This is a genomic window from Serratia sp. Nf2 (assembly GCF_003028435.1).
In the GTDB taxonomy this organism is placed as follows: Bacteria; Pseudomonadota; Gammaproteobacteria; order Enterobacterales; family Enterobacteriaceae; genus Serratia; species Serratia marcescens_L.
The window spans coordinates 1-56,332 of the sequence record NZ_PYTW01000006.1 but is presented as its reverse complement, the minus strand read 5'-3'; the positions used below and the strand labels follow the sequence as shown (position 1 = coordinate 56,332).

Genomic DNA, 56,332 nt, shown 5'->3' with positions numbered 1-56,332 from the left:
CCGCGAAACGAAGGTGGCGACGATCCCGCTGTCGGCGTTCTACAGCGACGGCACCAATACCGGCCTAATCCGGCTGAGTTTTTCCAAAGATAACGAGACCCTGCTGGAAGGCGCGCGCCGCCTGAGCCAGGCGTAATTTTTTGTCCGACCATGGGAAAGGGGCACTGCCTATGAAAGCACTGAAAACGCTGTTCGCCGCCGGATGCCTGCTGGCCGCCGGCACTTCGCTGGCGGCGGAAAACAGCCTGCGCTTCGGCCTGGAAGCGCTGTATCCGCCGTTCGAATCCAAATCCGCCAGCGGCAAACTGGAAGGGTTCGATATCGAACTGGGTGACGCGGTGTGCGCCGCCGCGCAGTTGAAATGCAGCTGGGTGGAAACCTCGTTCGACAGCCTGATCCCGGCGCTGCAGGCGCGCAAGTTCGACGCCATCAACTCGGCGATGAACGTGACCGAACAGCGGCGCCAGGCGATCGCCTTCACTGACGCCATCTATCAGGTGCCGAACCGCCTGATCGCCAAAGCCGGCAGCGGCCTGCTGCCGGACGCCAAATCGCTGGCGGGCAAACACGTGGGCGTGCTGCAAGGATCGATTCAGGAGATTTACGCCAAAACCCATTGGGCGCCGGCGGGCGTGGACGTGGTGTCTTATCAGGATCAGAATCAGGTTTACCTCGATCTGGCGGCTGGTCGGCTTGACGCCACGCTGGTGATGGCGCCGTCGGGGCAAAGCGGCTTCCTGTCGCAGCCGGACGGCAAGGGCTTCGCCTTCGTCGGCGAGGCGGTACGCGACGACAAAATCCTCGGTGAAGGTATTGCCTTCGGCCTGCGTAAAGGGGATGAGCCGCTGAAGAAAAAACTGGATGCCGCCATCGCCAAAGTGAAACAGCAAGGCACGGTGGCGGCGCTGTCGAAGAAGTATTTCGGCGACATCGACGTGACGGTAAAGTGATAGACGGGGGCGGCACCGCCGCCCCCTGCCGCGTTTAGCGATCGAACACCGAGCTGTTCAGCGCGCGATCCTGCTGATGGCGTTCCAGCGCCAATTCGATCAGGCGTGTGATAAGTGCCTGATAGCTGACGCCGCTGGCGGCCCACAGCTTGGGATACATGCTGATGTTGGTGAAGCCCGGCAGCGTGTTGATTTCGTTGATTACCACCTGGTTATCCGGCGTCAGGAACACATCCACCCGCGCCAGGCCGAAGCACTCCAGCGCGCGGAACGCCTTCAGCGCCACCTCGCGGATGTGGTCGCTCACTTCCGGCGCGATCGCCGCCGGCACCACCACCTGAGCGCCCTGCTCATTGATGTATTTGGTATCGTAAGAATAGAAGGCGTCGCTCAACACGATCTCGCCGCACACGCTGGCCTGCGGATCGTCGTTGCCCAGCACCGCGCACTCGATCTCGCGGCCGACGATCGCCGACTCCACCAGCACTTTGTGATCGAAGCTGAAGGCCAGCGATACCGCCGCGTCGAACTCGGCGCGGTTTTCCACCTTGCTGACCCCGACCGAGGAGCCCTGGTTGGCCGGCTTGACGAACAGCGGCAGGCCGAGGCGCTCGCTCAGTTGTTCAAACGTGAATCCGGCGCGGTTGGCGCGCGTCAGGGTGACGAACGGCGCCACCGCCAGCCCGGAGTCGCGCAGCAGGCGCTTGGTCACGTCTTTATCCATGCTGACCGCCGAACCGAGCACGCCGGCGCCGACGAACGCCATATTGGCCATGCGCAGCAGCCCCTGCAGCGAGCCGTCCTCCCCCAGCGTGCCGTGCACGATCGGGAAGATGACGTCGAGTTGGCCCAGCGCGCCGGCGCTGCCCGCTTCGATCAGCTGCTGTTTTTCCTGGCCCGGGATCAGCGCCACGTTCTTGTTCGAGCGGTTCAGCGCGATCAGCGCCGGGTTCTCGGCGTTGAGCAGGTAGTTGGAGGCGTCGTTGATGTGCCACTGCCCCTGTTTGTCGATCCCCAGCAGCGTGACGTCAAACTTCTCTTTGTCGATTGCATCCACAATGTTTTTGGCCGACTGCAGCGACACCTCATGCTCCGCCGATTTACCGCCAAAAATCACCCCAACACGTAGTTTAGTCACGCCTTAAATCCTTCTGAAAAATCATGGCAAAAAAGTCGTTCATCACAATAAACGCATTGCCTGGCGGCGGCAATCGTTGTTGCCAGAATCTTCTTACGCCACAGATTGCCACATCACGACCATCCTAAACGTATACACTTCGTATATCGTTCACTTAGGGAGACGCCGATGGGCATCGTAAAAATTTCAGACGCGCTGCACGACGATCTGCGCCTCGCCAGCCTGACCATGACGCGTTCGATCAACGCGCAGGCCGAGTACTGGATCAAGATCGGCATGCTGGCGGAGTTCCATCCGGAACTGACCTACCCGCAGCTGGTAAAAAAAATGATGAAAGATAACGCGCTGACGCTGAAGGAGATTGTCGGGTGAAACAGATTGTGATTAAAACGCCGGAAGAGATTGCCAAAATGCGCCATTCCGGCGCCCTGCTGGCCAAAGTGTTTGCTATGCTCGATGAGGTCATCGTCGAAGGCATCTCCACCATGGAGATCAACGACCGCGCCGAGGCGTTTATCGTCGACGAGCTGAAGTCGCGCCCGGCCAGCAAGGGGCAGTATGATTTCCCCTATGTGCTCAACACCTCAATCGACGACGTGGTGTGCCACGGGGTGCCATCGGCCAGCAAAATCCTGCGTTCCGGCATGATTATCAACGTAGACATCACGCTGGAAAACGGCGGCTATATCGCCGACTCCAGCAAGATGTACTGCGTCGGCCAGGTGACACCGCTGGCCAAACGGCTGGTGAACAACGTCTATGAATCGATGTGGCAAGGCATTCGCGCAGTAAAACCGGGCGCTACCCTGGGGGATATCGGCCATGCCGTCCAGCGGCATGCCGAGCAGGCCGGCTACAGCATCGTGCGGGAGTATTGCGGCCACGGCATCGGCCGCGATATGCATGAAGAGCCGGCGGTGCTGCACTACGGCCAACCCGGCAGCGGTCTGGTGCTGCAGGAAGGCATGGTGTTCACCATCGAGCCGATGATCAACCAGGGCGACCGCCGCATCAAGCAGAAGAAAGACGGCTGGACGGTGGTGACGCGCGACAAAAAACTGTCGGCGCAGTGGGAGCACACCGTGGCGGTCACCGCCGACGGCGTGGAGATCCTGACGCTGCGCGACGAAGAGCGCCGGGCCGGCTACGCCGAGCGCTACTAAACCCGCAAGCCATTAGCTTGGCAAGCTGATAGCTTAATAAGTTATTTAATTGATAACCTCTTAGCTTATATGCGGCACTCCGGCGCCGCGGTTAAAGCGACGGAGATGACAGGGAGACAGGCAGCATGCAGTCAGGCAATCAGACGTTTATCAATCAGCTCAAGGACATCGTCGGCGGCCCGCAGTTGTTGACCGGCGATCGCAACACCGAGCGGTATCGCAAGGGGTTCCGCTCCGGTGAAGGCCAGGCGCTGGCGGTGGTGTTTCCCACCAGCCTGCTGCAGCTGTGGCGCATTTTGCAGGCCTGCGTGGCCGCCGACAAAATCGTCATCATGCAGGCCGCCAATACCGGCCTGACCGAAGGATCAACCCCCAGCGGCAACGACTATGATCGCGACATCGTCATCGTCAGCACCCTGCGCCTCGACCATATTCAGGTGCTGGACAACGGCAAGCAGGTGGTCGGCTTCCCCGGCAGCACCCTGCACCACCTCGAGAAATTGCTCAAACCCTACGGCCGCGAACCGCATTCGGTGATCGGTTCCTCCTGCATCGGCGCCTCGGTGATCGGCGGCGTGTGCAACAACTCCGGCGGCTCGCTGGTGAAACGCGGCCCGGCCTACACCGAAATGGCGCTGTACGCCCAGCTCGGGGAAGACGGCCAGCTGCGCCTGGTGAACCATTTGGGCATCCGCCTCGGCGACACGCCGGAAGAGATCCTCACCCGGCTGGAAAAAGGTGACTATCGCCCGACAGACGTCGAATACGGCGAGCTGCGCGCCTCGGATAACGAGTACGCCAGCCGGGTGCGTGACGTCGATGCCGACACCCCTTCCCGCTTCAACGCCGACAAACGCCGCCTGTACGAGGCATCCGGCTGCGCCGGTAAGCTGGCGGTGTTCGCGGTGCGGCTCGACACCTTCGAGAAAGAAGGCAAAGAGCAGGTGTTCTATATCGGCACCAACGACACCGCGGTGCTGACCGAACTGCGCCGCCACATGCTGAGCCAGTTCGAAAACCTGCCGGTGGCCGGTGAGTACATGCACCGCGATATCTTCGACATCGCCGAGGTGTACGGCAAAGACACCTTCATGATGATCGACAAGCTCGGCACCGATCAGATGCCGCGCTTCTTCACCCTGAAAGGCCGCATGGACGCCAGCCTCAACAAGCTGCCGCTGCTGCCGCACAACCTGACCGACCGGCTGATGCAGGGCCTGAGCCATCTGGCGCCGAGCCACCTGCCGAAGCGCATGAAGGAATACCGCGAACGTTTCGAACATCACCTGCTGCTGAAGATGGCCGGCCCCGGCGTAGACGAAGCGCAGCGCTACCTGACCGACTATTTCGCCCAGGCCGAAGGCGCTTTCTTCGCCTGCACGCCTGACGAAGGCAAAAAGGCCTTCCTGCACCGCTTCGCCGCCGCCGGCGCCGCCGTGCGCTACCATGCGGTGCACGCCGACAAGGTGGAGGATATTCTGGCGCTGGATATCGCCCTGCGCCGCAACGACACCGACTGGTTCGAAACCCTGCCGCCGGAGATCGACAGCCAGCTGGTGCATAAGCTGTATTACGGCCACTTTATGTGCCACGTTTTCCATCAGGACTACGTGGTGAAAAAGGGCGTCGACAGCCACGCGCTGAAGGAAAAGATGCTCGAGATCCTCAACCGGCGCGGCGCCGAATACCCGGCGGAGCATAACGTCGGCCACCTGTACCACGCCAAGGCAGATCTGCAGGCGTTCTACCGCGCCGCCGATCCGACCAACAGCTTCAACCCCGGCATCGGCAAAACCAGCAAACGCAAAGGCTGGGCCGAAGGCCCCCGCTAAGACCGCCCGATTGGCCCGCCGCCGCACCCAGTGCGGGCCTACTCTCCCCCGCCTGCCTCATCGTGATCTTTCTGCACCTTTAAAGATGCATTTTTATTGCAACTTATAGATTTCCCGATTACCATTCACCACATAATCGCAAATGAGAATCAATTACAAAACTGTCATGACGGATACATGGCATCCGCCGTGGCAATCATCGCGAAGTTGTTAATGAGAAGGAACCTACCATGAGTCAGACCCTCGATTCCGCCCAGCTGTTAGCCGCGCTCGATAAAGTGATGGTGATCTCCACCACCGATCTGCAGGGCACCATCACCTACGTCAACGATCTGTTTTGCCAGCTGACCGGCTTTTCCCGGGAAGAGCTGGTGGGCCAGCCCCACAGCATCGTGCGCCACCCTTCGGTGCCGAAAGCGGTTTACAAAGCGATGTGGGACACCATCAAGGCGGGCGGCATCTGGACCGGCATCATCCCGAACGTCGGCAAGGGCGGCGTGCTGTACGTGGTCGACACCACGGTGCAGCCGCTGTATGACGCCCAGGGCAATATCGCGGCCTATATCAGCATCCGCCGCGTGATCAACGATCTGATGACCGACTTCGAATCGGTAGAATTCGCCAAAGAACAGTTCGACAACCACTACGACAAGTAACCGCCATGGCCGACCTTATCGAACGCATCCTGATTGGTTACGGTTCGGAGTCGGGCAACGCCCGGGCGCTGGCGATGCGCCTGGGCGAGCAAAGCAGCCTGCAACCCTACCGCCCCGTCGTGAAAGAACTCAACGCCATCCAGCCCGCCGATGTGGGCGAGCGTGACGCCCTGCTGATCGTCTCCAGCTCATTTGGCGACGGCGAACCGCCCGCCAACGCCGAGCGTTTTTCCGACGCGCTGGCGCAATGGCCGGATCGTCACCGGTTGCGCTACGCCATCTTCGGTCTCGGCGACACCGCGTACCCGCATTTCTGCGGCTTCACGCAGGCGCTGGATACACGCCTGACGCAATACGGCGCCCGCGCCATCATCAATCGCGTCGACGCCGACGTTAACTTCGAACCGTTCTTCGTAACCTGGCTGACGACGCTGGAGAAGGTGCTGGCCGGCGATGCCCAGGCCGGCCGCGATTTGCATCTGCGCGTGACCGCTTACGGCGAAGACCATGCGTTCAGCGCCCCCCTCCTTGAACGGCGGCCGCTCAGCGCACGCACGCCGCAGGCCTGGCACCTGCGGCTGAATATCGCCGGCAGCGGCATCGTTTACCGGGCGGGGGATACCGTCTATCTGTTGCCGGAAAACGACGAAGGATTATTGATCCGGCTGGCAGACTGGCTCGGCAGACCGGAGGCCGCCGACGCGCTGCGCCGCCGGGAGCTGCGCCAGCTCAGCAAAACGACGCTGCGCGAACTGGCGCAGTTGGCCGACAGCGAAGAGCTCAAAGGCTTGCTTAAGATCCGCCAACGCAAAGCCCTGGAGAGCTATCTGTACGGCGCCGATCTGCTGGACGTGCTGCACGATTTTTGCCCGCCGCAGGCGGTCACGCTGGAGAACCTGCTGGCGCTGCTGCCCGTTTGCCTGCCGCGCGCCTACTCCATCGCTTCGGCAACGCGGGCAGAGAGCCTCGATCTGTGCGTGCGCGACGTACATTATGAACGCGGCGGCCGCATCCGGCGCGGCACGGCGACCGGCTGGCTGCTCAGCCAACCCGGCCCTTTCCGCCTCTTCTGCCGCGCCAACCCCGGCTTTTACCTGCCGCGCGATACCACTGTGCCGGTGCTGCTTATCGGTACCGGTACCGGCATAGCGCCCTTGATAGGCTTGCTGCGCGAAATGGCCGCCCAGGGTGAACGGCGCGAAACCGTGCTGATCTTCGGCGAAAAACGGCGTGATGAAGATTTCCTGTATCGCGAGGAATTGGCTGCACTGAACGCGGCGGGCGTACTCACGCGGCTCATCACCGCCTTCTCGCGCGACGCCGTCGCCAAATACTATGTGCAGCATGCGATCGGCGATCATGCCGATGCCATCAGCGGCCTGCTGCAGCGGGGAGCGCATGTCTACCTGTGCGGCAATCGCCAGTATCTGGAACATGCCGTGGCGACGGCGCTGGAGCAAGCCTGCGGGGCGGAAAACCTGTGGCAGACGCTGATTGAGCAGCAGCGCCTGCATCTGGAACTCTATTGAATCAGGGTGGCGTTCATCGTTCCGCACGCAGCAGCAAGGACACGATGAACGCGCCCCCCAGCCCCGCCGTAATGATGCCGATGGGCAGCTCCTGATGGGGGATCAGACTGCGGCTGAGCATGTCGCCGCCGGTCAGCAACATCGCCCCCAGTAGGCCGCACATCGGCACGGATAAACGGTGGCGCACGCCCACCAGGCGCCGGGCCAGATAAGGCACCATCAGCCCGACAAAGCCGATCACGCCTGTCAGCGAAACGAGAAACGCCGTGGACAGTGCGCAGCACAGAAAGGTCTCGGTGCGCAGCCGCGCCACGTTGACCCCCATCGAATGGGCGGTTTGTTCGCCCGCCAGCAACGCGTCCAGCGCCCGCCAACGCAGCGCCGTAAACCCGGCCAGCAGCACGAAACTCGCCAGTGGAATGAACAGATTATCCCAACGCGCCAGCCCCAACCCGCCGAGCGACCAGAACAACACCGAGCCGGCCGCCCGCTGATCGCCGGAAAACACCAGGTAGCTAGTGAGCGCGCTGAACAAAAACGAGACCGCCAGGCCGCTAACGATCAGCTGCTCGGCGCGCCTGACCCGGCCGACGCGAAACAGGATCATCACCGCCAAGGCGGACAAAATGCCGCCGGCGAAAGCAGACAGTGGCAACGTCAGCACGCCCAGCGCATCGCCGAAGCGCGTGATGACCAGCACCGCACCGGCGGAGGCGCCGGAGGAGAGCCCAAACAAAAAAGGATCGGCCAGCTCATTGCGGGTGGTGGTCTGCAGCAGCGCGCCGGTCATCGCCAGCCCGGCGCCGGTCAAGGCCGCCAGCAAGGCTCTGGGCACCCGCAGTTGCACGACGATGGTATCCAGCATGCCGGAGAGGGGCGCCGATGAAAGCCCCAATGCCGCCATCGTCTGCCGCCATGACAGCGCGACGCTGCCCAGCTGCAGGCTCCAGATCATTAACCCGCACAATACCAACAGCGCCAACGGCGCGAACAGCATAAACCGCCGGGTCGGCGAGTTCATTCAGCCTCCGGCGCGTACAGCGCCCGCGCCAGCTTTTCCACCGCGCCGATGTTGGCCGGCCCCGGCGTCAGCTCCGCATACTGCAGTTTCAGATAGCGGTGGTGCCGTACGGCAGGCGTTAATTTCATCAACGGGTGGGACTCGAGGAAGCGCCGCAGCGCATCGGCACCCGAGCCGGTTTGGTAATCCAGCAGAATAATGAAGTCGGGCTCGGCCGCCGCTACCGCCTCCCAGGACGCCGTCGTCCAGCTCGCCGGCAAACCGTCCATCACGTTGCGGCCGCCCGCCGCTTCGATGATCGCCGTCGGCATAGCGTATTTGCCGCTGGTGAAAGGCTTCTCCTCCCCCGAGTCATAGACGAACACCTTGAGCGGCGCCTGGCCCGCCGGCCTGGCGGGCAGCGCAGCCAACCGGCGCTTCCAGCCCTCAACCAGCGCGGTGGCCTCTTGCCGCTTGCCGAAAATCTTGCCGAGCTTCAGCTCATCGTCATACAGCAGATTCATATCGGCCTTCTGCGGCCGCCCACCGGCCTGTACGCAGCTCTCGCTCAGCACCAGCGTCTTGATGCCGAACGGGGCGAGCTTCTCCGGCGTGACGTCGCCGCCGATCTTCATGCCGTAATTCCAACCGGCGAAAAAGAAATCCGGCTGTGCCGCCAGCAGCGTTTCCAAAGTGGGATATTTTGGCGCCAGTTCGGGAATGGCGCCCATCTCGGCCTTGAAGTCGGGCGTCAGTTTGTACCAGCCGGTGATGCCGGTCAGCCCGACAATGCGATCCTGCAGATGCAGTGCAAAGGCCATCTCGGCCATGTTGATGTCGTTGATGACGGCGCGCTGCGGCGCCTGGTTGAAGGTGACCGGCACACCACAGCTTTCTACGGTGACGGGAAAATGTTCAGCCGCCGCCGACCTGGCGGCCAGCAGCAGAAGCAGGATGAATACGCGTGCGTTCATGTTTCTCTCTGGTTTATCAAGCGCAATGGGGAACGTCAAAAATGCGCAGCGTTTTCCCGCTGACGGGATGCGCTACCTTGAAACTGTTCATGCCGAACACCGGCAAAATCACCGAAGTCTGTAACACCGACTCGGGCGTACCACAGGCCACCTGACGGCTTTCGTTGAGCACCAGGATCCGATCGGCAAACGCCTCTGCCACGGGCAGGTCATGCAGTACCGCAATCACGGCGATGTCTTTATTTTTCACTAACGACAGCAGCGCCGAGCGCCCGGGCGGATCGAGGTGATTGGTCGGTTCATCCAGCAACAACAGATCGGGAGACTGCGCCAACGCCCGAGCCAGCGCCGCGCGCTGACGCTGGCCGCCCGAGATCCGCCCCAACGGGTGGTGCCTGAGCGGCGCCAGCCCGGTTTCCCCGATGGCCTCGTCAACGATGCGCTTTCCCGTCGCAGAGCGTTCGCCATGCGGCAAACGGCCCAACGCCACGTAGTCCTCAACCGACAGTCGCAAATCCGGCGAATCGTTTTGCGCCAGAAAGGCGATGCTTTTGGCACGTTCCGCCGCCGGCCACGCGGACAAGGCGCGCCCTCGCCAGTGAATGACGCCGCCGTCCGGCCGCGTTTCGCCGATCAGGGCACGCAGCAGGCTGGACTTGCCGCTGCCGTTAGGGCCGATCACCGCCAGCTTCTCACCGGCGCGCAGCGCGAAATGGATGTTGTCGAGTATCAATGCCTCACCGTGGCCGGTCAGGCTAACCCCATCAACGTGGAGGATGTCGTGAACTGAATTCATCATGCTTAAATTGTTATATTATAACATACCAATGTTTTTACCACGATTACGCGCCTTCTGCAAAAACGAATCGCAACGTCTTTTGCCGCACGTGCTGCGTGGAGCCAGGCAGGGAGCAAGCCGCGCCCCTGTGTCAAAACTGCGCGGCCAAAGCAACATAGCACAACCTTTTATTAATGATAATGATTTTCATTATCAATTAAATCATAGTGATTTCCGATTGCGCATCCCGGCGAACTTGGTTATGTTTGAAGCGATTAGTCTCATTCCCGATTTTCAGGAACTCACATGACCTACCTGGCGCACAGCACAGATCCGACAGACGCGACCGTTCCGGCCGTCGTTTTGCTGTGTGCTTCCTCCGCCCCACCCGCCGTTTCCTCTGTCGTTTCAGCGGTTGCCGCTTACCCACCACGCATTGTGGTTGTGCGCTAAGCCAAACCGACTTTTTACCTCCGGCTTATTGATCTGTTGCGTTTAGGCGTAGACCGCCGCGCGCGCCGGAGCCTGTAATTTTCACGACAGGTGAAATTGACATGCGATTACCCTCTCTCTGGGCCAATGCCGGCCTGGCTACGCTGTTCGTCCTGCTTTGGAGCAGCGGCGCGATCTTCTCCCGTTGGGGGTTGGAGCACGCCTCCGCCTTCGCTTTCCTGTTCTTCCGCTGCGCCATCGCGCTGGCGGTGCTATTGGCCATCGGCCTGTGGCAGCGCCAGTGCCTGCCCGCTCCCGGCACCCGACGGCGCGTCGCGCTGATTGGCGTGTTAATGATCGGCAGCTATCAAATCTGCTATCTGCTGGCGCTGGAACAGGGTATTACGCCCGGCGTGCTGGCGACGTTGCTCGGCGTACAGCCGATCCTCACCCAGTTCATCACCGAACGGCGCTGCACCGGGCTGCGGGCGCTCGGCCTGGCGCTGGCAATGGTCGGGCTGACGCTGGTGGTGTACCAAAGCCTGATGGTGGCCCACTTCTCGCTGAGCGGCATGCTGTTCGCCTTTATCGCGCTGGGCTGCATGACCGCCGGCACCCTGCTGCAAAAAGGCATGACGCAGCCGCCGCTGGCGGTCTTGCCGCTGCAGTATGCCGTCGGGTTGCTAATGTGTACGCTGGCGCTGCCGTTTGAGCCGCTGCGGGTCGAATGGCGGCCGGCGTTCGTGCTGCCGCTGCTGTGGATGGCGGTGGTGATCTCGGTGCTGGCGACCTTCTTACTGTATCGCCTGATCCAGCGCGGCAACCTGGTGCAGGTCACCAGTCTGTTCTATCTGATCCCGGCGGTGACCGCCCTGCTGGACTACCTGCTGCTCGGCCACGCGCTGGCGGCGCTGAGCCTGCTGGGCATGGCGGGCATCGTGCTCGGCGTGATGTTGGTTTTCCGCCGCGTATAAAAGCAAAAGCCCCCGCGCCGTTCCACCGGCGCGGGGGCGATAACAACAGCCGTTAACTCAGAACAACCAGGAACCGTACCCCCACAGCAGCACCGTCACCCCAAGCAGCAGCTCGAGCAACAGGATACCGATAGCGAAGGTCGAGCTGGAGAAGATGAACCCTTCCTTACTGTCGATATTCAGGAAGTGCGGGATCCCCAGATTCAGCAGATAGCCCGAATAGCACAGGCCGATAATGCCGACAAACAGACACAGCCAGACGACCGGATAGAGCGCCACAATCCCGCTGAGGAACATCGGGGTCGCCACGTAGCCGGCGAACACCATGCAGCGGTGCAGGCTGGGGCGCGATTCATAACGCCGCGCCATCCAGTGAATGACTTTCCCCATGGCCGCTACACCCGCCAGCATCAGCAGGTAAAACGCCACGGCGGTATAAAGCGCGGTAAACATGTCGAGCCTGATGGCATGTCCCTCGCCGGAGAGCCAGCCCAACTGGGTGGTGCCGATAAAGGCGCAGACCACCGGGATGGCTGCCAAGAGCAACACGTGATGGGTGTATAGGTGCGAGACGCTTTCATTCTCGCTTTTGATCTGTTCGAACTCGGCGCTGGGATGCGCCAGAAGTCCCCAAACATGACTGACCATGAGACACCTCCTATCTCGCCGTAGGCCGCGATCGGCGAACGAATTTCACACCTCCGACGGACTGCTACCCGTGCGAGGATTGCGGCCACGGGGCTCTCTCCCCTGTACTAATTATAGTCTTTCGGCGAAAAAACGTGCGGAAAGCGCAACGCCGCGGCGCTTTGTCTTATACTCCCACCATAAAAACCAGGCTGCGAGGAAGGCCATGTCATCCGTTATCACCACCCGCCAGGCGGGGATCGTCGACGTCGACGCCGGGCGCAACGTCACCGTTGTCGAGCCCTGCAATCTGTACGGCTGCCGGCTCGGCGACGATGTCTTCGTCGGCCCGTTCGTGGAGATCCAGCGCCACGTCAGCATCGGCGCGCGCAGTAAAATTCAGTCGCACAGCTTTATCTGCGAATACGTCACCCTCGGCGAAGCGTGCTTTGTCGGCCACGGCGTCACCTTTGCCAACGATCTGTTCAAAGACGGCGCACCCAATGCCGATCCGGCCAGTTGGGGGCGCACACGCGTCGGCGATCGGGTATCCATCGGCTCCGGCGCCACGATCCTGGCGGTGGAGATCTGCAGCGACGCGGTGATCGGCGCCGGGGCGGTCGTAACCCGCGACATCACCCGCAAGGGGATTTATGCCGGCAACCCGGCGCGCCTGCTGCGGGAGCTGCCGTAATGACCCCGGCCATCCGCATCGCAGCCATTGAGGCGCTGCCCGATGATTACCTGACGCGCGGCGATTTCGGCTTTACCATCCGCTGTTACGCCCTGCCGCAGTTCGACACGCCGGTCGACAGCTGGCCAACCCACCCGGTGGCGCCGTTTCGCAAGCAGTATCCCCTGGCGCCGTTCGCCAACGAAGACAGCGCGACCTTCCTGGCGTATCGCCAGGACGACGCCGTTGGCCACATCACGCTGAGCAAAAACTGGAACGGTTATACCCTGATTGACGAGATCGCCGTCAGCGCTCACGCGCGCCGTCAGGGCATCGCCGGGGCGCTGCTGGACTGCGCCAAACAGTGGGCGCGGCAGCAGGAAACCTCGGGTATGATGCTCGAAACGCAGAACAACAATCTGGCCGCCTGTCGCTGCTACCAGCATTACGGGTTTATTCTCGGCGGCATCGACCGTTTGCTGTACCGCGCCGAGCCGGAGAGCGCCGATCACGAAATCGCGCTGTTCTGGTATTTGCCGTTCAATAGCGAAATCGGTTACTGATTTATCGGCCGCTATTGAGGCTATGTTTACTTTTTAACCCCTACCATCGGATGAGAACTGTTATCACTGACTCTGATAAGCCAGCGACACCCAGGGAGGGCCGTATGAACCAGAACAAGGTTGTTTTACTGATGTTAGCTATCGCCATGAGCGGATGCGCCGAGCGCCCTGCCGCCGTCTCCCCCGCGACGCCGCCGACCGACGTCACCGTTTCGCCGTCGGGCGCGCAGCCGGAGATGGACGCCAGCACCCGCAGCAAGCTGCGTGAGATCCTCGCGCTGCGCGCCGGTTGGCCCGCCGCACAGCCGCATGGCCGCACCGTCGATTTGATTTCGCGCGAGTTTCTCGGCACGCCCTATCTCGCCAACCGCCTGATCGGCTCGCAGAGCACGCCCGAGAAGTTGGTGATCGACTTCCGCGGGCTAGATTGCTTCACCTACATCGATTATGTGGAAGCGCTCAGCACCGCTCGCAGCGAGGGCGAGTTCGTACAGCGTCTGGTAGACATTCGCTACGTCGACGGCAAAATCGCCTTCCCGCAGCGCAAACACTTCTTCACCGACTGGGCGCAGCGGCCGCACCAGGTGGCCGAAGACATCACCGCGCAGCTCAGCCCGCACGCCGTCACCCTCGTGAAAACCCTCAACCGCAAGGCGGACGGCAGCAGCTACCTGCCCGGTTTGCCCAACGTACAACGCAGCGTGACCTATATCCCCAGCGACAACGTCGACGACAAGGTGCTGGCCCAGCTGCACACCGGCGATTACATCGGTATTTACACCAACCTGGACGGGCTGGATGTGACCCACACCGGCATCTTCGTGATGACCGACAACGGTCCGGTGCTGCGCAACGCCTCTTCGCGCAAGGCCAACATGCAGGTGGTCGATTCGCCCTTTATGGATTACGTGATGGCTACGCCGGGCATCGTGGTGCTGCGTTCGCTCAGCCGATAATCCCCCGCCGCATAACGGCTATAAGCTATAGCCGTTTATGCTGAACGAGCGTTTGACTTCATCGGCGGTTCAGGCTTAGCTGTAAGGACAAAAAACAACTGATTTTATTGTTCTTTTCAGGGAGACTTCGATGACCTTACGCTGGCGTATCACCCCTCTGGCGGCGGCCTTCGCCGCCGTATTGGCGCTTCAGGGCTGCGATCAAAAAACCGATCAGAATCATATCAAGGTCGGCGTCATCAACGGCGCGGAACAGGACGTGGCGGAAGTCGCCAGACAGGTGGCGAAAGAGAAATACGGGCTGGACGTCGAGCTGGTCGGCTTTAGCGGTTCACTGCTGCCGAACGACGCCACCGACAAAGGCGAACTGGACGCCAACGTGTTCCAGCACCGCCCGTTCCTCGAACAACAAAATAAAGATCACGGCTATAAGCTGGTGGCGGTCGGCAATACCTTTGTCTTCCCGATGGCCGGCTACTCGAAAAAGATAAAATCGCTCAAAGAGCTGCCGGACGGCGCGGTGATCGCCATCCCGCTCGATCCGACCAACCTGGGGCGCGCCCTGCTGCTGCTGGAAAAAACCGGATTGATTACGCTGAAGCAAGGCAAGGGGTTGTTGCCTACCGCCCTGGACATCAGTGCCAACCCGCACCATTACCAAATCATGGAGCTGGAAGGCGCCCAACTGCCGCACGTGCTGGACGATCCGAAAGTCACCGTCGCCGTCATCAGCACCACCTACATCAACCAGACCGGTCTGACGCCGACCAAAGACGGCATCTTCATCGAAGATAAGGACTCGCCGTACACCAACATCATCGTTACCCGCGAAGACAACAAGGACGCGCCGAACGTGCAGAACTTCATCAAGGCCTATGAGTCTGACGAAGTGGCCAAAGCCGCCGAGAAAATCTTCAACGGCGGCGCGGTAAAAGGCTGGTAATTCCGGGCACAGCGCCACAGGGGCTCTCCCCAAAGAGCCCCTTCCCGCTCACCATCGCCTTTTCTTATCTCACCATAAGAAAACCCGATTTACCCCGGCGGCAAGCGGCGCGCATAATGGCGCTTATCCGCTGATTTCCAAGGTAAACAGGCATTACCATGACGCTCTCCGCTCCCGTACTCAGCCTCCTCGATGCCACGCCGGACGATATGGCCGCCGTGCTGCGCATTTACACCCACCACGTGCTGTACGGTGCCGCCTCGTTTGAAGAACAGCCGCCGGCCCTGGCGGAAATGCAACTGCGGCGGAGCAAGGTGCAAGAAGCCGGGCTGCCCTGGCTGGTGGCGAAAAGCGAAGGCCGTATTGTGGGTTACTGCTATGCCACGCCGTATCGCCCCCGGCCGGCCTATCGTTTTACCGTGGAAGACTCGGTATATATCGCCGAGGGGCAACAGGGCAAAGGCGTCGGCAAGGCGCTGCTGAGCGCGCTGATCGCCCGCTGCGAGCAAGGCCCCTGGCGCCAGATGCTGGCGATCGTCGGCGATTCCGCCGCCAACCGCGGTTCGCTGGCGCTGCACCAGTCGCTCGGCTTTACCAGCGTAGGGACGTTAAAGGCCGTGGGGTTCAAACTGGGGGAATGGCGCGACACCCACATCATGCAGCGCGCGCTGGGCGCGGGCGACAATCGGCATCCCTGAATGCATGGCGACGCACGATAGGAAGTTAGCGTCTATAGTGAAGAGTGATTTCATTGAGTTAGCGCCAATCGTGCGCCACATTTAACCGGTAAGGGAGAAGTAAATGAAAATTATTCTGTGGATTGTCGCCATCATCTTTATCGTGGGTTTGTTGACGATTACCGGCGTTCTCAAACTGATCTTTTAATCCGTCTCATACGTCCCGCCCCTCTCGGGGCGAGACTTTTCATCATGCCTTGAAACGCGCGCGCACCGCCCCCAGCGCCGACACCACCGCCAGCACCACGCCGCCGGCCACCAGCCCGAACGCCACGTTCAGCAGAGCCGGAACCACTCCCTGCAAAAGATGGCCAAACGTCGGCACCACGGTGGTGTACGAAGCCCAGTCTTCGAACAGATGATGCACCGGCGGCAGGCCGTGGGTCAGGATGCCGCCACCGACCATAAACATGGCAATGGTGCCGACGATCGACAGCGTCTTCATCAGATAAGGCGCGGCACGCACGATGCCGCTGCCGAGGGAGCGTGCCACCGCGCTGCTTTTACGGCTCAGATACAGCCCCAGATCGTCCAGCCGGACGATGCCGGCGACGATGCCGTACACGCCAAGCGTCATCACGACGGCGATGCCGCACAAGACGATCACCTGCTGGCTGAAGGTGGCGCCAGCGACCGTGCCCAAGGTGATGGCGATAATCTCGGCGGAGAGCACGAAGTCGGTGCGTATTGCGCCTTTCACCTTACGTTTCTCATAGGCCGCGGCATCCTCATTGGCGCCGGGACCGTCCGATTTTTCTTCCTGTGCCGCCTTGCCGTGGCTCAGGCTGTGAAACACCTTTTCGAACCCTTCGTAGCACAGGTAGGCGCCGCCCACCATCAGCAGCGGCGTAATCGCCCAGGGTGCAAAAGCGCTGATCAGCAGCGCCAGCGGCACCAGGATTGCCTTGTTGATCAACGAGCCTTTGGCGACGTTCCACACCACCGGCAGCTCGCGGTCGGCTTTAACGCCGGTGACCTGCTGCGCGTTGAGCGCCAGATCGTCCCCCAGCACCCCGGCGGTTTTTTTCGCCGCCATCTTGCTCATTAACGAGACGTCGTCCAACAACGAGGCGATGTCGTCGATAAGGGTAAGTAAGCTACTTCCTGCCAAAATGATTCATCCTTTTCATGTTCACGGGCCATTCTATATTTAGCATAGCGGTAAAGCGTCATGAAAGGATATGGGAGGATCGCGGAAAATGCCGGGCGGGCGAATGCCGCCCGGCGCCGGCGTTAGAGCGCTACGCTGCCCAGGATGAACGTCACGGTAATCACCGACAGCAGCGTCGTCCAGGTGATGATGGAGGCCATCGCTTCATGATCGCCCCCCATTTGCCGCGCCAGAATATAGGCGTTGCCGGCGCAAGGCACGGCGGAGTAGAGAATGGCGATGCTGGCCGGCACGCCGGTGGCGCCGAAATAGTGCACCAGCGCAATGGTAATCAGCGGCATGGCCACCAGTTTCAGCACGGTCGCATAAGAGATGGAAACCAGCTTGCGGATATGCATGCTGACGATCAACCCTGCGCCGACCGACATCAGGCTCAGCGGCGTGGCGGCGTTGGAGAGATAAACGAACAGCTGTTTAAGCGCGCCGGTGATGTGCAGGTTGCACAGGTTCATCAGCACCCCGAATAGCGCGCCGATGATCAGCGGGTTTTTCGTCAGCGCCAGCAGCGCACCGCTCAGGCTTTTCTTGCTGCCGGTGCCGTAGTGGTTCATCACCAACACGCTCATGATGTTGGTCAGAATGATCATGTACGCCACGAAGAAACCGGACAGCGCCACCCCCTCGCTGCCGAACAGCGATTGCGACAGCGCGATGAATACATAAGAGTTGTATCTGACTCCGCCCTGAAAAATGGAGGTAAACAGATCGGCCGACGTATTGAAGAACAGTTTGCCAACGAAAATAATCAACGCGATGGCCAGCGTGGAAACAATGGTCGCCACAACGGGATAAAAGCTGTCCGCGCCGCTAAAATCCGCCTCGCTGATATCCAATATCAACAGCGCCGGAAAAAACAGGTAATAAACAAATTTGTCTGAGAAGCCCCAAAATACGGCGACGTCTTTAACATAGAGTTTCGAACAATAACCCAGCACGATTAACAAAAAAATCGGCAATATAGAAAGAAAAACGTTCAGCATGAATAATAACCTTAAATCGAGAAAATGCGCTCTTCAACCTGATTGAGGTTGCGGTGATTCCACAAACTTGCCGAGATGAAGACGCGTTGCACCCAGCGCAACGGCGTATCTCTTTCATCGAAAGAAGGCGTGAATTTATCGCGCGAATGCAGCGCAAAGCGGTTATCGATATACACCAAATCGCCCGGGCAAATATCGATGCCGATGGCGTTTTCTTTCACCAACCCGTAGAAACGCTCCAGCGCGGCTTCCGCTCGTGGCGTGCTGGCCGCAATCATGCCGGGATAAAAGACGGCGCTCACATCCGGCAATACGTGATTTTGCGAAATCAAAGGCACCAGCGCGGTTTCTTCGCGCCCGGCCTGGGTGGACTGGCGCCAACGGTAGGGCAGCTTGATGCTGTACAGCGGGCTGGCCAGCGTTTCGACGTCCTCGCGGCTCAGTTGAGCGATCGCCAGACGCGAATCGGAGATGCGCGTCATCGGGCTGTGCGGATCGCGGCGCACGCCGGCCAGCAGCAGGCCCATTGGCGAGACGTTGAACTGCTCCAGGTGTTTCAGCGCTGCATTTTCAATATGGAAATCCAGTTCAACATCGAACCCCAGACCGGTATATTCTTTTTTGGCTTCGCGTTTGGGGATCAGATTATTAATCAGTTCCTTCCCCTCGAAATACATCGAATAGGGCTCGCCGATTAACGAAGAAATACCCACCAACAGGTTTTCGCTGATATTACCGGATTTGGCCGAAGGCGTGTATTGGTTCGGGCAAGGGGAAAAGAACACTTCTTTATCCACCGGCACATTTTTTAAAATAAGATAAGGCCGTGGTTTGATTGACGCCTTTTGCTGGCTTAATGCGGCGCTTAATCTGTGGGGTAAGTGGGTAATCATGGCCGATCGTATGGCGTGAATATACGCATCACCGCCGGCCGGATCGTAAGCAATTTTATCTAATGCCGAAAATAACTCGTTTCTTTCCTGATCCGTCAATTGAAAGACGTTTTGGTAATCCATCCTGAGCATTCCTTGACAATAAGAATATCATTAGCAAGCCTAATGAAAGCGGCAGGATGTTAACACCTTGCAATCAAATTCATAAAGATTTATTAACTAATTTCGTGATCTTAATCACCACTCCTCCGTCCAGTTACTGACGGAGAAGAAGTGATTAAAAAACAAACAGCTACGTAGGGACGTTTCCATCAGACGCGATAGCGAATACGCGCGAGAGGTAGCGCAGGACATGACCGTGGGCCGCAAAGACGCACGATAAATGCGTACTGCTCTCAAGCAAGCCAAAGGCAACATGCACGCTGCCATGCTGTTCGACGAAACGCTGCAGCGATTGCGCGCTGAACAGCTCGTCTTGCGCCGCCGCCAGCAACAAAGTCGGCAATCGCAGCGCCGCCAGTTGCTTTGCCGGCGTGCGTGGCGTCAAGGCGTTAGCCATATTAACGCTGTATTGGCAGACAAAATCGGGTGCGGCGGCCAGCACGGCCGGGGGAAAATTCAGGCTGACCGCCCGGGATTGCCCAAACCACCGCCCGCCGCTCAGCGCATTGGCCACAAAAGGCCATTGGCGCACCTGGGCGAAACGGGCCGCCGCCGGCAGATCGCGGGCCATCCCGGAAAATGGCCCCAGCTCGGGCGCCAGCAGGATCAGGCTGTCCGCCTGCTGTTCGCAAGGATAGCGGGTCAAGTAGTTGAGCAACATTCCGGCGCCGCTGGAATGGCCAAGCAGGTGTCTGCGCGCCAACGGAAAACGCAGGCGCATTTCCGCCAGCATGACATCGACATCGCGCCAAATACGCTCAGGCCGCTCAACCGTCCCCCGCTCTCCCGAGGAGTCGCCATGCCCGCGAATATCGACCAGGCACACCGCGAACGTTGGCTCGGCGGCCAACTGGCGCGCAAGAATGTCATACCCGGCGGCGCTGTTAACCCCGCCGCCGTGATAAACCAGGATCACCTCTTCGCTCTCGGCAGTTTGCCGATACAGGCGGTAGCTCAATCCCTCAACGCTGCCGGACGACGTGCCCACCTGTGCCCCCGGCCACTCACCGTAAGACCTCGCTTGCTCAACATAGCGGTCAAAATCAATCAAATCGCACCTTTCCCTGATGTTGTCGGTATTCCCCACGGCAGAGCCGCTGCCCCGGTGATAAGCATATGAAACGACAGCAGGAACTGCCATGCCTTTTGCACGCGCCCCCTTAGCGTCAGGGCAGATCCCCCGCCGGCACATTGAGCTGCCAGGAAAGCCCAAAGCGATCGCTGAGCCAGCCGAAGCGAGCGCTGAAGCCGTAGTCGTCGAGCGGCATCAGCACCTTGCCGCCCTCCGCCAGGCGGTGGAAAGCCTGCTCCAGCGCCTCTTCGTTAGGCAGATTGATGAACAGCGATACCGCCGGGGTGAAGCTGAAATCATGGCTGATCGGGCTGTCGATAAACACCAGGTTCTGCCGGTCGAAATCGATGGCGGCATGCTTGATCAGCCGCCGGCCGTCCGGCGTCGGGTCGTAATGCTGCACCTGCATGAGCCGAAAACGCGCAAACACCTGGCTGTAGAGGTCGATCGCCTGCTGCGCCTCCCCCTGGAACATGACAAAGGTCGAAACCTGACTCATAACATCCTCTCCGGCAATCGTTGTGGTATTAATGGAGGATAGCGGATTACCGTTGAAGCGGCGGAAAGGAGCAACCATGAGCATCATTCATCGCCTGGCGCAGCCGGACGATCTCAACGGCCTATTGGCTCTGTATCGCGAGCTGCGCCCGCAGGACGCGCCGCTGCGCACCGACGACGCGCGCCGCACCCTGCAGCGCCTGCTGGACGATCCGGCTATCCGTCTGGTGGTGGCGGCGGACGAGGAACAACCGATCGCCACCTGCATGCTGGCGCTGATCCCGGGGCTGGCGCATCAGGCGCGGCCGTTCGGCGTCATCGAGCACGTGGTGACGGCGGAGCCCTATCGCGGCCACGGCGTGGCGCTCGCAATGATCGAATACGCGCTGCAGCTGGCCTGGCGCAAGGGCTGTTACAAGGTGATGCTGCTGTCGGGGCAGCAACGCACCGGCGCGCACCAGCTTTATCTCAAAGCGGGTTTCGACGGCGATCGCGAGCGGGGATTTGTCATCAGGCGGCCCGAGGGCCGATAGCGGCCTGCTGCAAACGAGCAGGCCGCCAGGCGGGTCATTCGGTGGCGTTTTTCGCCAGGCTGGCGTCTTTTTGGCGACGATAGTCGCGGGCGGCGGCCGGAATCGGCGTAACCTTGCCGGTTTCGATCCAGCTGCGCAGCCGGTTGGCGTCGGCGAAGTGGGTATATTTGCCGAAGGCGTCCAGCACCACCAGCGACACCGAGCGGTTACCGATTACCGTACGCATCGCCAGGCAGTGGCCCGCCTGGTTGGTGAAGCCGGTTTTGGTCAGCTGGATATTCCATTTCGGGTTATACACCAGATGGTTGGTGTTGCGGAACGGCAGCGTATAGTTCGGATCTTTGAAGCTGGCCATGCGCTCGGTGGTGGTGCTGAGCTGGCCAATCAACGGGTATTGTTTGGTGGCGATCAGCAGCTTGGTCAGATCGCGCGCCGTCGACACGTTATGAATAGAGAGCCCGGTCGGTTCCACATAATGGGTATTGGTCATGCCCAGCGCCTTGGCCTTGGCGTTCATCGCTTTGATAAAGGCGTTGTAGCCCCCCGGATAGTGGTGCGCCAGGCTGGCGGCGGCGCGGTTTTCCGACGACATCAGCGCCAGCAGCAGCATATCCTTACGGCTGATTTCGCTGTTCAGCCGCACCCGCGAATACACCCCTTTCATCTCCGGCGTCTGGTGGATATCCACCGCCAGCATCTCGTCGAGCGGCAGGTGCGCGTCCAGCGTGACCATGGCGGTCATCAGCTTGGTGATCGAGGCGATCGGCACCACCTCATCCGGGTTGCGCGCGTACATCACCTTATGGGTTTGCATATCGACAACCATCGCGCTGCCGGAGGCCAGCTCCGGCTGGGTGGCGTGCAGGGCGGCGGCGTTGTCACTGGCCAGCGCGCGCGGCGCAAAGCCTGCGCCCGCCTGCAAAGCGAGCAGGGTCAGAACCAAAACACGTATTTTCACAGGCATTACTCTGAAATGGGGGCTTGAACTCAGCGAATTATATGTGAGGGTTCAGCGCTTGGCACTGGGATTGTATGGCGGATTTGTGACAAATTCTGTCGGCCGAAAAACGACGCAGCCCGCGGGCGCTCTGGGATGAACGCCCGCGTAGAAAAAGTTACAGCGCCGGCTGCCAGGCCGACTGCGGCAGCAGGTACAACCCCGGCGTTTGCCGCGCCCCCGCGCCGACGATATGGCCGATGCCGGCCGCCATCACCGCCAGCGTCACGTCGAAGGCGTTGAGGCTGTCGCCGTAGCCGGCGGTCAGGTTGAACATCGAACCGTTGGCCAGCAAATAGACCGTCTTCTCATTGAGTTGGTAAGCGTTCACATAAGGCATCGGCTCGTGGTGCGGCAGGCCTTGCAGGAAGCCGACGTCGATCTCTTCCGCCACGTGGCCGACGTTGAGGATAAACACGCCGTCCTGCGCCTGCTGCAAATGCTGCGCCGAGAGCACGTTTTTCGCGCCGGTCGCGGTGGCGATCACGTCCGCCTGCGCGACGGCGCTCGCCAGATCCACCACCTGCCAGCCGTCATAACGCGCCTGCAGCGCGCGCGCCGGATCGATTTCTGCCACCATCACCTGGCCGCCGTAAGCCCTGGCCGCCGCCGCCGTCCCCTGCCCGACCAGGCCGTAGCCAATCACCAGCACGCGCTTTTCGTGCAGCGTCAAATGGGTGGTCTGGAAGAAGGTGTGCCAGGCGGTCAGCCCAACCATATGCCGATTGTGCAGCCCCTCTTTCACCGGCAGATCGTCCCAGTTGAAGATCGGGTAGCGCGGCGCCACGCCGTTCAAACGGTTGATGCCCGATCCGGTGGCCTCCAGCCCGGCGACGATCTGCGGGCCGCTCGGCGATTGGTGCAAACGGGTGGTCAGATCCGCCCCCATTTCGCACAGGTGAGTCGGCTGCCAGGCCAGCGCGCGATCGAAAGATTCCGACCATTCGCCCGCGTTCATGTCACGCCAGGCATAGGCCTGCGCGCCCCGTCGTTCCAGCCAGGCCACCACGTCGTTCTGCACCGTAGTGGGATTGCAGGTGGTCAGAAAGATCGCCGCGCCCTTGTCCAGCAGGCCGGCCACCAGCGGCGCCATTTTCAGATCCAGGTGCATATTGCACGCCAGCCGTACCCCGTGCAGGTCCGGCAACGCCGCCACCGCCGCCCGGGTGCGCGGCATATGGCGCATCGCCCAGTTCAATTCGCTCTCGAAATCCTGATACATCCGTTGCTCCTCTGGTGTGCCCCGCCGTCAGGCGTGGCTAAAAAGTTATCCCGCGCGGCCGAGCCGGCGGATCGCCTGTGGCGACAGGCCAAATACCCGGATAAACGCCCGCCTCATGCGCTCCGGATCGCTGAATCCCACCGAGCGGGCGATCGCCTCCAGCGGCTCGGCGCTCTCTTCGATGCGCACCCTGGCCGCCTCCACCCGCAGCTGTTCAATCACCTTGGCCGGCGTCTGCCCGGTTTCGGCGCGGAACAGCCGACCGAACTGGCGCTCGCTCAGGCAGGCGGCGTCGGCCAGATCCGCCACCGACAGCGGCAGGTGCAAGTGCTCGCGCGCGTACGACAGCGCGGCGCGCATGCGATCCGACGACGGGTTCAGCGCCAGCAAAAGCGAGTACTGCGACTGCCCGCCGGGGCGCCGGTGATAGACCACCAGCTGCCGCGCCACGGCCGCCGCCATCGTGGCGCCCAGATCGTCCTCGATCAGCGCCAACGCCAGATCGATGCCGGCGCTGATGCCGGCCGAGGTCCAGATATCGCCGTCGCGAATGAAGATACGGTTGCTGTCGACGCGGATGCGCGGATAACTCTGCTGCAGCCGCGCCGCGTGATACCAGTGGGTGGTGGCGCGTTTACCGTCCAGCAAACCACAGGCCGCCAGAATAAACGCGCCGGTGCACACGCTGGCGATGCGCCGCGCTCGCCGGCTGTGGGTGGTCAGAAACGCCACCAGCGCCGGCGACTGGGCCGCCATCACATTGCCGCTGCCGCCGGCCACCACCAGCGTATCGAAACGCTCATCGCCGCACGGCTGCGTGGCGATCTCCACCCCGGCCGAGCTGGCGACCATCCCACCCTGCGGCGAGATCGCCACGCAGCGGTAGGCCGGCGGATCGGTAAACTGGCTGACGTTATCGAACGCCGCCAGCGGGCCGGCAAAGTCCAGCAGGTTGAAACCGGGGAAAACCACAAAACCGATCGTTTTCATGATGGCGCTTTTTGAGGGTTATCTGTCATATCAGCCAAAAACAGGGCGGCTATTATGGCCCAGGTCCAACGATAAAAATGAGGCGAATGTCATGTCTGAACCACTCGTGATTGTATTTCCCATCTATCAAGGCGTCACCCAGCTCGACTTCACCGGCCCGCTGCAGTTTCTGCGCCACATGCCGGGCGCGGAAATCATCGTCGCTTCGGTAGACGGCGCGGATGTCGAATCGGAAGGCTTGCACTTCACCCAGCTGCGCCCGCTGCCGGAGATCGCGCGCTGCGACGTGCTGTGCGTGCCGGGCGGCAGCGGCTGCACCCAGGCGCTGCAGGATGAAGCGTTCATGCGGCAAATCCGGCGGTTGGGCGCCGATGCACGCTACCTGACTTCGGTGTGCACCGGTTCGCTGATCCTGGCCGCCGCCGGCTTGCTGCCGGGCAAACGCGCCGCCTGCCACTGGTCGATGCGCGACAGCCTGAAGCTGTTCGGCGCCATCCCCAGCGCGGCTCGCGTAGAGCGCGACGGCAACGTGATCAGCGGCGGCGGCGTCACCGCCGGCATCGACTTTGCGCTGGCGCTGATCGCCGAACTGCACGGCGAAGACACCGCCCAGACGATCCAGCTTTATCTGGAATACGCCCCGGCCCCGCCGTTCACGGGCGGCACGCCGGAACTGGCCCCGCCGCACATTTACGCCAAGGTACAGGCACAAATGGCGGACAGCCTGGCGCGGCGCAGAGCGTTGGTGGCCCAGATCGCCCAAGGCTAGCGATCGGGCGTATACTTGCCCTTATGCGTCAGTCACATAAGGAGTAAGGAATGACCGATTTGGCCCACTACATTACGGACTACGGCTACTGGGCGTTGTTTATCGGCTGCCTGGCTGAGGGAGAAACCATCACGCTGCTGGGCGGGATCGCCGCCCACGAAGGGCTGCTGCACTGGCCGTGGGTGATCGCGGTGGTGGCGCTCGGCGGCACGTTGGGGGATCAGCTGCTGTACTTCACCGGCCGCCGGTTCGAGGGCCGGGTCATCTCGCGGCTCAAAGGGCAGGAAAAGCGCATCGCGCGCGCCAGAAGGCTGATCGCTCGCCACCCGATGCTGTTCGTTATCGGGGTGCGCTTTATGTACGGCTTCCGCATCATCGGCCCGGTGCTGATCGGCGCCAGCCGCCTGCCGCCGTCGCGCTTTGTGCCGCTCAACATCCTCGGCGCCATTCTGTGGGCGACGATCTTCGTCATGCTCGGCTATTTTGGTGGCCAGGCGATCGAAAGCTTCTTTACCGGCTTCAATAAAAAACTTTCCAGCCTGCTGTTTGTCGCACTGGCGATCGCCGCCATCCTGCTGGTGCGCTTCTGGTGGCGCAAACGCCACGCGGAATAAGCCAGCGCGCCTGGCGTCAACTTTCCTGTGGCGCCGCGCGCATCAGCTCGATCAGCTCGCGCGCCGCCTTGTCCAGCGGGCGGCTCTTCAGCCAGATCAGATGCATCGGCAAGCGCAGCTCGTTCTTGGTGTTTTTGAATTTCAGCCGCACCAGCCGCCCCTGCGCCAGCAGCGGCTCGGCCAGCGACAGCGGGAAATTGCCCCACCCCAGGCCCGCTTCCACCATGTTCAGCGCCATCGGCAGGCTGTCGGTGCGCCAGTAGGCCTCCGCCACCTGGGGGCGCAGATCGCCGATCGGCAGATCGCGGCTGGCCACCATGATCTGCCGCACGTTGATCAAATCCTCGAGAAACAGCTCGCCCGCCGCGCCCTCCAGCGCCGGATGCTGCGGCGATACCATCGCCACCAGCGACTCCGCGCCCACGAAGTGGAACTGCTCCGTGCTGTTGATGTTGAGCCCGCCGAACGCCAGACAGACGCCGATGCGCTCCTGATGCAGCATGTGCAGCACGTCGTCCTGCGGCGCGCTGAGCACTTCGATGTTCAGCAGCGGATAACGCTGCGACAGCGTTTTCACCGCCGCCAGTAGGCCGGCACCGTTGATGTCCGACGCCACGCCGATCGAAAGCGTGCTTTCCAGCCCCTGGGAAAGTTCGATGGCGTGCACCTGCAGCTGCTTGAGCTGCCCGGCGATCAGGCGGGCGTGCGGCGCCAGGGCCAGCGCCAGCGCGGTCGGCGTCGGTTCGCGGTGCGAGCGATCGAACAGCGCGAAACCGAGCTCCGCCTCCATGTTGGCGATGCCCATGCTGACGGCGGACGGCACGCGCCGCAGCGCGCGGGCGGCGGCGGAAAACGAACCGCGATCGAGCACCGCCAGAAACAGTTCGATATTGTCGCTGGAAAAATTCATCGTTCAACCTGTCAGTAAAACTGACAGCTCCTGACTTTTTCTATCAATGTGATTGACGTTATCTTAGCCGCCGTCGCCACAGAGGCAACTAAAAACAGATCGGGAGAAAACAATGCAAGGCGTCAAACGCAAACTGGTGTATGTCACCGCTTATGAAATCATCGGCATGGCGATCTCGGCGCTGGGGCTGGCGCTGCTGTCGGGCCATGCGCCAAGCAGCACCGGGCCGCTGGCGGTGGTGATCACCACCATCGCGGTAAGCTGGAACTTTATTTACAACTATTTATTCGAGTGGTGGGAAAGCCGCCAGGCGTCGCGCACCCGCACCCTCAAGCGCCGCATTTTGCACGCCGTGGGCTTTCAGCTGACGCTGGTGGTGTATCTGATCCCGCTGATCGCCTGGTGGATGGGCATCACGCTGTGGCAGGCGCTGCTGCTGGACATGGCGCTGATCGTCATCATCCCTTGCTACACCTTCCTGTTTAACTGGGCGTTCGACAAGCTGTTCGGCCTGCCGGCTTCGGCTCTGCCGGCCGGTGAATCCGCCTAAAAAGCCCCCGCGTCCGATTCGCCTGCGCACGCTAATTACTGCGCAGGCGCCATCGCTTTATTTTCCGCCCGCCTTCCCCCTCACGCAAAATAACTTCCAAATCCCTTTAATTTGCACGGTAATTATTATTCTGTGATTTCAATCACTTTTATCGTTCGATATTTCCGTGTTGATAATGAGACTCATCTTACTGAATAATATGCGCTTTTGTTTTCAGTTTAAAAAATACACACAATTGTTCACGCTTTGTACGCAGGTTTTTTTGCCACCTTTATCGGGAAACGGTAGCATGCCACGCCGTTATTTAACGGCGGCTGTATACACAATAAACAGCGGAATGATGCCACGACCTCATTCTCATTACGATTGCTGATGGCAATCGTTTGCCCTGTAGCTCAGGGCGGAGTTCATCATAGACAGGTAAACAGGACGGATAATGCACTCACAAAAAAAGTCGGCGGACGATAAACACGCCGCCAGAAGACGCTGGCTAGACTCTCATGAATCCGGTTATCACAAAAGCATGGGCAACCGGCAGATCCAAATGATCGCCATCGGCGGTTCGATCGGCACCGGCTTGTTCCTAGGTACCGGCGGCCGTCTCGAGTTGGCCGGGCCGGCGCTGGCGCTGGTCTATCTGGTGTGCGGGATCTTCTCTTTCTTCATCCTGCGTGCGCTGGGCGAACTGGTGCTGCATCGCCCTTCCAGCGGCAGCTTCGTTTCCTACGCCCGCGAGTTTCTCGGTGAGAAAGCCTCTTACGTCGCCGGCTGGATGTATTTCCTCAACTGGGCGATGACCGGCATCGTCGATATCACCGCGGTGGCGCTGTACATGCACTACTGGGGCACCTTTGCCGACGTGCCGCAGTGGCTGTTCGCCCTCGGTGCGCTCGGCATCGTCGCCACCATGAACATGATCGGCGTGAAATGGTTCGCCGAGATGGAGTTCTGGTTCGCGCTGATCAAGGTGGTCGCCATCGCGCTGTTCCTGATTGTCGGCGTCGTCTTCCTCGGCACCGGCACGCCGGTCGCCGGCCACACCACCGGCATGCACCTGATCACCGAAAACGGCGGCATGTTCCCGCACGGCCTGCTGCCGGCGCTGGTATTGGTGCAAGGGGTGATCTTCGCCTTCGCCGGCATCGAGCTGATCGGCACCGCCGCCGGCGAGTGTAAAGATCCGGCCAAAATGATGCCCAAAGCAATCAACAGCGTGATCTGGCGTATCGGCCTGTTCTACGTCGGCTCCGTGGTGCTGTTGGTGCTGCTGCTGCCGTGGAATGCCTATCAGGCCGGCCAAAGCCCGTTCGTCACCTTCTTCAGCAAACTGGGCGTGCCTTACATCGGCACCATCATGAACATCGTGGTATTGACCGCCGCGCTGTCCAGCCTTAACTCCGGCCTCTACTCTACCGGCCGTATCCTGCGTTCGCTGGCGATGGGCGGCTCCGCGCCGAAGCTGATGGCCAAAATGAGCAGCCAGCAGGTGCCTTACGCCGGCATCCTGGTCACCTGCGGCATCTACGTGATCGGCGTGGTGCTCAACTACCTGGTGCCGTCGCAGGTGTTCGAGATCGTGCTGAACATCGCTTCGCTGGGCATCATCGCCTCCTGGGCGTTTATCATCGTTTGCCAGATGCGCCTGCGCAAAGCCGTGCGCGAAGGCCGCGCGCAGCCGGTCTCGTTCAAAATGCCGGGCGCGCCGTTCACCTCCTGGCTGACGCTGGCATTCCTGCTGATCGTGGTGGTGATGATGGCGTTCGACTACCCGAACGGCACCTGGACCATCGCCACCATTCCGGTGCTGGCGGTGCTGCTGACGCTGGGCTGGTTCGGCCTGCGCAAGCGCGCGCAGGAAGTGAAGCTGGAGCAGCAGGCTCACGAAGAGCAGAACCCGCACTGAATCGACAAACCGCCCTCCGGGGCGGTTTTTTTATCCGCTATAACCGGCCGTAGAACGTCATTCTGGCGCTTTCCGACAGCATCACGTCCGGCTGCGCATTGTAGGCCAGCACCACCAGCATGCGCGTAGTGTCGCCTTCGGTCGGCGTCACCCGGTGCATGGCGTTGCGCCCGCGAAACAGCACCAAATCCCCCTCCTCCATCGCCAGCCGTTTGACCGCCCGCTCGCCGTCCAGCACCTGCGTGACCCCGGCATAGTTCATCTCGCCGCGATCGGCGTCGCGCAGGTTCTCCACGTACTCGAAACGCCCACCCGCCGCCGGTTTCTGGATCAGCAGCGTGATGGCGAACGAGGAGTTGTCAAAATGCCAGCCCAGCTCCTGGCCGGTGTGGGCGTAATGCAGGTTGATCGACGACAGCCGATCGGCGTAGGGATACAGCTGCGCCTCATCCAACACCGCGCAGAGAAACGCGCGAAACGCCGGGGCGTCGTACAGCGCGCGCAGCGGCGACTGCGGCGGAATATCTTCGTCGGTAATGCAGCCCTTGGACGACACCACCAGCCGGTTGCGCGCGTGATCGGCCGGCAGCGCGTCGTCCTGCGGCCGCAGATACACGTTGTGTTGGCTGGTGGCGTAAAACGCCGCGCGGTGCTGTTCGGCGCCTTCCAGCCTTACCGTCGCCAGCGCGGCGGCGCGCAGAAATCCCGGCAGCACCAGCGCGCCGGCGCGCTCCAGCGTTTGCCGGCAACGGGCGCGGAACGCGGCGTCGTCGATGGGATGGGCGGACAGATCGATAATATCGGCAAGTTGCGGCATGACGTTCCCCTCGTGTGCGATAGCCGGATGCCTCTCACTGTAGCGAATGGCGCATTGCCGCCATAACAAAAATACGTTATGGATAAGCTAACCAATTCTTAGCGATAGCCCTGCCCATGCACTCACCGTCCCGCGCGCGCTTGCCCAAGCTGAGCGCCATTCTGGCGTTCGAAACCGCCGCCCGCACCGGCAGCCTGGCCCGCGCGGCGGATACGCTGGCGCTGACCGCCGCCGCCGTCAGCCAGCAGATCCGCCAGCTGGAGCAACACCTGGGGATCACGCTGTTCATCCGCGCCAAAAGCGGCGTCACGCTGACCGAACAGGGCGCGGACTACCTGGCCTACGTGCAGGAGGCGTTCGAAACGCTGCGCGTGGCGCAGCAGCACGTCGAGCGCCAGCGCGGCAAACAGGCGCTGACGGTATTCGCCCTGCCGGCGTTGGCCTCCAAGTGGCTGAACCCGGCGCTGGGCGACTGGTTGGCGCAGTGCCCCGACGGCGATCTGCGGCTGCACGCCACTCATGCAGCGGTCGATTTCGTCCATTCGGCGGCAGACTTCGCCCTGTGCTTCGGCGATCAGGATTATCCGCTGCTGCAAAAGGTGCGGCTGTTTCAGGATCGGGTGCAGCCGGTGTGCAGCCCGGCGCTGCGCGATCGCGGCGACTGGACGCAGCTCCCGCTGATCCACGTCGACTGGGGCAAAGAGAGCCAGTTTCTGCCGGGCTGGCACGAGTGGTTCACCGCCGCCGATCAAATGCCGCCGGCGCGGCGCGGGCTGACCTATAACCTGACTTCGCTGGCCATCGACGCCGCCGTGCAAGGGCGCGGGGTGCTGCTCGGCCAGCGGCGGCTGATCGCCCGTGAACTGGCGGAAAGCCAGCTGGTCACCCTGGCCGAACCGGCGCTGCCGCTCAGCAAACCCTACTACGTGGTTTACCCGCCGCGCACGCTGGAAAAACCTGGCGCAGCGGCGTTTCTGGCCTGGTTGCAAACCCTCGCATCTACAGACCAAGCCTGAACCCCGGCGGCGATGTTTGCTGGCGTCAGGCACAACCCTGAACGCTTAAGCCTCTCACCTCAGCCTGTTAATTTATCTCTGCCGACCGGGATCGCGAACCGATTCGCCCTTCGGCCACAATGCCATTTCCCTATGCCGCCGCCCCTGCAATCGCCATATTGCACCGGCCTCTTATTGTCCAAAACGAGAGCTATTCCATGATTTCATTAAATGATTACGCCAACCTGCGCAGCTATGCCGGTAGCGAAACCGCGGTGATGCTCGAAAACCGCTACCATCACGGCGTATTTACCCGAGACGATGCGGATACCACCAGCCAGGACAACGGCGTTACCCTGCTCGTCGACGCGCAAAACCGCCGCTGGAAGCGCATCATCAATGACGGCGATTACAGCATCGATTGGTGGCACCTGCCGGGCGATGAGCTGGATTACTCGCTGACCATTACCCGCGCGTGCAACTTCTTGCAGGTCAAAGGCGAAGAGTGGTGGCAGTTGCCTATCCCAACGACCCCGGCGGGGATTACCCTGGTTGGTCCCGGCGGCGTTCGCCCTTGTAAAACCACCGCCAACCTGAAGCTATGGAAAAATTCCGTCGATTTTAAGGGCACTATTCTGGACTTCAGCGGCGCCACCAACATCGAGTGCGTACGCGTACAATATTCGCTGGGGGCGCCGGCGATTTATAACCTGCGCATCGTGGGTGCCCCTGGCGCGGCGGCCAACCTGCGCGGCCTGTGCGTCTACAGCGATGCTTCTAACATGCACGGCTTGCCGGCCTGTCAGTTGCTGGTGCAAAACGTCTGGCTGACCAACCTGTATAAAGGTATCGTCTTTGGCAATAACGCCTATATCCAGAGTTGGCACAGCATCATGGTACGGGGCTGCTTCTGGCCGATCTGGTCTGAAACCACCGCCAACGCCGGCGAAAAAATCGTCTTCTACAAATGCCTGTTCGGCGACAGCAGAAACTATTATCAGGGGGTACATGCCCTGGCCTTCCGCGATTGTTCGTTCGACTACAGCGGCTTTAGCAATGAAACCGAACAGTTGGCCAATACCGACTATGGTTTGTTCGACCTTAAGGGCGGCACGCTGGACTTCAAAAATTGCCACTTCGAATGGGGCAACGCCAATTGCCGCAACTACCGGCCGGTCTTTACCAGCAACAACGGCGGTACGGTAAAAATCAAAGACAGCCAATGGCACAGCGTGATGACCAACAACACCGATGCCGGCAGCAACGTGCCCTACCAATACGTCGAGTATTTCTTCTTCGATAAGTCCAGCGATCTGAGCGGAAAATGTTATATCGACGGTTTCGATCTGGTGAACGCCGACATTAAAAAAGGCTGGTCCAACAACCATATTGAGATGAAAAAGATCGTCGCGCCCGGCTACATCAACATGTGGCGCCTGCTCTATCTGGGCGATGGCGTCAACCATCTGCCGGAGCCGAGCTGGAAAGAAAGCGGCGCGCTGGCATTGAATAACGTCTATGCCTTCGGCGGCGCACGCCTCTCGCAAACGGAGACCGCCGATCTGGCGGTGACGCTGCAAAACGGCGTGCTGACCGCTACCACCAAAACGGCGACGACAACAGACAAACGCGTCGAGATCTACTTCCCAATCGCGAAAAACGATCTGGTGCTGTGGCGCGCCACGCTGGCAAACCTGAAAGGCCAGAACAGCCTTGATGTCACCATCGGCACTTACCAAGGCAAGTATGTCCTGAACGGCGATGCCGGCGTCACTACCCTACTGGAAAAAGCTTGCCAGTGGGGGCGCACCGGCACGGTAACGCCGGCCGCGTCGGCAACGATGACCTCGGATCGCATCACTGCGCTTAACTCGTCGGAATATTTGCCGTTGCCTGAGGGCTATGTCAATTACGCCCGCATCGCCATCGTGCTGAAAAACTTTATCGGCAGCGCCGCTCAGCCCACCTCGGTGGACATCACCCAACTGTTGTGTCAAAAGATCGACATCGTCTCCCGCAACCCACGTAAATCCTGGTAACCGAACGGGCCCCGTAGGGGCCTGTTTTCCATTAACGCGCGGTATAACCGCCGTCGATGCTGTAAAACGCGCCGGTGGTGAAACTGCTGTCGTCCGAGAGCAGGAAAGCCACCGTTTTCGCCACCTCTTCCCGCGTCGCCATTCTCCCCATCGGGTGCGAAGCGGCCATCTGCGCCCGCGCCGACGCCGGCAGCGCCCCCATCGCCGGCGTATCCACATAGCCCGGCCCGACGGCGTTGACGCGCACGCCGCGCGTGGCGAATTCCAGCGCCGCCGAGCGCGTCAGGCCCAACACGCCATGCTTGACGGCGGTATAAGGCGCAATCCCGGCAATGCCCACCACGCCGTTGGCGGAAGAGAGGTTCACCACCGCCCCGCCGCCGCCGGCGACGATCGCCGGCAGGCCATACTTCATGCCGAAAAACGTGCCGCTCAGGCAGGTGGCGATCACCTCATGCCAGTCTTCGACCGCGTACCGATCGATGTCCACCTCGTGCGGGCCGGTGATCCCGGCGTTGTTGACCAGTAGATGCAGCGCGCCGCAGCGCCGCACCGTCTCTTCAATGCCCTGCTGCACCGACGGCGCATCACGCACGTCCATCCGCAACGTCATCACCCGTCGGCCCTCGGGATCGAGCCGCGCGGCGGCTGCGACGAGAGGCGCTTCGTGGCGGCCGGTCATCACCACCGTGGCGCCGCGCCGAAACAGCTCGGCGGCGATCGCTTCGCCGATGCCGGTGGAAGCGCCGGTCACCAGCGCCACCCGATGTTTGAAATCTTGCATAGCCATTCTCCTGCAACGTTGAACTCAGGGGAACAGGCTAGCGCCGGCCAGTGACAGTTTGCGGCAGCAGCAACAGCGCAGCACGTAATGCGCTCACAAAAGCCGCAAAGCCCGCTATTTTATGCCTACTTTTTCTCATGCGAGACTCCCTGTGGATACCCAACGCTACCTGCAGCATATCGGCTTTACCGGCGCCGCCCGCCCTGACCTCCCCACGTTGCAACAGCTGCACCATCGCCACATGCTGAGCGTCCCGTTCGAGAACCTGAGCATTATTTATCATCAGGGCATTCAGCTGGCGCCGGAGGCGCTGTTCAGCAAGGTGGTCGAGCGCAACCGCGGCGGTTTCTGTTATGAGCTGAACACGCTGTTCGCCCTGTTGCTGCGGGAGATCGGTTTCAAGGTGAGCTTCATCTCCGGCGAGATCCGCGCGCGCGACGGCCATTTCGGCCCGCCCTACGACCATCTGGCGCTGCGGGTGGATCTGGCAGGCCTGGCCTGGCTGGTGGACGTCGGTTTCGGCGACTCCTTCCTGACGCCGCTGAAGATCGTCGCCGTCGAGCCGCAACCGCAGGCCAGCGGCACCTTCCACCTGGAGCAGGAAGGCGAGTATTACCTGCTGGAGCGCCGCAACGGCGACCAACGCTCGCATGCCAAAACCCTGTATCGCTTTACCGCCCAACCGCGCGAGCTGCACGAGTTCGACGAGATGTGCCGCTTCCACAGCACCTCGCCGCAGTCGCATTTCACCCAGCGCCTGGTGTGTTCACGGCCGACGGAGCACGGCCGGGTGACCCTCAGTGACATGAAGCTGATCGTGACCGAAGATCACCAGCGCCACGAAACGACGCTGCATTCGGAAGAGGAACGGCGCGCCGCGCTGTGGCAGCATTTCGCCATCGATTTGGATCGTTGACGGCGCCGGCGGCGTAATGCTGGTCAGTTAGCGTTTTTCTGAACGTATTTGTGCAGTTTTCGGTCGATAAAGGTGAGATGCGCCATGAGGCTCATACGCCTCGACCGAGCCAGGGGCCGAAGGCGCGGCCCCTGGCAACCCGCGCCTTTGCCCTATCAGACGGTTGGCTTTGCCAACTCCCCTCCCTCCGCCATACCACATTGAGGCCGGTTGCGACAGGCGTCCCTGCCTGTCTCACCTGAAACCGCCGTCCATGGCGGTTTCTCCTAATGCGCTATGCCTGCGTTCGGCGTCTTCAAGGGCGTCCAACCCTGCGTTCATCTCCAACTTCTCTGCCATAACCTCATAAAGGACGGGTTGCCCGGTAGCCGCCAGCTCAGGTGTTGACCTTTGGCGCGCATCACTGGCTGCCGAGCAAGACAGCGTTGTCAGGGGCAACCGGCCAGGGAAGGCCGGTTGAGGCGAGACTAACAGGGACGTTTGTCGCAGCCGACCCGCCCGACAATGCAGACGCGGCGAGGGTATCCGCACAGCGGACAGATGGTGTTAAGCGAAGGCGCGGGTGGAGGGGCCGCGCCTTCGGCCCCTCCAATTGCCGTTCATTGTAGTAACAGAGAAATTCTGGGCATTTACGGCAATTCATCCTGCACGCCACGTACAGAGACTGGATAAAAAAATGCCAGTCAGGCTTAAGTGACTAGCATTACGCACAGCGGCGCCCTTTTATTACGATTCTGTTACACCGATTGCATAACCGCGCTTGGCTGATTGCCAGCACCGCGCCGGCAGGCATCATAGGGTCATGATTCGGCAACAGAGTGCGAAAAATGATCCGTGTGATACTGGTGGATGACCATGTGGTGGTGCGCTCCGGCTTTGCGCAATTGCTCAACCTCGAGGACGATCTCGACGTGGTGGGGCAATACAGCAGCGCGGCGGCGGCCTGGCCGGCATTGCTGCGCGACGACGTCAGCGTCGCGGTGATGGACATCGCCATGCCGGATGAAAACGGCCTGAGCCTGTTGAAGCGCCTGCGGGCGCAGAAGCCGCAGTTCCGCGCGATTATCCTCAGCATCTATGATTCCCCCACCTTCGTGCAGAGCGCACTGGACGCCGGCGCCAGCGGCTATCTGACCAAACGCTGCGGGCCGGAAGAGCTGGTGCAGGCGGTGCGTTCCGTCGATATGGGCGGCCATTACCTGTGCGCCGACGCGCTGCGGGCGCTGCGCGGCGGCGAGCAGCCGGCCACGGCGCTGGAAGTGCTGACCCCGCGCGAGCGTGAAATCTTCGATCTGCTGGTCAAAGGCGACAGCGTAAAGGAGATCGCTTTCAAGCTCGATCTCAGCCATAAAACGGTGCACGTGCATCGCGCCAACGTCCTGGGCAAGCTGCAGTGCAACAGCACCATCGAGCTGGTGCATTTCGCCCTCGATCATCAGCTGCTGGCGGGGCATTGATGTCACCCCGTTTCCGGCCCTGGATTATCTCGCTGTTTATCCTGTTGGCCTGGGGCAGCGGCTGGCTGATGCTGTGGACGCTCGGTTTCTATCTGACCCGCAACGGCAACCAGGCGGCGCTGTTTCTGCCGCACGGCGTCTATCTCGCGCTGCTGATCTTGCTGGTGCGCCGCTATTGGCCCGCTCTGATAATACCGCCGGTGCTGCTGCTGTTCTGGCTGCACGGCGAACGCCTGATGAGCGGCTACAGCCTGCTGGCCGCGCCGTTCATCACCCTGCTCCCGGCCGCGCTCGCGCAGCGATTCTGGCGCCGTTTTCCGCTCTACTGGCAGCGGCTGACGCTGCTGCTGGCTGCGGTGACCGCCGCCTCACTGCTCAACACCGCCCTGCTTTCGCCGTTTGTGCCAAGCCCGGCGATGCTGCTTGGCCTGGCGTCGTTTACCGGCGGCGTCTTGCTGACCCCGTTCGTCTACCTGATCTTTGAATTTCTGCGCCAGCAGCACCGTTACCACCTGCTGGGCCTGGACACCCCCAACCCGCCGCTGCGCGCATCCTTAATCATCTGGTGCAGCCTGTTTTTCGTTATCGGCATCGGCACGCAGATGGTGCTGTCGCCGGAAATCGAACGCCTGCTGCTGATCGTGGTGTTTCTGCCGAACGTGGTGATGGCGTGGAAGTTCGGCTGGCAGGGCGGCGTGCTATCCGGCCTGCTCGGCAGCATGATGATCACCCTCGCCCGGCAGGTCGGCGTGGGGTTCGGCAATCTGGTCGAGCTGGAAATCTTTCTGGCGACGCAGGCGCTGCTCGGCATCGGCCTGGGCATCGCCATCAGCCGCCAGCAGCACCTGGCGCAAAACCTGCACCACTATCAGCGTCGCCTGGAAGAAGAGCTGGCGGCGCGGCGGGCGCTGACCGAAAAACTGATCCACACCGAAGAAGACACGCGGAAAAACCTGGCGCGCGAGCTGCACGATGAAATCGGCCAGAACATCACCGCGATTCAAATCCAGTCGCAGCTGGTCAAACGGGCGCGCGATCCGGCGCAAACCCAGGCCGCGGCGCACCAGATAGGCGAGCTCGCCCGGCGCATTCATCACTCCACGCGCCAGCTGCTGCGCCAGCTTCGCCCGCCCGCGCTGGACGAGCTGGCGTTCAAAGAGGCGCTTCACCATCTGCTGAGCGAATTCGCCTTTGCCGAACGGGGCATCCACTGCCGTTTCGATTACCGGCTGAGCGACACGCCCGCCGGCGAAACGGTGCGCTTCACCCTCTACCGCCTGCTGCAAGAGCTGCTCAACAACGTGTGCAAACACGCCGAGGCCAGCGAGGTCGCCATCGTTTTGTATCAGCAAGGCGCGCTTTTGCACCTCGAGGTGCGGGACAACGGCATCGGCATCCGCGCGGACAAGGTGCCCGGCCTCGGCATTCAGGGAATGCGCGAGCGGGTCAGCGCGCTGGGCGGCGAGCTGACGCTGGAAACGCAGTGCGGTACGCGGGTAATTGTTAACCTGCCCACAAATTTGCAACAAATCGCCGACTAACTAGGAAAAAGTCTTAGCCACTCCGGACTTTCTCTCATCCCCTTTCCCTTTCACCTTCTTATAGTCACCACCAGGGAGGCGGCTATGCAGGCACGCTCGGCATCTGAAATCGATCATCGTTACCGCGCGCTGCGCCCGCGACTGCTGCTGTACATGGTCATCGGGTACGCCGCCTTTTACCTGACGCGCAAAAGCGTGAATTACGTGCTGCCGGCGCTGCAAACGGATTTGGGGCTGGATAAAGGGGACATCGGCCTGCTCGGCTCGCTGTTTTACCTGAGCTACGGCCTGTCGAAATTCGCCGCCGGGCTGTGGCACGACGGCCACGGGCAGCGCAGGTTTATGGGGATCGGCCTGTTCGCCACCGGCTTGCTGAACGTGGCGTTTGCCTTCGGCGAATCGCTGACGCTGCTGCTGGCGGTCTGGGCGCTGAACGGCTTCTTTCAGGGCTGGGGCTGGCCGCCCTGCGCGCGGCTGCTGACCCACTGGTATTCGCGCAACGAGCGTGGCTTCTGGTGGGGCTGCTGGAATATGTCGATCAACCTCGGCGGCGCGATCGTGCCGCTGATCAGCGCCTTCGCCGCCCAGCGCTGGGGCTGGCAGGCGGCGATGCTGATCCCGGGCGCCGTCAGCATGGTGTTGGGCCTCTGGCTCACGCGGCAACTGACAGGCACGCCGCAGGAAGAAGGCCTGCCGTCGGTCGGCCAGTGGCGCCACGATCCGCTGGAGCTGCGCCAGGAACAGCAAAGCCCGCCGATGGGGCTGTGGCAGATGTTGCGCACCACGATGCTGAAGAACCCGATGATCTGGCTGCTCGGTGTCTCTTACGTGCTGGTCTACCTGATCCGCATCGCGTTGAACGACTGGGGCAATCTCTGGCTGACGGAAAGCCACGGCGCCAACCTGCTCAGCGCCAACGCGACGGTGATGCTGTTCGAGATAGGCGGCCTGCTCGGCGCGCTGTTCGCCGGCTGGGGCTCGGATGTGCTGTTCGGTGGGCAGCGCGCGCCGATGATTTTGCTGTTCACGCTCGGGCTGATGGTTTCCGTCGCCGCGCTGTGGCTGGCGCCGGTGCATCACTACGCGCTGCTGGCGGGCTGTTTCTTTACGGTGGGCTTTTTTGTCTTCGGCCCGCAGATGCTGATTGGCCTCGCCGCCGTGGAATGCGGGCACAAAGGCGCAGCGGGCTCCATCACCGGTTTTCTCGGCCTGTTCGCCTACCTGGGGGCAGCGCTGGCGGGCTGGCCGCTGTCGCAGGTCATCGAAGGCTACGGCTGGTCAGGCATGTTCAGTTTGCTGTCGATCGCCGCCGTTCTTATGGGTTTATTGCTGATGCCGCTGCTGATGGCGAGCGTCACCACCTCTACCGAGAGAAGGATAAAACAATGAAAAAAATGTGGGTCACGACCCTGATAGCTTCCGGCATCGCGCTGGCCACGCTGAGCGGCTCCGCGCACGCCAAGGGCCGCCTGGTGGTTTACTGCAGCGCCACCAATGAAATGTGCGAAGCGGAGACCAAAGCCTTCGGCGAGAAATATGACGTGAAAACCTCGTTCATCCGCAACGGCTCCGGCAGCACGCTGGCGAAAGTGGACGCCGAGAAGAAAAACCCGCAGGCGGACGTCTGGTACGGCGGCACGCTCGATCCGCAATCCCAGGCCGGTGAAATGGGGCTGCTGCAGCCCTACACATCGCCGAACCTCGACCAGGTGATGCAACAATTCCGCGACCCGGCGAAGCTGAAAGGCAACTACTCCTCGGCGGTCTACGTCGGCATTCTCGGCTTCGGCGTCAATACCCAGCGCCTGAAAGAGAAAAACCTGCCGGTGCCCAAGTGCTGGAAAGACCTGACCAAACCGGAATACAAAGGCGAGATTCAAATCGCCGATCCGCAGAGCTCCGGCACCGCCTACACCGCGCTGGCGACCTTTGCCCAGCTGTGGGGGGACGATCAGGCGTTCGATTACCTCAAGCAGCTGAACGCCAACGTCTCGCAGTACACCAAGTCCGGCATTGCCCCGGCGCGCAACGCCGCCCGCGGTGAAACGGCGATCGGCATCGGCTTCCTGCATGACTACTCGCTCGAAAAAGAACAGGGCGCACCGCTTGAGCTGATCTCGCCTTGTGAAGGCACCGGCTACGAAATCGGCGGTGTCAGCATCCTCAAGGGCGCGCGCAACCTCGATAACGCCAAGCTGTTCGTGGATTGGGTGCTGTCGAAAGAGGCGCAGGAACTGGCATGGCAGAAAGGCAAGTCCTATCAGATCCTGACCAACACCACCGCCGCTACCTCGCCGAACTCGCTGAAGCTCGACGACCTGAAGCTGATCAACTACGACATGGACAAGTACGGCTCGACCGAGGTCCGCAAGGCGCTGATCAATAAATGGGTCAGCGAAGTCAAGATGGGTAAATAAACCCGCATTCTGCGCCTGTTGCCGGGTAAGCCTCACGCCTTACCCGGCCTGAACTCCGGGAAACTTATGTCACATACACATGCACTCCATCTCGTGAAAAAACGAGATGCGATATTCCTTTGGGTCTTGCTTGGCTGGCTGGCGTTCGCCCTGCTGCCGAGCTGGAGCCTGGATTACGGCCTGCTGGAGTCCACCGGCGATGAGATCCTCGCGGCCTACGGCTGGTCAAACCGCAATGTCAGCTGGCTATGGTGCCTGTTGCCGAGCCTGCTGCTGCTTCGCCCTTACGCCCCGGCGGGCGGTGAACGGCGGCGGCGCCACGCGTTCGATGCCGGCTGGGCGCTGCTGTGCATGGCTTTTATCGTCGTCAGCGCCACGGTGGCGGGACGCGGCTTAGGCTACGCCACCCTGGTGCAATTGACCGCGCTGGGCGCCATCATGACGCTGGCGCTGACCCGCCTCGAATGGCTGGGCGGCGACCGTTTCGTTATCGGTGCGCTGGTCACCATCGTGGCGCTGATCGGCGTCTTCATCGTCTGGCCGAGCATCGCGATTTTCATTCCGATGTTCACCGACCAGGCGGGGGCATTCGCGCCGTTGGCGTTTATGAACGTGCTGTCGCAGGCGCATATCGTTCAGGTGATCCTCAACTCCATCGCCCTGTCGATCGCGGTGGGCGCCGGCTGCACCTTCTTCGGCCTGGTGCTGGCGATTTACACCACCCGCATCGCCAAGCGCAGTGCCATTATCGGCCGCATCTTCTCCATCCTGCCCATCGTCACGCCGCCGTTCGTCGTCGGCCTGGGCGTCACGCTGATGATGGGGCGCTCCGGCTACGTCACCGAGTGGATGGTGGCCTGGTTCGGCCTGACCAACACCAACTGGCTTTACGGCTTTACCGGTATCTGGCTGGCGCAGGTGCTGGCATTCACCCCGATGGCGTTCATGATCCTCGACGGCGCGATCAAGACCATCCATCCTTCGCTGGAAGAGGCCTCCTACACCCTGCGCGCCAGCCGTTGGCAAACCTTTAACGGCGTGTTCGTGCCGCTGCTGAAACCGGCGCTGGCCAACGCGTTTCTGATCGTGGTGGTGCAATCGCTGGCCGACTTCAGCAACCCGCTGGTGCTCGGCGGCAACTTCGACGTGCTGGCGACGCAAATCTATTTCTACATCACCGGCTCGCAGCTCGACTATCAGGCCGCCAGCACCCTCGGCGCCTTCCTGCTGCTGTTCTCGCTGTTGGTGTTCTGCATCCAGTACCTGTGGATCGGCAAGCGTTCCTACGTCACCGTATCCGGCAAATCCTACCGCGGCGACGTACAGCCGCTGCCGGTCACGCTGGTGTGGGGCGTGATCGCGTTGCTGGCGGTGTGGATCGCCTTTAACGCCCTGCTTTACGGCAGCATTTTCTACGGCAGTTTCACCGTCAACTGGGGGGTGGATTACACGCTGACGCTGGATAACTTCATCAAGCTGTTCGGCCAGGGCATGAGTGACGGCGCGTGGCCTTCGCTGCTCGACACGCTGCTGTACGCCGGGATCGCCGCGCCGATCACCGCCGCCTTCGGCCTGCTGATCGCCTGGATCGTGGTGCGCCAGCAGTTCAGGGGCAAAAAGACCATCGAGTTCACCACCATGCTGTGCTTTGCGGTGCCGGGCACTGTGGCGGGCGTCTCTTACATTCTCGCCTTCAACAGCGCGCCGGTGTACCTCACCGGGACGGCCGCCATCGTGATTATCTCGATGGTGATGCGCAACGTGCCGGTGGGCATTCGCGCCGGGATCGCCGGGCTGGGCCAGATAGACAAATCGCTGGACGAAGCCTCGCTCAGCCTGCGCGCCGGCTCGCTGCGCACCATCACGCACATCCTGCTGCCGCTGCTGCGCCCGGCGATCCTGTCGGCGCTGATCTACAGCTTCGTGCGCGCCATCACCACCGTCAGCGCCATCGTCTTCCTGGTCACCCCCGATACCCGGGTGGCCACCGCCTACATCCTCAACCGCGTGGAAGACGGCGAATACGGGGTGGCGATCGCCTACGGTTCCATTCTGATCGTGGTGATGCTGGCGATTATTTTCCTCTTTGACTGGCTGATCGGCGAGGCACGCATCTCCCGTTCAAAAGCCAAAAACCAGGCGTAATGGAGCCCATGATGAGCCAGAAAAATTTCGTTGAACTGCGCAACGTCTCCAAACGGTTCGGCAGCAACACGGTGATCGATAACATCACGCTCACTATCCCACGAGGGCAAATGGTGACGCTGCTCGGCCCTTCCGGCTGCGGCAAGACCACCATTTTGCGCCTGGTCGCCGGGCTGGAAAAGCCGAGCGACGGGCAGATATTCATTGATGGCGAAGACGTTACCCATCGTTCCATTCAGCAACGTGACATCTGCATGGTGTTTCAGTCTTATGCCCTGTTCCCGCACATGTCGCTGGGGGAAAACGTCGGCTATGGGCTGAAGATGCTCGGCATCCCGCGCGCCGAAGTGAAAGCGCGCGTGCAGGAAGCGCTGGCGATGGTGGACCTGGCGGGGTTCGGCGATCGCTATGTCGATCAGATCTCCGGCGGCCAGCAACAGCGCGTGGCGCTGGCGCGCGCGCTGATCCTCAAGCCGAAAGTGCTGCTGTTCGACGAGCCGTTGAGCAACCTCGACGCCAACCTGCGCCGCAGCATGCGCGAAAAAATCCGCGAGCTGCAAAAGCAGTTTGATATCACATCGCTGTATGTTACCCACGATCAGAGTGAGGCTTTCGCGGTCTCAGACACCGTGCTGGTGATGAACAAAGGGCATATCATGCAGATGGGTTCGCCGCAGGATCTCTATCGGCAGCCGGCGTCGCGCTTTATGGCGAGCTTTATGGGGGACGCCAACCTGTTCCCGGCCAGCTTCAGCGCGGACTATGTCGATATCAGCGGCTATCGCCTGCCGCGCCCCGCGCACTTTGCCACCGAAGGCGCCGGCACGGTGGGCGTGCGGCCGGAAGCGATCACGCTGAGCGAGCACGGCGAGGAAAGCCAGCGCTGCGTGATCCAGCATGTCGCCTACATGGGGCCGCAGTATGAAGTGACGGTGGCGTGGCATGGGCAGCAGATTTTGCTGCAGGTTAACGCCACTCGCCTGCAGCCCAACGTCGGCGAACAGTATTATCTGGAAATTCACCCCTACGGCATGTTTATGCTGGCGGACGCGGCATAATAAGCATCACTCTTAAGCGTTAGAATAACGGCCATTCCGCATGGAATGGCCGGAAATAACCGTCAAAAAAACGTATTTATCTATTTTTACAATTCACCCCAAGTCCTTGTTCAACCGAGAAAATAAATATATCCGCATTCATTAAAAAATAACCACCTGGGCCGCCAAGGGTGATATTTTTATTTAGATGGGGTAAGCTTAATCCCGTAGTCGAAATTATTTAACGGCCAACTCAAGGAGAAATTCATGAGCAACAATGCAAACGCACAGGCGCAGCTGGATAATTTACGCAACGTCGCTTCCCAGCTGAAGGAAATGCGCCACTATGCGCAGGCGAATACCGAGACGCTCTCCGCACACTGGCTGGCCTTCGATCAGGGGGAATGCAAAAATAAGGCGTTCGCCGAAGCCATTAACGACCTATTGAATAAACAGGGCGCCTGCCTGGAAGGGCTGGAAAAAATCATTCAGGATATCGAGATAGAATTTAACCGTCTCGACAAAGCCGCCTGATAATACCGATTTAAAATAAACCCGCCGCGTGCGGGTTTATTTTTAGCTACGGCAGATGACGCGCGCAATATCCCCTGACGTCGTCAGCGCGCGTATTTCGCTAAACAGTTCGGTGGCTTCGTCATATTCTTTGCGCAAATAGCCCAGCCACTGTTTGATACGCGCCACATGATACAGGCCGGTGTCGCCCTGCTTTTCAAGATGGACGTATTTTTGCAGCAGCTCAACCACCTGCGGCCAGGGCATGCGCGGTTCGTTGTACTTCACCACCCGGCTCAGGTTCGGCACGTTGAGCGCGCCGCGCCCCAGCATGATGGCGTCGCAGCCGGTCGCCTGCAGGCAATCCTGCGCGCTCTGGTAATCCCAGATCTCGCCGTTGGCGATCACCGGGATGCTCAGCCGTTGGCGGATCTCGCCGATCGCCGCCCAGTTGATGCGATCCGCCTTGTAGCCGTCCTCTTTGGTGCGGCCATGCACCGTCAGCTCGCTGGCGCCCGCCTGCTGCACCGCATCGGCGATTTCAAAACTGCGGCTGGAGGAGTCCCAGCCCAGGCGCACCTTCACCGTGACCGGCAGATGGGCCGGCACCGCCGCGCGCATCGCTTTGGCGCCCTGGTAGATCAACTCCGGATCTTTGAGCAGCGTCGCCCCGCCGCCGCTGCCATTTACCAGCTTGGACGGGCAGCCGCAGTTGAGATCGACCCCGTAAGAGCCCAATTCCACCGCGCGCGCGGCGTTCTCCGCCAGCCACTGCGGGTACTGCCCCAGCAGCTGCACGCGCACCAGCGTGCCCGACGGCGTACGGCTGGCGTGGCGCAGCTCCGGGCACAGCCGGTAGAACGATTTGGCCGGCAGCAGCTGATCGACCACGCGCAAAAATTCGGTGATGCACAGATCGTAGTCGTTCACGTCGGTGAGCAACTCACGCACCAAAGAATCGAGAACGCCCTCCATCGGAGCCAATAATACGCGCATGACCAATCCCAGCTAAAAAAAGACCCGCAATGATACGGGTGAATGCCCGCGCCAGACAAGCCTCTGCGGGCATTAAAAGCGCCGTCAGCCCAGCCGGCGGATCGGTTGGCCGGCGAGGAACGCCGCAATGTCCTCGACCGCCTCGGTGAAGTAGGCGCGGTAGTTGTCGTCCGCCACGTAACCCACATGCGGCGTCGCCAGCACGTTGGGCAGCTGACGAAACGCATCGTCGGCCGGCAACGGCTCCGTCTCGAACACATCCAGCCCGGCGCCGGCAATCTTCCGCTGTTGCAGCACGTCCACCAATGCCGCCCGATCGACGATCGCCGCACGCGAGGTGTTGATCAGGTAAGCGGTGGGCTTCATCGCCGTCAATTCGTCGCGCCCCACCAACCCGCGGCTGCGATCGCTCAGCACCAGGTGGATAGAGACAAAATCGCTCTGCTCGAACAAAGCCCGTTTGGACGGCGCCAGTAGGGCCCCCTCCTGCGCCGCCCGTTCCGCCGTCAGGTTCTGGCTCCAGGCCAACACCCGCATGCCGTACGCCTGCGCCACCCGGGCCATCTGGCCGCCGATCTTGCCCAGCCCCAGCAACCCCAGCGTTTTCCCCTGCAGGGTAACGCCGAGATCCCGCTGCCACGGGCCGTTGTTTTTCAGCCCGACGCTTTCCGGCACGATATGCTTCGCCAGCCCGAGCAGCAGCGCCCAGGTCAGCTCCATCGGCGCCGCCGACCCGCTGCTGGTGCCGCACACCACGACGCCGCGCTCGGCGGCGGCGGCCAAATCGATAGAAGCGTTGCGCATGCCGGAGGTGATCAACAGCTTCAGCTTCGGCAGCCGCGCCAGCAGCGAGGCGGTCATCGGCGTGCGCTCGCGCATGATGACCAGAATGTCGCACTCCTGCAGATGCACCGCCAGCTCCGTCTCATCGGTAAAGTGTGCGCTGATGGCGGACACCTCCACCCGATCGGCCAGCGCCGACCAGTCCGCCATCTTGAGCGCCACCTGCTGGTAATCATCGAGAATTGCGCACTTCAATTTCATCTCCGTCTCCTGGAATGTAGGGTTAGCCACCGTCCAGCCTAGTACGAAAATGCCGTTCCGCCAGGCAAAAAAAAAGCCGCCCGTATCGGCGGCTTACTCTTTGAGCAATCAGGCTTATTCAGCCGGTTTGCGACTGCGTGGGCGACGCGAAGCCGGCGCGCCGGAACGGCGCTGGCCATCACCCTGCGGGCGGGCGTTACCGTTGCCGCGGTTTTCACGTTGGCCACCGTTCGCGTTGCCGCTGCGCTGACCACCGCCGTTACCGGAACGTTGACCGCCGCCGTTGCCGCGCCCGCCACCCTGACGGCCGTTGATGATCGGCTCGGCCTTGATGGTCGGATCCGGCTCGTAGCCCGGCAACGCGATACGTGGAATTTCACGCTTCAGCAGACGCTCGATGTCGCGCAGCAGCTTGTGCTCATCCACGCACACCAGCGAGATAGCTTCGCCGGTGCGCTCCGCGCGGCCGGTACGGCCGATACGGTGTACGTAGTCTTCCGGCACGTTAGGCAGCTCGTAGTTCACCACGTGCGGCAGCTGGTCGATATCCAGGCCGCGCGCCGCGATGTCGGTCGCCACCAGCACGCGGATGCGGCCGTCTTTGAAGTCGGCCAGCGCACGGGTACGGGCGCCCTGGCTCTTGTTGCCGTGGATCGCCGCAGCGGTGATGCCGTCTTTGTTCAGCTGTTCCGCCAGGTGGTTGGCGCCGTGCTTGGTGCGGGTAAACACCAGCACCTGTTTCCAGTCGCCTTCGCCAATCATCTGCGACAGCAGTTCCCGCTTACGCTTCTTGTCGACGAAATGCACGCTCTGTTCAATCTGCTCAGACGCGGTGTTGCGGCGCGCCACTTCTACCGAAGCCGGGTTGTGCAGCAGCTTGTTGGCCAGCGCCTTGATGTCGTCGGAGAAGGTGGCGGAGAACAGCAGGTTCTGACGCTTGGCCGGCAGCTTGGCCAGCACGCGGCGGATGTCGTGGATAAAGCCCATGTCCAGCATGCGGTCCGCTTCGTCCAGCACCAGAATTTCGATTTTGGACAGGTCAACCGCGTTCTGATGTTCCAGATCCAGTAGACGGCCCGGCGTTGCCACCAGGATATCGACGCCGCCGCGCAGCTTCATCATCTGCGGGTTGATGCTCACGCCGCCAAACACCACCAGCGAACGCAGGCGCAGGTGTTTGCTGTAGGCATCGACGTTTTCGCCGATCTGCGCCGCCAGCTCACGGGTTGGCGTCAGGATCAGCGCGCGCACCGGGCGACGGCCCTTGACCGGATGGTCATGCTTGCTCAGCAGCTGCAACAGCGGCAGGGTAAAACCGGCGGTTTTACCGGTGCCGGTCTGGGCGCTGGCCATCAGGTCACGACCTTCCAGCACGACAGGGATAGCCTGACGCTGAATTGGCGTCGGTTCGCGATAGCCCTGTTCTTCAACAGCGCGCACAATTTCAGCACTTAAGCCGAGGGTTTCAAATGACATAAAGAGAAAAACTCCAGATCCCCCCTAACCTAACGGTGTTCGGTGCAGTTTCCTGGGAGGATGATCAGACGGGGCATTAAGCATGACCACGAGGGATTGGCACAAACTGCAGTGCACCAGGCGGCGATTGTAACAGAAGTCGCGTAATAAAAAGCACTTTTACGCACCCAGAGCACAATCTGCCGTAAATTCAGCATTGTCTGAAGCCGATCACATAACTCATTGTGATTAGCGGTTGCGTTTTAAGCAATCTGGCATAAAGTTAATCATATGATTGATTAACTTTGAGCGTGACCCATGCCAGCTTCCGTCCCTCATCAGGCCGCCGGCCGAGCGCGCGGCGAGCAAACGCGCCGGCAACTGCTCGCCGCGGCGACCGAACTGTTCGGCGAATGCGGCCTGCAGGGCGCCACCACCCGCGACATCGCCCAGCGCGCCGGCCAGAATATCGCCGCCATCACCTATTACTTCAGCTCCAAAGAGGGGCTGTACCTGGCCGTGGCGCAGTCGCTCGCCGATTTCATCCAGCAGGCGTTCGCCCCGCTGGCCGACGAGGTCGATCGCTTCTGGCAACAGCCCGCCGCGCAGCGCTCACCCGACGCGGCGCTGCGTTTGCTGCAGCGTGGCCTGCTGGCTTTCAGCGACCTGATGACCCAGCCGCACACGCTGAACCTGAGCAAAATCATGTCGCGCGAACAGCTCGCCCCGACCGAGGCCTACCCGCTGATCCACAGCCAGGTGATCGCGCCGATGCACGCGCGGCTGTGCCGCCTGCTGGCAGCCGCGACCGGCATCGACGAACAGGCGACCCGCCTCGTGTTGCATACCCATGCGCTGATCGGCGAGGTGCTGTCGTTCCGCGTGGCGCGCGAAACCATCCGCCGCCAGGCCGGCTGGCAAGCCATTGGCGAGGACGAAGCGGCGCAGATCGGCGCCGTGCTGAGCGAACATATTGAGATTCTGGTTACCGGGCTGCGCCAACGTCATGGCGCGTAAATTCAGGCAGGGAGTGTTATGAACAAAAAACGCAGTGCCTTGATCGTATTGTTAATTTTGCTGATCGCGGCCGCCGCATACGGGGTATGGCATTACCAACAGCAGCAAGATAAGCCGTTGACGCTGTACGGCAACGTCGACATCCGCACGGTAAACCTCGGCTTTCGCGTCGACGGCCGCCTGGCGTCGCTGACGGTGGATGAAGGCGATGCCGTTCAGCCGGGCCAGCTGCTTGGTAAGCTGGACGACGCCCCTTACCGCAACGCGCTGCAGCAGGCCGAAGCCAACGTCGGCAGCGCGCGCGCCAAACTGTCGCTGCTGCAGGCCGGCTACCGCAGCGAAGAGATCGCCCAGGTACGGTCGGAAATGGCGCAGCGCCAGTCCGCCTTCGCCTACGCCGACAGCTTCCTGAAACGCCAGCAGGGGCTGTGGGCGAAAAACGCCACCTCCGCCGACGCGCTGGAGGATGCGCGCACCGCCCGCAATCAGGCGCAGGCCAACCTGCAGGCGGCGAAGGACAAGCTGTCGCAATACCGCAGCGGCAACCGCCCGCAAGAAATCGAACAGGCCAAGGCCGACGTGGCGCAGAGCGAGGCGGCGCTGGCGCAGGCGCAGTTGAACCTGCAAGATGCCACGCTGGTCTCCCCTTCCGCCGGCACAGTGCTGACCCGCGCGGTGGAGCCGGGCACCATGCTCGGCGCCGGCGGCACGGTCTTCACCCTGTCGCTGACCCGGCCGGTGTGGGTGCGCGCCTACGTCAACGAAACCAGCCTGAACCAGGCGGTGCCCGGCACCGAACTGGAGATCTACACCGACGGCCGCCCCGACAAGCCTTACCACGGCAAGATCGGTTTCGTCTCGCCGACCGCTGAATTCACGCCGAAAAGCGTTGAAACGCCGGATCTGCGCACCGATCTGGTGTACCGCCTGCGGGTGATCGTCACCGACGCCGACGACGCGCTGCGCCAGGGCATGCCGGTCACCCTGCGCTTCGCCAAACCCTGAGGCCGGCCATGGAACAGGCGCACACCATTGAGCTGGAAGAGCTGGAGAAGCGCTTCCCGTCGCTTGAGAAACCGGCGGTCGCCAGCCTGACCACCACCCTGCGCAGCGGCGCGGTCATTGGGCTGGTCGGCCCGGACGGCGCCGGCAAAACCACCCTGCTGCGCATGCTGGCCGGGCTGTTGCAACCCAGCAGCGGCAAACTGCGGGTCGCCGGGCTGGATCCGATCGCGCAGGATCGTCAACTGCACGCGATCCTCGGTTACATGCCGCAGAAGTTCGGGCTGTATGAGGATCTGACGGTGATGGAGAACCTGACGCTGTACGCCGATCTGCGCGGCGTCACCGGCGATCTTCGCCGCCAGACCTTCGAGCGGCTGTTGAAATTCACCGATCTGACCCGCTTCACCGAGCGTCTGGCGGGCAAGCTGTCCGGCGGCATGAAGCAGAAACTCGGCCTGGCCTGCACGCTGGTGGGCGAACCTCAGGTGCTGTTGCTGGATGAGCCGGGCGTCGGCGTCGATCCGATCTCGCGCCGCGAGCTGTGGCGCATGGTGCACGAGCTGGCCAACGACGGCATGTTGATCCTGTGGAGCACCTCTTATCTCGATGAGGCCGAGCAGTGCCGCGAAGTGCTGCTGCTCAACGAGGGCGAGCTGCTGTTCAGCGGCGCGCCGCAGGAGCTGACCCGCCGTATGGCCGGACGCACGGTATTGATCGCCGCGCCCCCCGGCAGCCATCGATCGCTGCTGCAGCGGGCGATCTGCCTGCCGGCGGTCACCGACGGGGTGATCCAGGGCAAGTCTCTGCGCCTGATCCTGAAGGAAGGCGAAGATCACCGGCAGCTGTTGCAGGCGCTGGATCTGCCGGACGCCGAACTGGACGAAGCGGATCCGCGTTTCGAGGATGCGTTTATCGATCTGCTCGGCGGCGGCCCCCACCACCGCTCGGCGCTGGCGGAGATCATGCCGACCGTCAACGGCGCAAGCGGTGAAACGGTGATCGAAGCGGTGCAACTGACCAAGAAATTCGGCGACTTCGCCGCTACCGATCACGTTGATTTCCAGGTGCGGCGCGGCGAAATTTTCGGCCTGCTCGGGCCGAACGGCGCCGGCAAGTCCACCACCTTCAAAATGATGTGCGGCCTGCTGATCCCCTCCAGCGGTAAGGCGCTGGTGCTGGGGATGGATCTCAAGACCAGCTCCGGCCAGGCGCGCCAGCGCCTCGGCTACATGGCGCAAAAATTCTCGCTGTACGGCAACCTGACGGTGGCGCAGAACCTGAAGTTCTTCTCCGGCGTCTACGGCCTGAGCGGCAAGGCGCAGCGCGACAAAATCGACGAGATGTCCCGCGCCTTCAACTTCGCGCCGATCCTCGATCAGACGCCGGACGCGCTGCCGCTCGGCTTCAAACAGCGCCTGGCGCTGGCCTGCGCGCTGATGCACGAACCGGATATCCTGTTCCTCGACGAACCGACTTCCGGCGTCGATCCGCTGACGCGGCGCGAGTTCTGGTTGCACATCAACGGCATGGTCGACAAGGGCGTCACGGTGATGGTGACCACCCACTTTATGGACGAGGCGGAATACTGCGACCGCATCGGCCTGGTGTACCGCGGCAAGATCATCGCCGCCGGCACGCCGGACGATCTCAAACAGCAGGTGGCGCGCGACGACAATCCCAACCCCTCGATGGAACAGGCGTTTATCGAGCTGGTGCAGGGCTACGACGAGGAGGAATCACGGTGAGCAATAACCGCATCCCAATCGACGACGGCGGCTTCTCCTGGCGCCGGCTGCGCGCGCTGTGCCTGAAGGAAACGCGGCAGATACTGCGCGATCCCAGCAGCGGCCTGATCGCCTTCGTCATCCCGCTGATGCTGCTGTTTATCTTCGGCTACGGCATCAACCTGGACTCCAGCAAGCTGCATCTGGGCATTCTGATGGAGCAACAGAGCGAAGACGCACGCGATCTGGCCCAGGCGTTCGCCGGTTCCCCCTATATCGAACCGACCATCAGCGACAACCGCCAACAGCTGATCCAGCAGATGCAGGCCGGCACGATCCGCGGCCTGGTGGTGATCCCGGTCGATTTCGACCAGCGCATGGCGCGCCCGCACGACAGCGCCCCTATCCAGATCATCACCGACGGCAGCGAGCCGAACACCGCCAACTTCGTGCAGGGCTATGCCCAGGGCGTATGGCAAATTTGGCAGCGGCAGCGCGCCACCGATCGGGGCAACAGCGACAAACCGCTGATTGACGTGCAGATGCGCTACTGGTTCAACCCGGCGGCCATCAGCCGGCACTACATCATTCCCGGCGCCATCACCATCATCATGACGGTGATCGGCGCCATCCTCACCTCGCTGGTGATCGCCCGCGAATGGGAGCGCGGCACCATGGAGGCCCTGCTGTCCACCCAGGTGACGCGCAGCGAGCTGCTGCTCTCCAAACTGATCCCTTATTACTTCCTCGGCATGGCCGCCATGGCGCTGTGCATGGCGGTGGCGGTGTGGGTGCTCGGCGTGCCCTATCGCGGCTCCCTGCTGATCCTGTTGCTGATCAGCAGCCTGTTCCTCGCCAGCACCCTCGGCATGGGCCTGCTGATCTCCACCCTCACCCGCAATCAGTTCAATGCGGCGATGGTGGCGCTGAACGCCGCCTTCCTGCCGTCGATCATGCTGTCCGGCTTCATCTTCCAGATCGACAGCATGCCGGCCATCGTACGCGCGGTGACCTACATCATTCCGGCGCGCTACTTCGTCAGCACGCTGCAAACGCTGTTCCTGGCGGGCAACGTCGGCACCGTGCTACTGATCAATCTGCTGTTCCTGATCGCTTCCGCCGTAGTGTTCATCGGCCTGACGGCCTGGAAAACCCAGCGCCGGCTGGATTGAGGAGAAAGAGCGATGTTTCATCGTCTGTTGACGCTCATCATCAAGGAAATGCAGGCGCTGCTGCGCGATCCGCAAACCCGCGCCATTTTAATCATGCCGGTGATCCTGCAGGTGCTGTTGTTCCCGTTCGCCGCGACGCTGGAAGTTACCAACGCCACCATCGCGGTCTACAGCGAGGACAGTGGCCAGGCCTCGGTAGAGCTGACCCAGCGCTTCGCCAAAGCCAAGGCCTTTCAACACGTGCTGCTGCTGCGCAGCCCGCAGGAGATAAAGACCACCATCGACAACCAGCGAGCGCTGCTGCTGATCCGCTTCCCGGCGCAGTTCTCGCGCGATATCGCCGCCGGCAACACCGCGCCGCTACAGCTGCTGCTCGACGGGCGCAACTCCAACAGCGCGCAGATCGCCGCCAACTACGTGCAGCAGATCGTGCAGGAATATCAGAACGAGCTGCTCGGCAACCGCGCCAAACCCAACAACAGCGAGCTGGTGGTGCGCAACTGGTATAACCCGAATCTGGACTACAAATGGTTCGTGGTGCCGTCGCTGATCGCCATGATCACCACCATCGGCGTGCTGATCGTCACCTCGCTGTCGGTGGCGCGCGAACGCGAACAGGGCACGCTGGAACAGCTGCTGGTCTCGCCGCTCACCACCTGGCAGATCTTTATCGGCAAGGCGGTGCCGGCGCTGATCGTCGCCAGCTTCCAGGCCAGCATCGTGCTGCTGATCGGCATCTTCCTGTACCAGATCCCGTTTGCCGGATCGCTGCTGCTGTTCTATGCCACCATGCTGATCTACGGGCTGTCGCTGGTCGGTTTCGGCCTGCTGATCTCGTCGCTGTGCGCCACTCAGCAGCAGGCGTTCATCGGCGTGTTCGTGTTCATGATGCCGGCAATCCTGCTCTCGGGTTACGTCTCGCCGGTGGAGAATATGCCGGTGTGGCTGCAGGATCTGACCTGGGTCAACCCGATACGCCACTTCACCGACATCACCAAGCAGATCTACCTGAAGGACGCCAGCTTCAGCATCATCTGGCACAGCCTGTGGCCGCTGCTGGTGATCACCGCCACCACTGGCAGCGCCGCCTACGCGCTATTCCGCCGCAAAATCGCATAAAAAGGTTCATAACGCTTTACCGGGAAACGCTGCTTTGATTTTCAAAAAGAAGTAATCGCTATCCCGGTATCCCTAGGCCATTCTTTTTATCGCCTTAACTTTATTATTTATCCCTTCCAGAACGCTGGTACTCCGACGATGCGTGGGACTCACGAATATGCCATTGACATAACCTCTCAGCTTATTGGCAAACGACTGTTTGAAGGGGTTATGCTCACTATAGCTTGATTTAACAGTCTGTGACGGCTCACGTCTGAGAGAAACTAATCAAGATATTGATCAAATATTTTAAACTCTTCAGGATAACGTTTACCACTCATAGGCACCTCTCTCTTTAAGTCATCTTAAATGACTCTGAGGTGTCTGTTAAACCCGTGGCGATTCACATTTACCACGTGTTCATATCACTGCCATATGCCTCTATCCTTGTCCGACCTTCCCCCTCATGACTTGTCTTTAACACGGAGAGGGACTCAGTCAGTTTAGTACTATATACTGTAGCCGGGTAGGTTTTAACCATTCCGGTTTTCAATTTATCATTTCAGATTTAGCTTGATGAAAGATATTACTTCATCTTTGCTCATTTCAAATTCCGGGCCAGAATCAATTCCTTTTAAATAATCTACTACATATGAGAGTTCTTCGTCAGGAATGTCATAGTCCAGATAAAATCTATAGGCGTAGTCCGCCACTTTAGATGAACTATAATTATCATCAAGAAGACAGTTCAATCCATTTAAAAACAGCGTTCTCATCTCATTCATATTAAATCACCATCCTATTCCTGTTGCTTTACCTGAAGGAGTTGCGATTCCTGCATCGATATCAGCCTTAGTTGGTGGATAATGGGGCAGGTTTAACACGTCACCATCTTTCATTTTTGGATGAACTCGATTGACCTCTCCTGCATGATTATAAGTCTCTTCCCAAGATCTTACATTCCCTGTTTTAGGATCCCATTCTGTAACATGGGAGCGTCCTCTTGTTGGCCCCTGAGTTCTAGCTAATGCCTCTTTGTCATAATAGCGAATGCGACCATCAGGTAGATGTCGAGTATTTACTGCCGTTTTTTGAGCTTTTTCTAAAGCCCTAAACTTTCGGTTCAACTTCGTTGATGGCGAGCAACTTAGCCCAAACGGATCCACCCACATCAGCGGGTTCGGCGCATACTGATACAGGTTCAACCCGCCTTCCAGCCCTATCGGATCCTGCGTGGTGAAACGCCCTACCTCGGGCTCGTAGTAGCGGAACAGGTTGTAGTGCAGGCCGCTTTCGTCGTCCTGATATTGCCCGGCGTAGCACAGCGGCTGCTGATATTGCGCGCCCTGCCGCTTCGCCGCGCCGGCCACCGTCTGGCCCTGCAGCTTGCCGAAGGTGTCGTATTGCCCGGACCAGCACAGGTTGCCCGCCGCGTCGGTCACTTCCAGCGGTGCGCTGTTCAGATCGGTGTGATACCAGTAAATATCCGCCGAGCGGCTGTCGCCCGCCTGCTCCAGCGCCGCCAGCGGACTCGCCGGATCGTTATTTAATAGTCCATCAGTGCATAAAGACGAGCATTTAAAATTAGTAAATCAAACTCAGATCAATAATCTTTATAACTAAGTTCTAAGCAATGATACAAACTCTTTAAATGCTTCTATTACAGTTTCCTCGTCTGATAATTCTCTTCGTTCATTAATTATATAGTTCCCGGTTTCAACATCAATGTTCTCCAACATACAAGATGCATCATCCCACACAGTAAAACGCGCAATCTTCGTATCATCATCTATATCAACAACCAGACTATCTGTAAAATCATTAGCATTGTACTTAACTTCATAATGGCTATTAGATAAGATCCAATCACTTATTTTTTTGAGCATGTTGAAATTCCTGATTCTGCTTTATGAGCCTTAACCTCAATGTTTTTCACAGTCGGCATTTCTGGTACTGGTAGCCCCTTACGTTTGGCTAATCTCCCCTCCAACGAGTCAGGACCAACTATTTTTGCCCAACCTTCATTGGTCTTGATTAAAGATCGTTCAGGCACTTCGAATTCAACGTACATAGTACCCGGTTTAGCTTGTTTTCCAAACGCATCAATATTTGCAGGTAATGCTACATGGGTTGCTTTGCACAACCTTACCTGTGGAAACCATTTTTTCGTATTCTGCCGGTCCCATCCAGCGACCAACAGTAACCTCAGTCAACCCCAGCGGATCCACCCACATCAGCGGGTTCGACGCATACTGATACAGGTTCAACCCGCCGCGCAGCCCTATCGGATCCTGCGTGGTAAAACGCCCCACCTCGGGTTCGTAGTAGCGGAACAGGTTGTAGTGCAGGCCGCTTTCGTCGTCCTGATATTGCCCGGCGTAGCGCAGCGGCTGCTGATATTGCGCGCCCTGCCGCTTCGCCGCGCCGGCCACCGTCTGGCCCTGCAGCTTGCCGAAGGTGTCGTATTGCCCGGACCAGCACAGGTTGCCCGCGGCGTCGGTCACTTCCAGCGGCGCGCTGTTCAGATCGGTGTGATACCAGTAAATATCCGCCGAGCGGCTGTCGCCCGCCTGCTCCAGCGCCGCCAGCGGGCTCCACGGGCTGGCCGGATCGTAGCTCCAGCTGCGGCGGTTGCCGTCGTCGCGCTGCTCCTGCAGCAACCGGTAGCCCTGCCACAGGAAACGGGTCGTCTGTTCGGTTTTGCCCTTGTAGCGCACCGCCTTGCGGCTGCGGCGGCCCAGTGCGTCGTAATGGTACTGTGCTTCGAACTCGCCCTGCGGGCCGCGGCCGTGCGCCTGCACCAGCCGATTGTCGGCGTCGTAGCGGTAGTGCTGTTCATACAGGCCGTTGCGCCGGCTGATCAGGTTGCCCCAGGCGTCGTAACGGTAAAACAGCTTTTGCCAGTGCGTCAGCCGGTTATCGGCGATCGGCGCCAGCGGCAGGTGCGCGTCGATGTCGCTCTGCGGGCTGC

56 protein-coding genes and 2 pseudogenes (1 of these 58 cut by a window edge) are annotated in these 56,332 nt (G+C 60.9%); 34 read left to right on the top strand and 24 right to left on the bottom strand.

What is annotated here, in order from left to right:
* Both C9411_RS14685 and C9411_RS14680 read left to right on the top strand, forming a co-directional pair.
* Positions 1-136, top strand: partial view of a methionine aminotransferase gene (locus tag C9411_RS14685; protein ID WP_107227348.1) — the final stretch only. The gene continues 1,019 nt to the left of window position 1, outside the view; the window shows 136 of its 1,155 coding nt (coding positions 1,020-1,155); the start codon falls outside the window, past its left edge; its stop codon occupies positions 134-136.
* 34 nt (positions 137-170) lie between these two features.
* Positions 171-950: an ABC transporter substrate-binding protein gene (locus C9411_RS14680; protein WP_063991220.1), complete on the top strand. Its 780-nt coding sequence runs from the start codon at positions 171-173 to the stop codon at positions 948-950.
* Positions 951-984: 34 nt separating this feature from the next.
* Here C9411_RS14680 and ddlA read toward each other — a convergent pair whose 3' ends face one another.
* The gene (gene ddlA / locus C9411_RS14675) at positions 985-2,088 is read right to left on the bottom strand and encodes a D-alanine--D-alanine ligase (protein ID WP_107227347.1); all 1,104 of its coding nucleotides are present in this window, start codon (positions 2,086-2,088) and stop codon (positions 985-987) included.
* A 168-nt stretch (positions 2,089-2,256) separates the two neighbouring features.
* On the opposite strand from ddlA, the gene C9411_RS14670 reads away from it, so the two are divergent.
* The 5 genes from C9411_RS14670 to C9411_RS14650 all read left to right on the top strand — a co-directional run bounded on the left by C9411_RS14670 (position 2,257) and on the right by C9411_RS14650 (position 7,268).
* The gene (locus tag C9411_RS14670; protein ID WP_006324220.1) at positions 2,257-2,460 is read left to right on the top strand and encodes a ParD-like family protein; all 204 of its coding nucleotides are present in this window, start codon (positions 2,257-2,259) and stop codon (positions 2,458-2,460) included.
* Positions 2,457-3,251, top strand: coding sequence for a type I methionyl aminopeptidase (map, locus tag C9411_RS14665; RefSeq protein WP_063991218.1), 795 nt, complete (start codon positions 2,457-2,459; stop codon positions 3,249-3,251). Before C9411_RS14670 ends, map begins: the two co-directional genes overlap by 4 nt.
* A 125-nt stretch (positions 3,252-3,376) precedes the next feature.
* Positions 3,377-5,083: a D-lactate dehydrogenase gene (gene dld, locus C9411_RS14660; protein ID WP_063991217.1), complete on the top strand. Its 1,707-nt coding sequence runs from the start codon at positions 3,377-3,379 to the stop codon at positions 5,081-5,083.
* A gap of 230 nt (positions 5,084-5,313) precedes the next feature.
* On the top strand, positions 5,314-5,739 hold the full coding sequence (locus C9411_RS14655) for a PAS domain-containing protein (RefSeq protein WP_033647052.1): 426 nt from the start codon (positions 5,314-5,316) through the stop codon (positions 5,737-5,739).
* A gap of 5 nt (positions 5,740-5,744) precedes the next feature.
* Positions 5,745-7,268, top strand: coding sequence for a sulfite reductase flavoprotein subunit alpha (locus C9411_RS14650; RefSeq protein WP_107227346.1), 1,524 nt, complete (start codon positions 5,745-5,747; stop codon positions 7,266-7,268).
* 13 nt (positions 7,269-7,281) lie between these two features.
* Here the strand turns inward: C9411_RS14650 and C9411_RS14645 are convergent, their stop codons facing one another.
* From C9411_RS14645 to C9411_RS14635, 3 genes are read right to left on the bottom strand one after another with little or no spacing between them, the layout of a single operon-like run.
* Positions 7,282-8,289 carry an iron ABC transporter permease gene (locus C9411_RS14645; RefSeq protein WP_107227345.1) on the bottom strand — a complete coding sequence of 336 codons (1,008 nt, stop codon included), beginning with the start codon at positions 8,287-8,289 and terminating at the stop codon, positions 7,282-7,284.
* Positions 8,286-9,242 carry an ABC transporter substrate-binding protein gene (locus tag C9411_RS14640; protein ID WP_107227344.1) on the bottom strand — a complete coding sequence of 319 codons (957 nt, stop codon included), beginning with the start codon at positions 9,240-9,242 and terminating at the stop codon, positions 8,286-8,288. The genes C9411_RS14645 and C9411_RS14640 overlap by 4 nt, the downstream gene beginning before the upstream one ends.
* A gap of 16 nt (positions 9,243-9,258) precedes the next feature.
* On the bottom strand, positions 9,259-9,975 hold the full coding sequence (locus C9411_RS14635) for an ABC transporter ATP-binding protein (RefSeq protein ID WP_107227343.1): 717 nt from the start codon (positions 9,973-9,975) through the stop codon (positions 9,259-9,261).
* 64 nt (positions 9,976-10,039) lie between these two features.
* Between C9411_RS14635 and C9411_RS25615 the strand changes: the two genes are divergently transcribed.
* Both C9411_RS25615 and C9411_RS14630 read left to right on the top strand, forming a co-directional pair.
* Entirely contained in the window at positions 10,040-10,330 is a 291-nt protein-coding gene (locus tag C9411_RS25615) for a hypothetical protein (protein WP_146158882.1), read from the top strand.
* Between the two features lie 244 nt (positions 10,331-10,574).
* A complete protein-coding gene (locus tag C9411_RS14630; RefSeq protein WP_060421010.1) occupies positions 10,575-11,426 on the top strand; it encodes a DMT family transporter in 852 nt (283 codons plus the stop codon).
* Between the two features lie 57 nt (positions 11,427-11,483).
* Here C9411_RS14630 and C9411_RS14625 read toward each other — a convergent pair whose 3' ends face one another.
* A complete protein-coding gene (locus C9411_RS14625) occupies positions 11,484-12,074 on the bottom strand; it encodes a Yip1 family protein (RefSeq protein ID WP_004939641.1) in 591 nt (196 codons plus the stop codon).
* Between the two features lie 205 nt (positions 12,075-12,279).
* On the opposite strand from C9411_RS14625, the gene C9411_RS14620 reads away from it, so the two are divergent.
* From C9411_RS14620 to C9411_RS14600, 5 genes are all read left to right on the top strand, one after another.
* Positions 12,280-12,747: an acyltransferase gene (locus C9411_RS14620; protein ID WP_033637546.1), complete on the top strand. Its 468-nt coding sequence runs from the start codon at positions 12,280-12,282 to the stop codon at positions 12,745-12,747.
* Entirely contained in the window at positions 12,747-13,289 is a 543-nt protein-coding gene (locus C9411_RS14615) for a GNAT family N-acetyltransferase (protein ID WP_107227342.1), read from the top strand. Before C9411_RS14620 ends, C9411_RS14615 begins: the two co-directional genes overlap by 1 nt.
* A gap of 104 nt (positions 13,290-13,393) precedes the next feature.
* Entirely contained in the window at positions 13,394-14,245 is an 852-nt protein-coding gene (locus tag C9411_RS14610; RefSeq protein ID WP_063991210.1) for a DUF1460 domain-containing protein, read from the top strand.
* 130 nt (positions 14,246-14,375) lie between these two features.
* The gene (locus tag C9411_RS14605) at positions 14,376-15,188 is read left to right on the top strand and encodes a MetQ/NlpA family lipoprotein (protein ID WP_038879912.1); all 813 of its coding nucleotides are present in this window, start codon (positions 14,376-14,378) and stop codon (positions 15,186-15,188) included.
* A gap of 158 nt (positions 15,189-15,346) precedes the next feature.
* Complete coding sequence (locus tag C9411_RS14600) at positions 15,347-15,886, top strand: GNAT family N-acetyltransferase (RefSeq protein WP_063991209.1); 540 nt, start codon at positions 15,347-15,349, stop codon at positions 15,884-15,886.
* A 229-nt stretch (positions 15,887-16,115) separates the two neighbouring features.
* Here C9411_RS14600 and C9411_RS14595 read toward each other — a convergent pair whose 3' ends face one another.
* From C9411_RS14595 to C9411_RS14575, 5 genes are all read right to left on the bottom strand, one after another.
* Positions 16,116-17,036: a DUF808 domain-containing protein gene (locus tag C9411_RS14595; protein ID WP_107227341.1), complete on the bottom strand. Its 921-nt coding sequence runs from the start codon at positions 17,034-17,036 to the stop codon at positions 16,116-16,118.
* 122 nt (positions 17,037-17,158) lie between these two features.
* Positions 17,159-18,076, bottom strand: a complete 918-nt coding sequence (locus C9411_RS14590) for an AEC family transporter (RefSeq protein ID WP_107227340.1) — start codon at positions 18,074-18,076, stop codon at positions 17,159-17,161.
* Positions 18,077-18,087: 11 nt separating this feature from the next.
* Positions 18,088-19,092 (bottom strand): TauD/TfdA family dioxygenase, encoded by a 1,005-nt coding sequence (locus tag C9411_RS14585; protein WP_025301958.1) that lies wholly within the window; start codon positions 19,090-19,092, stop codon positions 18,088-18,090.
* 169 nt (positions 19,093-19,261) lie between these two features.
* Complete coding sequence (locus C9411_RS14580) at positions 19,262-20,182, bottom strand: alpha/beta fold hydrolase (protein ID WP_107227339.1); 921 nt, start codon at positions 20,180-20,182, stop codon at positions 19,262-19,264.
* Positions 20,183-20,297: 115 nt separating this feature from the next.
* Positions 20,298-20,702 (bottom strand): VOC family protein, encoded by a 405-nt coding sequence (locus C9411_RS14575; RefSeq protein WP_107227338.1) that lies wholly within the window; start codon positions 20,700-20,702, stop codon positions 20,298-20,300.
* 76 nt (positions 20,703-20,778) lie between these two features.
* Between C9411_RS14575 and C9411_RS14570 the strand changes: the two genes are divergently transcribed.
* On the top strand, positions 20,779-21,234 hold the full coding sequence (locus tag C9411_RS14570; protein ID WP_063991204.1) for a GNAT family N-acetyltransferase: 456 nt from the start codon (positions 20,779-20,781) through the stop codon (positions 21,232-21,234).
* Between the two features lie 34 nt (positions 21,235-21,268).
* Here C9411_RS14570 and pbpG read toward each other — a convergent pair whose 3' ends face one another.
* The 3 genes from pbpG to C9411_RS14555 all read right to left on the bottom strand — a co-directional run bounded on the left by pbpG (position 21,269) and on the right by C9411_RS14555 (position 24,443).
* Complete coding sequence (gene pbpG, locus C9411_RS14565) at positions 21,269-22,198, bottom strand: D-alanyl-D-alanine endopeptidase (RefSeq protein ID WP_038879897.1); 930 nt, start codon at positions 22,196-22,198, stop codon at positions 21,269-21,271.
* Positions 22,199-22,349: 151 nt separating this feature from the next.
* The gene (locus C9411_RS14560; RefSeq protein WP_107227337.1) at positions 22,350-23,453 is read right to left on the bottom strand and encodes an adenosylhomocysteinase; all 1,104 of its coding nucleotides are present in this window, start codon (positions 23,451-23,453) and stop codon (positions 22,350-22,352) included.
* A gap of 45 nt (positions 23,454-23,498) precedes the next feature.
* Complete coding sequence (locus tag C9411_RS14555) at positions 23,499-24,443, bottom strand: GlxA family transcriptional regulator (RefSeq protein WP_063991202.1); 945 nt, start codon at positions 24,441-24,443, stop codon at positions 23,499-23,501.
* A gap of 91 nt (positions 24,444-24,534) precedes the next feature.
* On the opposite strand from C9411_RS14555, the gene C9411_RS14550 reads away from it, so the two are divergent.
* Both C9411_RS14550 and C9411_RS14545 read left to right on the top strand, forming a co-directional pair.
* Positions 24,535-25,212: a DJ-1/PfpI family protein gene (locus tag C9411_RS14550; protein ID WP_063991201.1), complete on the top strand. Its 678-nt coding sequence runs from the start codon at positions 24,535-24,537 to the stop codon at positions 25,210-25,212.
* A 50-nt stretch (positions 25,213-25,262) separates the two neighbouring features.
* A complete protein-coding gene (locus C9411_RS14545; RefSeq protein WP_060420973.1) occupies positions 25,263-25,826 on the top strand; it encodes a DedA family protein in 564 nt (187 codons plus the stop codon).
* A gap of 16 nt (positions 25,827-25,842) precedes the next feature.
* Here C9411_RS14545 and C9411_RS14540 read toward each other — a convergent pair whose 3' ends face one another.
* Positions 25,843-26,736 carry a LysR family transcriptional regulator gene (locus C9411_RS14540; RefSeq protein WP_107227336.1) on the bottom strand — a complete coding sequence of 298 codons (894 nt, stop codon included), beginning with the start codon at positions 26,734-26,736 and terminating at the stop codon, positions 25,843-25,845.
* A 112-nt stretch (positions 26,737-26,848) separates the two neighbouring features.
* Between C9411_RS14540 and C9411_RS14535 the strand changes: the two genes are divergently transcribed.
* Entirely contained in the window at positions 26,849-27,286 is a 438-nt protein-coding gene (locus C9411_RS14535; RefSeq protein ID WP_016928654.1) for a PACE efflux transporter, read from the top strand.
* A gap of 436 nt (positions 27,287-27,722) precedes the next feature.
* Positions 27,723-29,189, top strand: a complete 1,467-nt coding sequence (ansP, locus tag C9411_RS14530) for an L-asparagine permease (RefSeq protein WP_063991199.1) — start codon at positions 27,723-27,725, stop codon at positions 29,187-29,189.
* Between the two features lie 37 nt (positions 29,190-29,226).
* Here ansP and C9411_RS14525 read toward each other — a convergent pair whose 3' ends face one another.
* Positions 29,227-30,006, bottom strand: coding sequence for a 2OG-Fe(II) oxygenase (locus tag C9411_RS14525; RefSeq protein WP_107227335.1), 780 nt, complete (start codon positions 30,004-30,006; stop codon positions 29,227-29,229).
* Positions 30,007-30,122: 116 nt separating this feature from the next.
* Between C9411_RS14525 and C9411_RS14520 the strand changes: the two genes are divergently transcribed.
* Entirely contained in the window at positions 30,123-31,022 is a 900-nt protein-coding gene (locus C9411_RS14520) for a LysR substrate-binding domain-containing protein (protein ID WP_107227334.1), read from the top strand.
* Between the two features lie 197 nt (positions 31,023-31,219).
* Positions 31,220-33,040, top strand: a complete 1,821-nt coding sequence (locus tag C9411_RS14515) for a hypothetical protein (protein WP_107227333.1) — start codon at positions 31,220-31,222, stop codon at positions 33,038-33,040.
* Between the two features lie 31 nt (positions 33,041-33,071).
* On the opposite strand, the gene C9411_RS14510 is transcribed toward C9411_RS14515, so the two are convergent.
* Entirely contained in the window at positions 33,072-33,824 is a 753-nt protein-coding gene (locus C9411_RS14510; RefSeq protein ID WP_107227332.1) for an SDR family NAD(P)-dependent oxidoreductase, read from the bottom strand.
* A gap of 151 nt (positions 33,825-33,975) precedes the next feature.
* Between C9411_RS14510 and C9411_RS14505 the strand changes: the two genes are divergently transcribed.
* The 8 genes from C9411_RS14505 (at position 33,976) to C9411_RS14470 (ending at position 43,871) form a co-directional block, all read left to right on the top strand.
* A complete protein-coding gene (locus C9411_RS14505) occupies positions 33,976-34,740 on the top strand; it encodes an arylamine N-acetyltransferase (RefSeq protein WP_107227331.1) in 765 nt (254 codons plus the stop codon).
* A gap of 827 nt (positions 34,741-35,567) precedes the next feature.
* Positions 35,568-36,197, top strand: a complete 630-nt coding sequence (locus C9411_RS14500) for a response regulator transcription factor (RefSeq protein ID WP_063991159.1) — start codon at positions 35,568-35,570, stop codon at positions 36,195-36,197.
* A complete protein-coding gene (locus tag C9411_RS14495) occupies positions 36,197-37,738 on the top strand; it encodes an MASE1 domain-containing protein (RefSeq protein ID WP_107227330.1) in 1,542 nt (513 codons plus the stop codon). Before C9411_RS14500 ends, C9411_RS14495 begins: the two co-directional genes overlap by 1 nt.
* Before the next feature lie 60 nt (positions 37,739-37,798).
* Positions 37,799-39,127 (top strand): MFS transporter family glucose-6-phosphate receptor UhpC, encoded by a 1,329-nt coding sequence (uhpC, locus tag C9411_RS14490; protein WP_255413746.1) that lies wholly within the window; start codon positions 37,799-37,801, stop codon positions 39,125-39,127.
* Entirely contained in the window at positions 39,124-40,155 is a 1,032-nt protein-coding gene (locus C9411_RS14485; protein WP_107227328.1) for an ABC transporter substrate-binding protein, read from the top strand. Before uhpC ends, C9411_RS14485 begins: the two co-directional genes overlap by 4 nt.
* Before the next feature lie 66 nt (positions 40,156-40,221).
* Positions 40,222-42,300, top strand: a complete 2,079-nt coding sequence (locus C9411_RS14480) for an iron ABC transporter permease (protein ID WP_107227327.1) — start codon at positions 40,222-40,224, stop codon at positions 42,298-42,300.
* A gap of 11 nt (positions 42,301-42,311) precedes the next feature.
* Positions 42,312-43,358: a ferric ABC transporter ATP-binding protein gene (fbpC, locus tag C9411_RS14475; RefSeq protein WP_063991154.1), complete on the top strand. Its 1,047-nt coding sequence runs from the start codon at positions 42,312-42,314 to the stop codon at positions 43,356-43,358.
* Between the two features lie 246 nt (positions 43,359-43,604).
* Positions 43,605-43,871 (top strand): hypothetical protein, encoded by a 267-nt coding sequence (locus C9411_RS14470; RefSeq protein ID WP_107227326.1) that lies wholly within the window; start codon positions 43,605-43,607, stop codon positions 43,869-43,871.
* 42 nt (positions 43,872-43,913) lie between these two features.
* On the opposite strand, the gene dusC is transcribed toward C9411_RS14470, so the two are convergent.
* The 3 genes from dusC to rhlE form a co-directional block, all read right to left on the bottom strand.
* A complete protein-coding gene (dusC, locus tag C9411_RS14465) occupies positions 43,914-44,846 on the bottom strand; it encodes a tRNA dihydrouridine(16) synthase DusC (RefSeq protein ID WP_038879839.1) in 933 nt (310 codons plus the stop codon).
* Between the two features lie 84 nt (positions 44,847-44,930).
* The gene (locus C9411_RS14460; RefSeq protein ID WP_107227325.1) at positions 44,931-45,890 is read right to left on the bottom strand and encodes a D-2-hydroxyacid dehydrogenase family protein; all 960 of its coding nucleotides are present in this window, start codon (positions 45,888-45,890) and stop codon (positions 44,931-44,933) included.
* Positions 45,891-46,004: 114 nt separating this feature from the next.
* Positions 46,005-47,366 (bottom strand): ATP-dependent RNA helicase RhlE, encoded by a 1,362-nt coding sequence (gene rhlE / locus C9411_RS14455; RefSeq protein ID WP_063991153.1) that lies wholly within the window; start codon positions 47,364-47,366, stop codon positions 46,005-46,007.
* 297 nt (positions 47,367-47,663) lie between these two features.
* Between rhlE and cecR the strand changes: the two genes are divergently transcribed.
* From cecR to C9411_RS14430, 5 genes are read left to right on the top strand one after another with little or no spacing between them, the layout of a single operon-like run.
* Positions 47,664-48,362 carry a transcriptional regulator CecR gene (cecR, locus tag C9411_RS14450; protein ID WP_107227324.1) on the top strand — a complete coding sequence of 233 codons (699 nt, stop codon included), beginning with the start codon at positions 47,664-47,666 and terminating at the stop codon, positions 48,360-48,362.
* Positions 48,363-48,380: 18 nt separating this feature from the next.
* Positions 48,381-49,367, top strand: a complete 987-nt coding sequence (gene hlyD, locus C9411_RS14445; RefSeq protein ID WP_107227323.1) for a secretion protein HlyD — start codon at positions 48,381-48,383, stop codon at positions 49,365-49,367.
* Positions 49,368-49,375: 8 nt separating this feature from the next.
* Complete coding sequence (locus C9411_RS14440) at positions 49,376-51,112, top strand: ATP-binding cassette domain-containing protein (RefSeq protein ID WP_107227322.1); 1,737 nt, start codon at positions 49,376-49,378, stop codon at positions 51,110-51,112.
* Positions 51,109-52,263 (top strand): ABC transporter permease, encoded by a 1,155-nt coding sequence (locus C9411_RS14435; RefSeq protein WP_107227321.1) that lies wholly within the window; start codon positions 51,109-51,111, stop codon positions 52,261-52,263. Before C9411_RS14440 ends, C9411_RS14435 begins: the two co-directional genes overlap by 4 nt.
* A gap of 12 nt (positions 52,264-52,275) precedes the next feature.
* Entirely contained in the window at positions 52,276-53,382 is a 1,107-nt protein-coding gene (locus C9411_RS14430) for an ABC transporter permease (RefSeq protein WP_063991148.1), read from the top strand.
* Between the two features lie 72 nt (positions 53,383-53,454).
* Here C9411_RS14430 and C9411_RS26040 read toward each other — a convergent pair.
* From C9411_RS26040 to C9411_RS14405, 5 genes and pseudogenes are all read right to left on the bottom strand, one after another.
* Positions 53,455-53,589: pseudogene (locus C9411_RS26040) on the bottom strand (transposase); the annotation flags it as partial.
* 329 nt (positions 53,590-53,918) lie between these two features.
* Complete coding sequence (locus C9411_RS14420) at positions 53,919-54,146, bottom strand: hypothetical protein (RefSeq protein WP_107227319.1); 228 nt, start codon at positions 54,144-54,146, stop codon at positions 53,919-53,921.
* A 351-nt stretch (positions 54,147-54,497) separates the two neighbouring features.
* Positions 54,498-54,899: pseudogene (locus tag C9411_RS14415) on the bottom strand (RHS repeat-associated core domain-containing protein); the annotation flags it as partial.
* A gap of 81 nt (positions 54,900-54,980) precedes the next feature.
* A complete protein-coding gene (locus C9411_RS14410) occupies positions 54,981-55,247 on the bottom strand; it encodes a hypothetical protein (RefSeq protein WP_107227318.1) in 267 nt (88 codons plus the stop codon).
* Positions 55,248-55,463: 216 nt separating this feature from the next.
* Positions 55,464-56,332 (bottom strand): RHS repeat domain-containing protein (locus C9411_RS14405; RefSeq protein ID WP_233221912.1); only part of this gene is annotated, 869 nt, incomplete at its 5' end.

What these genes read in the sequence shown, in the direction of transcription:
- C9411_RS14680 (WP_063991220.1), top strand. Translation starts at nt 171, where the DNA reads ATGAAAGCACTGAAAACGCTGTTCGCCGCCGGATGCCTGCTGGCCGCC.
- C9411_RS14670 (WP_006324220.1), top strand. Translation starts at nt 2,257, where the DNA reads ATGGGCATCGTAAAAATTTCAGACGCGCTGCACGACGATCTGCGCCTC.
- dld (WP_063991217.1), top strand. Translation starts at nt 3,377, where the DNA reads ATGCAGTCAGGCAATCAGACGTTTATCAATCAGCTCAAGGACATCGTC.
- C9411_RS14655 (WP_033647052.1), top strand. Translation starts at nt 5,314, where the DNA reads ATGAGTCAGACCCTCGATTCCGCCCAGCTGTTAGCCGCGCTCGATAAA.
- C9411_RS14650 (WP_107227346.1), top strand. Translation starts at nt 5,745, where the DNA reads ATGGCCGACCTTATCGAACGCATCCTGATTGGTTACGGTTCGGAGTCG.
- C9411_RS14645 (WP_107227345.1), bottom strand. Translation starts at nt 8,289, where the DNA reads ATGAACTCGCCGACCCGGCGGTTTATGCTGTTCGCGCCGTTGGCGCTG.
- C9411_RS14640 (WP_107227344.1), bottom strand. Translation starts at nt 9,242, where the DNA reads ATGAACGCACGCGTATTCATCCTGCTTCTGCTGCTGGCCGCCAGGTCG.
- C9411_RS25615 (WP_146158882.1), top strand. Translation starts at nt 10,040, where the DNA reads ATGCTTAAATTGTTATATTATAACATACCAATGTTTTTACCACGATTA.
- C9411_RS14630 (WP_060421010.1), top strand. Translation starts at nt 10,575, where the DNA reads ATGCGATTACCCTCTCTCTGGGCCAATGCCGGCCTGGCTACGCTGTTC.
- C9411_RS14625 (WP_004939641.1), bottom strand. Translation starts at nt 12,074, where the DNA reads ATGGTCAGTCATGTTTGGGGACTTCTGGCGCATCCCAGCGCCGAGTTC.
- C9411_RS14620 (WP_033637546.1), top strand. Translation starts at nt 12,280, where the DNA reads ATGTCATCCGTTATCACCACCCGCCAGGCGGGGATCGTCGACGTCGAC.
- C9411_RS14615 (WP_107227342.1), top strand. Translation starts at nt 12,747, where the DNA reads ATGACCCCGGCCATCCGCATCGCAGCCATTGAGGCGCTGCCCGATGAT.
- C9411_RS14610 (WP_063991210.1), top strand. Translation starts at nt 13,394, where the DNA reads ATGAACCAGAACAAGGTTGTTTTACTGATGTTAGCTATCGCCATGAGC.
- C9411_RS14605 (WP_038879912.1), top strand. Translation starts at nt 14,376, where the DNA reads ATGACCTTACGCTGGCGTATCACCCCTCTGGCGGCGGCCTTCGCCGCC.
- C9411_RS14600 (WP_063991209.1), top strand. Translation starts at nt 15,347, where the DNA reads ATGACGCTCTCCGCTCCCGTACTCAGCCTCCTCGATGCCACGCCGGAC.
- C9411_RS14590 (WP_107227340.1), bottom strand. Translation starts at nt 18,076, where the DNA reads ATGCTGAACGTTTTTCTTTCTATATTGCCGATTTTTTTGTTAATCGTG.
- C9411_RS14585 (WP_025301958.1), bottom strand. Translation starts at nt 19,092, where the DNA reads ATGGATTACCAAAACGTCTTTCAATTGACGGATCAGGAAAGAAACGAG.
- C9411_RS14575 (WP_107227338.1), bottom strand. Translation starts at nt 20,702, where the DNA reads ATGAGTCAGGTTTCGACCTTTGTCATGTTCCAGGGGGAGGCGCAGCAG.
- C9411_RS14570 (WP_063991204.1), top strand. Translation starts at nt 20,779, where the DNA reads ATGAGCATCATTCATCGCCTGGCGCAGCCGGACGATCTCAACGGCCTA.
- pbpG (WP_038879897.1), bottom strand. Translation starts at nt 22,198, where the DNA reads ATGCCTGTGAAAATACGTGTTTTGGTTCTGACCCTGCTCGCTTTGCAG.
- C9411_RS14560 (WP_107227337.1), bottom strand. Translation starts at nt 23,453, where the DNA reads ATGTATCAGGATTTCGAGAGCGAATTGAACTGGGCGATGCGCCATATG.
- C9411_RS14555 (WP_063991202.1), bottom strand. Translation starts at nt 24,443, where the DNA reads ATGAAAACGATCGGTTTTGTGGTTTTCCCCGGTTTCAACCTGCTGGAC.
- C9411_RS14550 (WP_063991201.1), top strand. Translation starts at nt 24,535, where the DNA reads ATGTCTGAACCACTCGTGATTGTATTTCCCATCTATCAAGGCGTCACC.
- C9411_RS14545 (WP_060420973.1), top strand. Translation starts at nt 25,263, where the DNA reads ATGACCGATTTGGCCCACTACATTACGGACTACGGCTACTGGGCGTTG.
- C9411_RS14540 (WP_107227336.1), bottom strand. Translation starts at nt 26,736, where the DNA reads ATGAATTTTTCCAGCGACAATATCGAACTGTTTCTGGCGGTGCTCGAT.
- C9411_RS14535 (WP_016928654.1), top strand. Translation starts at nt 26,849, where the DNA reads ATGCAAGGCGTCAAACGCAAACTGGTGTATGTCACCGCTTATGAAATC.
- ansP (WP_063991199.1), top strand. Translation starts at nt 27,723, where the DNA reads ATGCACTCACAAAAAAAGTCGGCGGACGATAAACACGCCGCCAGAAGA.
- C9411_RS14525 (WP_107227335.1), bottom strand. Translation starts at nt 30,006, where the DNA reads ATGCCGCAACTTGCCGATATTATCGATCTGTCCGCCCATCCCATCGAC.
- C9411_RS14520 (WP_107227334.1), top strand. Translation starts at nt 30,123, where the DNA reads ATGCACTCACCGTCCCGCGCGCGCTTGCCCAAGCTGAGCGCCATTCTG.
- C9411_RS14515 (WP_107227333.1), top strand. Translation starts at nt 31,220, where the DNA reads ATGATTTCATTAAATGATTACGCCAACCTGCGCAGCTATGCCGGTAGC.
- C9411_RS14510 (WP_107227332.1), bottom strand. Translation starts at nt 33,824, where the DNA reads ATGCAAGATTTCAAACATCGGGTGGCGCTGGTGACCGGCGCTTCCACC.
- C9411_RS14500 (WP_063991159.1), top strand. Translation starts at nt 35,568, where the DNA reads ATGATCCGTGTGATACTGGTGGATGACCATGTGGTGGTGCGCTCCGGC.
- C9411_RS14495 (WP_107227330.1), top strand. Translation starts at nt 36,197, where the DNA reads ATGTCACCCCGTTTCCGGCCCTGGATTATCTCGCTGTTTATCCTGTTG.
- C9411_RS14485 (WP_107227328.1), top strand. Translation starts at nt 39,124, where the DNA reads ATGAAAAAAATGTGGGTCACGACCCTGATAGCTTCCGGCATCGCGCTG.
- C9411_RS14480 (WP_107227327.1), top strand. Translation starts at nt 40,222, where the DNA reads ATGTCACATACACATGCACTCCATCTCGTGAAAAAACGAGATGCGATA.
- fbpC (WP_063991154.1), top strand. Translation starts at nt 42,312, where the DNA reads ATGAGCCAGAAAAATTTCGTTGAACTGCGCAACGTCTCCAAACGGTTC.
- C9411_RS14470 (WP_107227326.1), top strand. Translation starts at nt 43,605, where the DNA reads ATGAGCAACAATGCAAACGCACAGGCGCAGCTGGATAATTTACGCAAC.
- dusC (WP_038879839.1), bottom strand. Translation starts at nt 44,846, where the DNA reads ATGCGCGTATTATTGGCTCCGATGGAGGGCGTTCTCGATTCTTTGGTG.
- C9411_RS14460 (WP_107227325.1), bottom strand. Translation starts at nt 45,890, where the DNA reads ATGAAATTGAAGTGCGCAATTCTCGATGATTACCAGCAGGTGGCGCTC.
- rhlE (WP_063991153.1), bottom strand. Translation starts at nt 47,366, where the DNA reads ATGTCATTTGAAACCCTCGGCTTAAGTGCTGAAATTGTGCGCGCTGTT.
- cecR (WP_107227324.1), top strand. Translation starts at nt 47,664, where the DNA reads ATGCCAGCTTCCGTCCCTCATCAGGCCGCCGGCCGAGCGCGCGGCGAG.
- hlyD (WP_107227323.1), top strand. Translation starts at nt 48,381, where the DNA reads ATGAACAAAAAACGCAGTGCCTTGATCGTATTGTTAATTTTGCTGATC.
- C9411_RS14440 (WP_107227322.1), top strand. Translation starts at nt 49,376, where the DNA reads ATGGAACAGGCGCACACCATTGAGCTGGAAGAGCTGGAGAAGCGCTTC.
- C9411_RS14430 (WP_063991148.1), top strand. Translation starts at nt 52,276, where the DNA reads ATGTTTCATCGTCTGTTGACGCTCATCATCAAGGAAATGCAGGCGCTG.
- C9411_RS14420 (WP_107227319.1), bottom strand. Translation starts at nt 54,146, where the DNA reads ATGAATGAGATGAGAACGCTGTTTTTAAATGGATTGAACTGTCTTCTT.
- C9411_RS14410 (WP_107227318.1), bottom strand. Translation starts at nt 55,247, where the DNA reads ATGCTCAAAAAAATAAGTGATTGGATCTTATCTAATAGCCATTATGAA.